This is a genomic window from Rhodanobacteraceae bacterium (assembly GCA_024234055.1).
Lineage (GTDB): Bacteria > Pseudomonadota > Gammaproteobacteria > Xanthomonadales > SZUA-5 > JADKFD01.
Genome location: JACKOW010000005.1, coordinates 288358 through 332201, shown reverse-complemented (window position 1 = coordinate 332201; position 43844 = coordinate 288358). Strand labels below are relative to the sequence as shown.

Sequence of the window (43844 nt, the reverse complement as noted above, 5' to 3'; positions counted from 1 at the left end):
GCTCGGTCGGCGCACTGATCGCGCTGATGGAGCACAAGGTGTATCTGGCCGGACGCATGCTTGGCATCAATTCCTTCGACCAGTGGGGCGTGGAGCTGGGCAAGGAGATCTGTGGCCAGCTGTTGCCGATGGTCACCGGCGAGAAGCCGATCAGCGGGCTGGATGGCTCCACTGCAGCCTTGCTGGAGCGATATCGGGATACTCGCTGAGATTTGAGGCAGCTGCCGGTTGGTATCCTTGCGCGGCTCGCCCCTGATTAACAGTTGTTGACACCGCCCCGGCAAGGTGGCTAGTGTGCTCTAACCTTTGGTTACACTTGGAGTGTGTATGAATCTTGCCCTTGCATCAGGCGCCCTCTCGCTAGTGTTGGCAATCGCGCCGATATCTGCTGAGGCGATAGATTGGATTCGGTGCGATACGTGCAACCCCGGTCAAGCCCAGTCCCTGGTGCTTTCTGGCCTGGCACCATACGAGCGAGTGGTCGTGAATCCCGCGCAACGATGGGCCCAGAAGTTTCTCGTGGAATCGCAAGGCTCGGGCCCGGGATGTCCCATAGAGCGATCTTCGGTGCAATCTGCCAGAGATGATGTCGATAGACAGTCCCAAAGAGCTGGCGTGTGCGCCTATCAGAACGTTGCCTACCCCGTAGAACTCTCGGCTGACGAGTTGGCGCTCATGAATGCCTTGGCGGATTTTTACGTCGAAACTCAGGGATCCATGAACAAGGTGGTTGAAATTAATGCATATGACTTGCACTTGCCTGATTGCACATCAGCTGATTGCGTCAATGCGCCCGCACGCACGGCTCATGACGTCATTCGGAGCAGTATCGTTGAACGAGACGTCCGGCTTGCGTTGGAAGCCTACGCGTCTAATCCCGCAAGCGCCTACTCAAGTTTTTCTGGGATCTACAATGCGATCAAGCACGCGCTGGACGTAAGATTCAACGGCGGTGCCATGAGCATCATGATTAAGATCAGGTTCTCGGATGGCTCGGAAGTGCAGTATGAGATTGCGGATACAACGGGATTGGATGCGCTTCTGCGTCCCGAGCTAGCGCAGGACGCAGCCGGAATGAGGATCATGACGCCGGACAATATTCGCAGCTTCGTCGGGTCATGGGTCTACCAACATGATTACCAGGCAGCAAATTTTCTCGAGCATGCGCAGCGATTAGGTGTCCCGATCTATGGGCCCGGCGGCGGCGGTTACGGGCCTGGAATCACATGTGTTTTTGATCCTGTTTCTCAGCAGACTATGTGTCGCCGCACGTTTGGAAACGGTGGATAGAAAGAAGAGCCTATCTGAAACGTCCTTGGTCGGAGCCGACGGGTTGTTGAGCCTTCCGGCTCGAGCATTCCAATCAGGCCCGCGCGCAGTTTCATCGGTTGGGAATATTCTGGAGCCAGCTGCCCCCGCGTTGCTCGCTGTCGGGCCTGAGAGCATTTGAGAAAAATCCCGTTCGCAATGATCATTCGTGACATGGGCGGGGTGCCTGACGCTGAGCACGCTGGCAGCGACGACGTCAGGTTTGGCCTCTGGGCTGAGGTGAATTACATCCCGAGGCTCTGTGCGGAGAAAAGTGCGTTGCATGGGTGGCCCGAGTAGCCCGCAGGGCTCACTCGGAGAGATTGCGTTGCCCATATCGCCCGGGAATTTGCACCTGCTCCCCTCGGTCCAAGGCCGAGGGAAAGCACTCGTGCGGGCGGGTCGAGCCCTGCCGCACCTGCGCCCAGGCCACTGCTTCGCGCACGTTCTCGTCAGGATCGGCAGCACGCTGTTGCAAGGCGGCGATGATCTGCTCCGAAGGCGGCGCATTACCCAGCGCAATGGCGATATTTCGCAGCCAGCGCCGGTGTCCGATGCGCCGGATCGCCGAGCCCTCGGTGCGGCCTAGGAAGGTGGCTTCGTCCCAGCTGAAGAGTTCGATCAGACTGGTTTGATCGAGCCCATGGCGGGCGCGGAAATCGGACTCGCCGGACAGGCGCGCGTATTTGTTCCAGGGACAGACCAACTGGCAGTCGTCGCAGCCGTAGATGCGGTTGCCGAGCATCGGCCGAAGTTCCAGCGGGATCGGCCCATGGTGTTCGATGGTCAGATAGGAAATGCAGCGGCGGGCGTCAATCTGGTAGGGCGCCGGCAGGGCGCCGGTCGGGCAGGCATCGAGGCAGCGCCGGCAACTGCCGCAATGGTCGGCAACGGCTTCGTCCGCGGGCAGCGGCAGATCGGTGTAGATCTCGCCGAGAAAGAAGTAGCTGCCGGCATCGCGGGCGATCAGATTGGTGTGCTTGCCGATCCAGCCGAGGCCGGCATTGCGCGCCAACGGTTTCTCCAGCACCGGCGCCGAGTCGACGAAAACCCGATAGCCGAACGGTCCGATCAGATCGACGAGGGCATCTGCCAGCTTCTGCAGTCGAGAACGCATCAGCTTGTGGTAATCCCGCCCCAGCGCATAGCGCGAGACATAGCCAAGTTCTCGCTGGTCCAGTACCGATAGCGCGTCAGCGCTTTCGGCAGGCCAGTAGTCCATCCGCGCCGACAGCACGCTGATCGTCCCTGGCACCAGTTCGGCGGGCGTCCAGCGCTTGGCGCCGTGGCGTTCCATGTAGGCCATCTGCCCGTGCCAGCCGCGCGCAATCCAGTCGCGCAGACGCTCGGCATCATGCTCGAGAGCCACGCTGGCCACGCCCAGCGCCTGAAAACCCAGATCCTGTGCCAGCGCCCGGATCTGCTGCTTGAGCGCGGTGTGCTCGTCCGCTGACGGCGCGCTCATGCGCTCGGAATCTCCTGTGATCGAGGCCCGAAGTCCGATGACCAGCGGGCGTTGGGATCGGGCCGGTGCGGCCGACGTCGCTCAGTATACTCAGGCGTTGTTTCGGGCGGTTTCGCCCCTTCCGGTGTCTGACATGTCCAAGCCGAACACGACTGCGCTACCCGAACTGGCTTACAACGTAGCTCAATCGCGCGAGCTCGACCGACTGGCAGGTGCCTCCTTCGAATTGCCGGGTGACGAATTGATGGCGCGTGCCGGGCGCGCCGCCGCCGCCCTGGTTCGACAGCGTTACCCCTTGGCGCAGCGCATCGCGGTGGTCTGCGGCACCGGCAACAATGGCGGCGATGGCTATGTGGTCGCGCGCTTGCTGGCAGAAGCCCGTCGCGATGTCTATCTGTATGCGCCCGATCAGGCCCTGCCAGCCCACGGTGAGGCGGCCCATGCCTGCGCGGCCTGGCGTGAGGGCGGTGGCCAGATGTCGATCTTCAGTGGCGAACTGGCCGGATTTGATCTGGTCATCGATGCGCTGTTCGGTATCGGCCTCACGCGCCCGCCGCTGGGCGCCCACGCCAGCCTGATCGAGGCCATGAATGCGCAAACGGCGCCGGTGCTGGCGCTGGACGTCCCCTCCGGGGTGGATGCCGACACCGGTTCCTGCCCCGGTGTGGCGGTATGCGCCGAGGTCACGCTCAGTTTCATCGGCCTCAAGCAGGGCCTGCTGACCGGCGAGGCGCCGGGACTGGTGGGCGAGGTGATCGTAGACGACCTGGATTTGCCCAAGGTGCTGTTCGCCTGTGTGCCGGCGGCGGCCCGGGTGCTGCGTCCGCAGGACCTGGGGCCCTGGCTGCCGCGCCGCAAGCGCAGCGCGCACAAGGGACACTATGGCCACGTCCTGGTGGTGGGGGGCGACGAGGGCTATGGCGGAGCGGTGCGCCTGGCTTCGGAAGCGGCGGCGCGCATCGGTGCCGGTCTGGTCAGCGTCGCCACCCGCGCGCGGCGCACGTCCAGCCGATCCTGTCGGCCCGCCCCGAGCTGATGGTGCGGGCGGTCGCCGGGCCGGGCGATCTGGAATCGATGCTGGACAAGGCCACCGTGATCGTGGTCGGTCCGGGCCTGGGACAGAGCGCCTGGTCGCAGAGCCTGCTGGCGACGGTCACCGAGCGCGGCTTGCCCATCGTCATGGATGCCGACGCATTGAATCTGCTCGCGCAGGCGGCTTGCGTGCTGCCCGAGGAGGTAGTGATCACGCCCCATCCCGGCGAGGCCGCGCGTCTGCTGGATTGCAGCAGCAAGGAGATTCAGGCCGATCGTTTCGGTGCTGCCCAGCGCCTGGCCGAGTATTTCCAGGCCACCGTGGTGCTCAAGGGCGCCGGCACCCTGATCTGCGAAAGCCCACAGAATCTGACCATTTCTCCCTATGCCAATCCGGCGCTCGCCACCGGTGGCAGTGGCGATGTGCTCGCCGGCGTGATCGGCGGGCTGATTGCCCAGGGTCTCAGTGCCGCCAATGCCGCGCGTGCCGGGGTTCTGCTGCACGCGTTGGCCGCTGCTGCAGCGGCCGATGCTGGTGGGGAGCGCGGCACGCTGGCCGGCGATCTGATGCCCTATCTGCGGACCATGGCCAATCCTGCATGAGCGAGGATCTGTGCCTGCATCTGGTGGACGAAGCGGCCACACTGGAGCTGGGGCGACAGCTGGCCGGTGTGGTCGGCCCCGGACTGATCTGCCTGTCCGGAAACCTCGGCGCCGGCAAGACCTGTCTGGTGCGCGGTCTGTTGCGTGGATTGGGCTACGACGGTCGGGTCAAGAGCCCGACCTACACCCTGATTGAGCCCTATATCACCGAGCGCCTGCGGGTCAGCCACTGGGATCTCTATCGCCTGGGTTCGGGTGACGAGCTCGAGGCCCTGGGCCTGCGCGAACACGATCGCGCAGACGAACTATTGTTGGTCGAATGGCCCGAGCGCGCCGAAGGTCGCCTGGACCATGCCGATCTCTTGATATCGATAGAGCACGTGGCCGAGGGTCGGGAAGTCCGGCTGAGTTCCGGCAGCGCCGAAGGCGCGCGCTGGCTGGCGGCATTGCGGGCGGGCAGGCTTTGGCGGGGCGAAGCAATCCGGCGCAGCGCCGACTTCGTTGGTCCGTAGGAGCGCCCTTTGCGGCGCGACCACTGCTGTGGCCATGCGACTCGCCGGTCGCGACGCGAGGTCGCTCCTACAGTCAAGCTCGGGGTTCATGGCCCCTGCGCAGTGTCGAACGATACAGGTGGCTCGCAGTGACGTTCAGGGTACTGATTGCATCGATACGGAGAATGGGGCGAATGCCGTCCGGTAATCCGTGCAATATCGCGCCACTGGTAAAGCAACCGTTCAAGTATGTTGGCTAAGCATTGGATTAGTAACAAAAAAGACTTGTCAGCAGGGGCGCTTATGGGGTTCAATGTCCATCCTGGGAAATGGAAGCCTGAGTCGATGTACCGCGCCTTGGCGTTTCTGATGCTCTGTTTTGGATCGATGGCCTCGGCAACCGAGGTCAAATCGGTGCGCGTACGAGCCGGAAACGAATACACCCGCGCCACCATCGAATTGTCGGATACCGCCGAATATCGCGTGTTCACCCTGGCGGGCCCCGATCGCCTCGTGGTTGACGTCATCAATGGTCGATTACGATCCAGTGTCGACAGCAGCGGCAAGGGCCTGGTGCGCAGCGTGCGCTCGGGCCAGCCAGAGGCTGATCGCCTGCGCATCGTCTTTGATCTCACCGAAGCGGTGCGTCCCAAGAGTTTCATGCTCGACAAGCCCGACAGCAGCCGTCGCCGGCTGGTGGTGGACATGGTTCCGGCCAGTGCCCCCAAGCAGCCTGCGCAGACCGCAAGCACCACGGTGGCCAGCGCCGCTGCGCTGCCCGTCCGCGATGTGGTGATCGCCATTGATGCCGGACACGGCGGCGAAGATCCGGGTGCCATCGGTGCCAAGGGCACGCATGAGAAGGTCGTCACCCTGAAGATGGCGCAGCTGCTGGCCAAGCGCATCAATGCCGAGCCCGGCATGCGCGCCGTGCTGATCCGCGACAGCGACGTCTTCATCCCGCTGCAGACGCGCTTCCAGAAGGCCCGCGACCACAAGGCCGATCTGTTCGTCTCCATCCACGCCGACGCGGCCCTGAATCGCAAGGCGGCTGGATCCTCGGTGTATACGCTCAGCACTCGCGGCGCCTCGAACGAGGCCGCCCGTTATCTGGCCGAGCGCGAGAATCGATCCGATCTGGTCGGCGGTGTGTCGCTGAACGGCAAGGACAAGATGCTGGCCGCAGTGCTGCTGGATCTGTCTCAAGGGGCCACGCTGGAGGCCAGCGCCCAGGCTGCCGAGCATGTGCTGGCTTCGCTGACGCGCATGGGCAAGGCCCACAAGCGCTATGTGGAGCGCGCCAATTTCGTGGTGCTGCGCTCGCCCGATGTGCCCTCGCTGCTGGTCGAGACCGGATTCATCAGTAACCCGGAAGAAGAGCGCAAGCTCAACGACAACCGGCACCGCGAGCGTGTGGCCGAGGCGGTGATGCTGGGCGTGCGCGATTACTTCCATGCCGCACCGCCGCCGGGCACCTGGATTGCCGCCAACGTCAAGTCACGCGCCCATGTGGTGGCCCGCGGCGAGACGCTGAGCGAAATCGCCGTGCGTCATGGCGTGTCGGTATCGAAAATCCGCCAGGCCAATGCCATCGACGGCGATCTGGTCCGGGTGGGCGCAGTGCTGAAGATCCCGACCTCGTCCTGAGGACGGGGCACGGGGAGCGGGGCGCGGGGCAGGGGAAGAGCCGGCTCCGCGGTGGGGCCAGCTTTGTCGGGCTCCGATTGGGTTCAGCCCCGAGAGACCCGTTCGACACAAATCCCGCGCCCTTTGTGATTGCCCTTTGAGTGCCTCGCGACTTGCTGATCGCCTGAAACGCTGAAGCCGTCGCGGGCGGAGCCCGCTCCCACTGGTGCTCGGGCGTGCGAGTCTTTCCCGTGCCCCGTGCCCCGTGCCCCGTGCCCCTTGAATCCTGCGCCAGAGCCATCATGCTAGAAGACTTAGTTCTGCGAGCTTTCTGATGACCGATTCCGTGATCGCCCTGGCCGAGCGCCAGTTTTTGTCCTCCGGACTGGACCTGCCGTTGGTTGAGCGGGCGCTGGGCAGTTTGCTGGGCCCCGGCGTGGATAGTGCCGATCTCTATTTTCAGCACACTCGCCACGAGGGTTGGGGGCTGGAGGATGGCATCGTCAAGGAGGGCTCGCACAATATCGAGCAGGGTGTGGGCGTGCGTGCGGTGTCCGGCGAAAAGGTCGGCTTTGCCTATTCCGACGCCATCGACTCGGCGGCGCTGATCGAAGCCACCAGCAGCGCCCGGGCCATCGCCCGCAGCGGTCACAGCGGAACGCTGGCGCCCCTGGCGCGGCGGGCGCCTGCGCCTTTGTATCCGGCCCTTGACCCGATCGACAGCGCCAGCGCCGAGGCCAAGGTAGCCCTGCTCAAGGAGATCGACGCCTATGCCCGCAGCCTGGACCCGCGCGTGCATCAGGTCATGGTCAGTCTGGCGGCGGAGACCGACACCATTCTGATCGCTCAATCCGACGGCACGCTGGCTGCCGACGTGCGTCCGCTGATGCAGTTCCGGGTGCAGGTCATTGCCGAACAGGGCGGTCGCCGCGAGGCTGGCTTCTCCGGTGGCGGTGGCCGTCGCGGCTTCGAGGACATCATGACGGGCGATGCGGCGCGTGCCCATGCGCGCGAGGCGGTGCGTCAGGCGCTGGTGAATCTGGAATCGGTGCCGGCGCCAGCGGGCAGCATGACGGTGGTGCTGGGCTCCGGCTGGCCCGGCATCCTGCTGCACGAGGCCATCGGTCATGGTCTGGAAGGCGACTTCAACCGCAAGGGCACCAGCGCCTTCACCGGTCGCATCGGCCAGAAGGTCGCGAACCCGCTGGTCACCGTGGTCGACGACGGCACTCTGCCGGGGCGCCGCGGCTCGCTCACCGTGGACGACGAGGGCACGCCCAGCCATTGCACCACGCTGATCGAGAACGGCGTGCTCAAGGGTTATCTCATGGACAAGCTCAACGCTCGCCTGATGGGCACGGTCAGCACCGGCAACGGCCGCCGCGAGTCCTTCGCCCATCTGCCAATGCCGCGCATGACCAATACCTACATGCGCCCCGGCCCACACGAGCGTGAGGAGATCATCCGTTCGGTCAAGAAGGGCTTGTATGCGGCCAACTTTGGCGGTGGTCAGGTCGACATCACCAGCGGCAAGTTCGTGTTTTCGGCCTCGAGGCCTATCTGATCGAAGACGGCAAGATCACCGCGCCGGTCAAGGGCGCCACCCTGATCGGCAATGGCCCCGATGTGCTGACCCGGGTATCCATGGTTGGCAACGACCTGGAACTCGACCAGGGCGTCGGTGTCTGCGGCAAGGACGGCCAGAGCGTGCCCGTGGGCGTCGGCCAGCCGACACTGCGGGTCGACAGTCTGACCGTGGGCGGTACGCAGTAACGGGCTTGCGCGCGCCCCAAGAGCGATTGGACGCGAAGGACGCGAAGGAGAAGCAGCAAGGACGCGAAGGAAGACCGGGATCAGGACGCGAAGCTTGTCGCCGACGTCATTGCAAATCCTCGTCTCGGCGCCCCACGAGCCATGAAACGCGTCATCCCCGCGGCGGGGATCCAATTGTTGATTTTCGCGGGAATGACGGTTCGCTGTTCCGTAGCTTTCCGCGGCCAACTGCTTCAGAGCGTAGGAACACGCAATCCAGAATCGTGCGGCGCGACGCGCTCCTCTCCATGAACCCATATCGTAAGTTGTTGATGCGTCATTGCGAGGAGCGCAGCGACGAAGCAATCCAGGGTAGCGCCGCACACCCCTGGATTGCTTCGCTACGCTCGCAATGACGCCGGGGGTTCATGGCCCGTGGGCAGTTTCAGGCCGAAACAGGTGGCTTGCAATGACGCCAATCCCAATTCCTTGCGACCTTTCTGCTCTTCCTTCGCGTCCTTCGTGTCCCGCTTTTGAGCCACCCCAAAGCGCCCCGCCCCAAGCGCCGACGGCGCTCTCAGGGCATCATCGGGGTCTGGTTCGAATGCGGAGACCTGCTCAATGTCCACGGTGAACGGATTGCCGGCCCAACTGCCGGCCTGGGCGCAGCGCCTGGCGGATCTCTATTTCGCCGGCACCTCGGCGATGTACGTGCTGCACGGCAATACCAGCGATCTGGTCGAGATTCCGAACGGCGAGAAGCCACGCTATGGCTCGGTCAACGAGTTTCTGGCCACGCAGATGTTCGGGCGCTTCGATCTGGTGCTGGGCTTCGATCTGGCTCACGGCATCAAGGCCTATGCCGGTGGCGATGTCGAACGCCAGCGACAGATGGTGGGCTGGGTGTCGCGCCGCCTGGGTGATCCCGAGCGCATGCCGCGCGACCCGGCGCAGGCCCTGTTCATGCTCGATCGCATGGTGCTCGAAAACCTGACTGCCAAGGAGGCGGACCGCATCAAGATCGCCATCCTGTTCGACTTTGCATCCTTTGTCGTGCCCGATCCGGAGCGCGGCACCGCCAGCACTGCTGCCAATCTGGTGACGCTGCTGAAGTGGGCGGCCAATCCCTATGTCAAACGCAGCAACATGGCCTTTGTGCTGATCGACGAGCGCCTGGCGGATTTTCACGATCGTCTGGTCGGCTCGCCGCACGTCAACGCCATCGAGATCGAGCTGCCCGACGAGCCGGCGCGGCTGCGTTTCCTCCAGTCGATCACCACCGACGTCGATGTTTCCAGCTTCTCCGACTTCACGGTCGAACAACTCGCCAAGCTCACTGCTGCGGTGACCCTCGCCGATCTCGCCGTGCTGGTGGAAAGCGCGCGCCGCAGTGGCCAGCGCCTGGACGAGAAGCGCTTCAAGGCGCGCAAGAAACAGCTGATCGAGCGCCAGGCCCAGGACTTGCTGGAGTTTGTCGAACCCAAGTACGGGTTGGAGCGCGTGGTGGGTCATGAAGCGGCCAAGAAGCGCTTGCTGGATGATGCCGAGATCATCCGTCGCGGCCGCGCCGATGTGGCCCCGATGGGCTATCTGTTCAACGGGCCGGTGGGCACCGGCAAGACCTTCCTGGCCACTTGCCTCGCCGGCTCGATCGGCATGCCTTGCGTCACGCTGAAGAATTTCCGCAGCAAGTATGTGGGCGAAACCGAAGCCAATCTGCAGCGCGTGCTCGGTGTACTGCGCGGCATGGGTCCGGTGATGGTGATTATCGACGAGGCCGACGCCATGCTCGGCCAGCGTGAATCGGGGGGTGATTCCGGCGTCGGCAGCCGGGTCTTCGGCATGATCGCCAATGCCATGGGCGACACCGACTACCGCGGCAAGATCGTGTGGATGCTGCTGACCGCGCGCCCGGACCTGCTACCCATCGACATCAAGCGCCAGGGCCGCGCCGAGATCCACATTCCGCTGTTCTACCCGCAGACCCAGGACGAAATCCGCGCCTATTTCGTGGTCATCGCCAAGAAATTCGGTGCCGTGCTGGCCCCCGAAGATGTGCCCGACGTGCCCTTTGTCGGCGACCTCTCCGGTGCCGACATCGAAGCCCTGGTCGGCCGCGCCTGGCGCGAGGCCCTGTTGGCCAACGAGGACAAGCTCACCAAGGACCGGCTGGCCTCGACCTTCGAAGGCTTCCTGCCTTCGACTCAGTCGCTGGAGCGCGAGATGCAGGAAATCGCGGCGATCATCGAATGCACCGACCGCGCCTTCCTGGTGCCGAGCGCCCTGGCCATGCTCAAGGAGCATGGCGACCGCGAAGGCCTGCAGCTGCGCTTCAAGGAAATCATGCGGTTGCTGGGCAAGGCCTGATTTGATTGGAAAAAGGAGAAGGAAAAAGGAAAAAGGAAAAAGGAAAAGGGGAAGAGCGCCAGACGCCTAAAGCTGTGGGAGCGGATTCATCCGCGACTGGCCGGGCGGGGCCCCGGGCCCGGCAATCGCGGGCAAAGCCCGCACCCACAGGCGCCTGCCAGAAGCCAGGCGTCGTCGTGTTCAGAGGCAGCCCCGCGTATTGCACACACTCAGCGTCAAGGAAGCGCCTGACACGCCATAACCAACCACTGGGGTGCCCTGCGCGCTCATGGCCAGTGCGGTGGCGGCGTTGGTGCTCAACACGGCGGTGGCCGGCGCGTGCAGCGTGGTGATGGTGCTGGTGGCGCAGTCCTGGCGCGTACAGCGCAGCAGCTTGATCGTGCCGAAGCTCTGGTCCACATAGCTCAAGACCGGCAGGCCATCGGCACCACTGATCATTTCGACGCCGTCGCCCAGACCCAGGCCGAACTCGATACTGTCCAGCTGGCGCACGGTCGGTGCAGTGCAGGCACTGTTGTTGCACTGGACCAGCTTGAGCGAATCGCTCAAGGCCACATCATGCTTGTAGGCGATCATGGCGGCACCATTGCGGCCGGTCAGCATCGCCGTATCGTCGGGATTGTCCGCGACGAGATTGACGAAGCTGGCGGGACGCGAGCAGGCCAGGTCGGAACAGATGGCGAGACGCAGCGCATTGGAGTTGGCGTCGTAGGCGATCTGCGGCAAACCGTTGACCAGCGTGATCGCTGGCGCGGTTCCCACCGATCCCAGACTGTCGACCACGCTGACCTGAGCCGAACTGCAGCCACCGTCGTTGCAGCGCGCCACTTTCAGGTCGCCATTGTTACCGTCGTTGTAGGCGAATATGGGCAATCCATCGGCGGGGATGATCAGGTCGTGGTCGGTGATGGCGCCGAGATTGGCGCCGTCCAGCACCTTGAGTGTGGTGCCGCCGGTGCAGGAAAAGTTGCCGCATTTCAGCATGCGCAATCCCGAATTGGCGATGGACAGGCCGATCACCGGCAGCCCATCGCTACCCAAGGCAACGCGGATACGCCTTGCAGTGAGTGGCACCAGATTGGCCAGGCTGCCACCGCTGCTGCAGTCGGCGGCAAAGCACTTGTAGGTCTGGATCACCGCTCCGCTGCCCTGGAACACCACCAGCGGCAAACCATCGTCGGGCACGACTGCGGCCAGTACGCCATTGCTGGCAACGCCGGTATCGACAATCAAGGGACCGGGCGGTGGCGCTGCCAGGACTGAGGCTGAGAACAGCAGGGAAATGCAGGGAACGAATGGGGTCGACTTGTACATGGCTCATCTCCGTGGATCGCGACCTGGTTGGTCGCCGGAGTCGATCCTCGTCCTTGATGTTCGGGCCTGCTGTGCCTGAGGTTGCGCGATGTTTGTCCTGATGATGTCTGCAACCTGAGGTATGGCTGCTGCAACAACCGGCACAAGGCATTGAGCACCCCGGATGCAGCCTGGGCTTTACTCCCGCGTCTTCAACACCTCCACCAGGTCCAGTTGGCGCACGCGATGAATCACGATCAGCGCCGAGATCAGCGCGGCGAGCAGCACCACGACCGTGGCGCTGGCCAGGGTTTCGGTCGACAGATAGGCCGGTACCCGATAGAGCTCGGTTTGCAGGCCGCGCACGATCACCTGCACCAATCCGGCGCCGACCACCCAGCCGACCGGGATGGCGGCAAAAGTGAGCAGCGCCAGTTCGCCGACCAGGATGTAGGCCACTTCGCCGCGGGTGAAACCGAGCACGCGCAAGGAAGCCAGTTCACGACCGCGTTCACCCAGGGCAATGCGGGCGGTGTTGTAGAGCACGCCAAAGGCGATCAGGCCGGCGAGCAGCGTGGCGATGAAGGTGAAGGTCAGCAGCGACTCGGCCATGGTCTGGTAGAAGTTCTGGATGGCGGCCTTGCGCGAGCCGACGGCCGCTACCCCGGGACGATCTTCCAGCAGCCGGTAGACCTCATCGACGTAGGGTGGATCGATCTGCAGCAGCGCGCTGCTGACGCGCTCACCTTCGCCGAGCAGGGTGTTCAGCGCATCCAGTTCCATGTAGGCATTGATGCCGATGAACTCCCGCACGGTCCCATCCACGGGCACCGAGAAATGCCGGCGCGCACCCTGAAGTTCTTCGACTTCGATCCGATCGCCGCGACGCACGTTCAGCATCTGCGCCAGATATTCGGTGAGCAGCAGTCCACCGGTCGGCAAGGCTTGCGGTTTGGATCGGACATCGAGTACCCGCTTGAGGCTGGAGTCGTTGCCGAGACCCTGCAGGCCGGTGAGCACGCTGCGTGGCCCCGCGCGCAGGCGCACACCGACGTCGCGCACACCCTCTACCGCAATCACGCCCGGCAGCGTGCGAATTTCTGCCAGTGCGTCATAGCCTTCTGGTTCAACGAAACTCACCGACAGATCGTTGCGCTGGGCCAATGCGAACTGCTGATCCACCATGAAGTTCAAGGCATCCTGCTGGAACATGCCGATGGTCAGTACGCCGCCGGCCAGCGCAATGCCCAGCACCGTGAACACGGCCTTGGCGGGTCGCCGCGAGAGCTGCCTCAAGATCATGCGCGTGGGCTGATCCAGCCAGCGCCTGGGCAATACTCGTTCCAGTACCGAGTTGCGATAACGCGGAGGCGCTTCTGGACGCATGGCTTCGGCCGGTGGCAGTCGCGCAGCGCGAATCAGGGCAAAGGCGGCCCCGGACAAGGCCGCGGCCAGCGAGATGCCGATGGCGGCGGCCACTGCGGTCGGTGACAGCACGAAATCCAGATAGGGGAAACGATAGAAACTCATGTAAAGCAGGCCGAGCGCCCGTCCCAGCCAGATCCCACCGGCGATGCCCACGGCCGAGCCCAGCGCGATCACCACGCCGACCATCGAGACATAGTGCCAGCCGATGGCGGCGTGGCTGTAGCCGAAAGCCTTGAGGATGGCGATCTGGTCACGCTGGGTGCTGATCAGTCGGCTGAAGACGACGTTGAGCAGAAAGGCTGCCACCGACATGAACACCGCCGGGAACACCGTGGCCATGGTCTTCAGCTGGTCGAACTCGGCTGACAGGAACTTGTGGCTGAGCTGATCGACCCGACCAATAGCACCCAATCCGCCATAGTCTTCGAGGATGGGATCGAGTCGCTCGATCACCCGCTCGGTATGCGCATCCGGCGCCAGTGCCAGGGCTACGCTGTTGAAGGCCCCATCCATGCCATAGGCGGCTTCCAGCGCACGCCGGCTGATCCAGGCGATGGCATAGCGTTCGAAGTCCGGAAAGGCCGCGCCGGCCTGGATCTGATAGACGTATTCGGGCGAGATCGCGATACCGACGATCTGGTAGTCCTCGATGCGCCCGCCCACCACGCCGCTTAGCTGATCGCCGGGATGGAGCCCGTGCGCGGTGGCAAAGGCCTCGCCCAGCACGATCTCGTTCTGCGCATACGGTTCAGGCATGCGCCCGGCACGCAGGTACAGTCGATTCAGCTGTTTAGCTCCGGTATCAGGCAACGAGATCAGTGTGCCGCGCACCGGGTCGGCAAAGCCTTCGAGCCGGATCCGCATCGGCGCCTGGATCGACAGCTCGACCGCACCGACGCCGTCGATCTCCGCGATATCAGCGCCCACACTCAGCGGCGCCCGTTTCAGCGTGGCAAAGACATCGGCGAAGCGGTACTCCAGGTAGAAGCGCTCGCGTGTGGCGGTCAGCGAATCCAGATTCGAGATCGACATCAGAAAGGTGGCGATGCCACTGGCCATCACCAGCACGATCGCCAGCACCTGGCTCTTGACGTGCCAGAGGTCGCGGAGGAGTTTGCGGTTCAGCGCGGCCATGTCGTGCGGGCGCGGGCGCCGATCTGGCAAGCAGGGTCAAACGTAAAACGTAAAACGTCAACGGAGCGCGCCCTGATTGACGTTTTACGTTTCACCTTTGACCGCTCTTTCACCAACTGATCTCCCCGGCCGACCTGCGCTCGTCATTCACCTCCACGCTCACGATCCGCCCATCCGACAGCCGGATCACGCGATGGGCCATGGCGGCAATGCCGGCGTTGTGGGTGATGACCACGGTGGTGGTGCCCAGGCGCTGGTTGACGTCTGACAGGGCTGTCAGCACCTGGGTGCCGGTTTCCGAATCGAGTGCGCCGGTGGGCTCGTCGCAGAGCAGCACTTCGGGCTGCTTGGCGATGGCACGGGCGATGGCCACGCGCTGCTGCTGACCGCCGGAAAGCTGCGCCGGAAAGGCATCGAGACGATCGCCGAGGCCGACCAGCGCCAGGGCATCTCCGGCGCGCATGGGGTTGCTGGCGATTTCGGTGACCACCTCGACGTTCTCGCGGGCGGTCAAGCTGGGAATGAGGTTATAGAACTGGAACACGAAGCCGACGTGCTCACGGCGAAAGCGGGTCAGCGCGTCTTCGTCGGCGCTGGAGAGGTCGTGATCGCGATAGCGCACACTGCCGGCGCTGGGCACATCGAGGCCGCCGAGGATGTTCAGCAGCGTCGACTTGCCGCTGCCCGAAGGCCCCAGCAGCACCACGAATTCACCGGCGTACAGATCCAGATCAACGCCGCGCAGGGCATGGATCTCGACTTCGCCGGTGCGGTAGACCTTGGTCAGACCCCGGGCACTGAAGACGGCTTCGGATTCGCTCATGGGCTACAGTCTCTCATTCCGCGGCGTGCAGAGGTGAGGGAACGGGCCTCGCGGCAGGGCGCTATCGGGAGCCACCGATATCGGTTCGGCACGGCTCAATGACCAAGAAGGGCGGAACGCCTGCGGCGACAGGTTCGGACAGCTCAGGGCCTGTCAATGCCAACCCGGGCCAGCTCCGCCCCCCGTTGACCTCAATAACGCCAGGTCAGCTCTGCCCACCAGATCCGGTCCTGGAACAGAGAGGTCGTGACGCCAACGGGATTGGTATTGAACTGCACGGTGCGCGCGTTCAGAGCGTTGTCAACGCCCAGACGCAGGTCCAGATCCGGGTGCATGATGCGCTCTATCGTCGCTGACAGGTCCAGGCGGTCGTAGGCGCCGTCGCCGATGGTTGAAGCCGGTCGTTCGCCGACGTGATTCCAGCTCATGCCGAGCGTGCTGCGCTCGCCGGCCTTCCAGGTCAGCGCCACGTTGCTCAACCAGTTCGGCGTGGTGCCTATGGATCGAAGGCTCAGGTCCGAGCGGCGGGTGTCTTCGGCCGTGATGTACGAGAGCACGGCGTCCAGGCTCAGTGCATTGCCGAGCTGCTGGCTCCATTCCAGCTCCAGACCTTCGGATCTTGCCCGGGAATTGTTGAAGAAGTCTCCAGCCACCGAGTCGCGGAATACCATGTCCGTGATGCGGCTGCGAAACCAGGTGGTGCGCAGCGTGTGGTTCGGGCGCCGATAGATGTAGCTGAGTTCGACGGTGCGGTTGGTCTCGAAACCAAGATCGCGAATCGAGCCGTCACCGCGATACAGTTCGAAGAAGGTCGGAGCCCGGTAGCCTTCCGCATACTGGGCCTTGAGTACGTGCCCGTCGGCGAGCTGCCAGACCAGCGATCCGCGCGGCGTGGTCCGCCGGCCTACGTCGCCGTTGTCGTCGTGGCGCAGGCCCAGCGTCAGTCTGAGATCCTGCGTAATTTCAAATTGATCCTGCAGATAAGCGCTGAATACCCGGCGCTTTTCACCGGTGACGACCACCAGCCGCGGCGGTGGCTGTCCGGGTCCCGGGATGCCGTCCACGAAGGTGGCGCGGTCGATATCGCCTTGCAGCTTTTCGATCCCGATCAACCATTGATGGCCATTCCAGCCCTCATAGGACAATTCGGCGGCGCCGCGCCATTCGGTTCCGTCGAAGACCTGGTTCAGCCCACCCTGCGCCGTCCGCGCACCCCCGACGAACAGATAGTTGTCCAGGTACTGGCCGCGGGCGATCAAGCTCCAGCCCGATCCGAGCTCACGTTCGTAACGGGTTGCCAGGGTCCAGGCCTGGTCCTCATAGCCGTTGTCGCCCGGAGGGCCAACGATCGGGTCAAGCTGACGTGCCTGACCCTGCCCAAGCAGCGAAAAGCCGCCGTGACTGACCTGCACCACGCCGCTGCGTTGGCGTTCGCCAGCGTTGCGACCTTTCGCCAGCACCGCCGAATCGGTCGCCAGTCCGGCCAGGCTGGCGCTGTAATTCCACTCGCCAAGCTTGCCAGCCTGCAGCCAGTGGCCATAGCGCGCGCCGTGACTGTCGCTGCCTGCCGACAGCGACTGCCCGGATTGGCGAGTGATGATGTTGAGCAGCCCCTGAAAGGCGAAGTCGCCGTACAGCACTGAACCCGGTCCGCGGACGAACTCGATTCGTTCGACATGGGAGGTGGGCAAGTAGAGTACGCCGCCATTACGGCCCACATCCTCGCGCCCGATCGGGAAACCGTTCAGCAGGATCTGGATACTGCCGGAGTTGAACGGAAAGTTGATGCCGCGCGCGGTCACGGTGGGATTACCGCGGATATCGAGCTCGATCTGAACCCCTGGGATCTGGGCCATGGCTTCCCACACGGTGCGGTTGCCCTCGGCGCGCAGTCGCGAGCCATCCAGCACCGTGACCATGCCCGGGACGAAATCCCGATTCATGCGGGTCTTGGTCACGATCGCCGTTTCCGTGTCCAGCATGGCCATCAGGCTGGCCAGCTCGGCGTCGTCGTCGTTGTCGTCAGTCTGGGCCGAAGCGAGCGCAGGCAGCATCAAGGTCAGCCAGCAGCCCAAGGCAGGGGCGGACAGCGTCATGGCGAGGGCTCCTTTGGTGTCGGTGAGTCGGGGTGGGTCACGGACTGAACTGCGCCAGTGGCCAGGTTGCGACATTCGGCACGATCCCGGCCTGCAGCCTTGGCGGCATAAAGCATTTCATCGGCGACGGCGATGGTGGCAGCGGCCGACGCTCTCGGCGACGGCATCACCGTGGCCGCGCCCACGCTGATGGTCACGTGGACACTGGTGGGCGACGCCGCGTGCGGAATCTCCAGTTGCCGCACCGATTGCAAGGCCCTTGCCGTCTGCGCCACCGCGTCCTCGCCGCAGAGGATCAGCGCGAACTCTTCGCCGCCATAGCGGGCGGTCAGGTCATGGCCGCGGCTGAACTGGCGATCCAGTGCCGCTGCCACGCGGCGCAGACACTCATCGCCCAGGCTGTGCCCGTAGTGGTCGTTGTAGCGCTTGAAGTGATCGACATCGATCATCATCAGCGTCAAGGCTTCGCCGTTGCGCTGCGCCGCCCGCCAGAGTCGGGCGATTTCCTCGTCGAAACGCCGTCGGTTGGCGATCCCGGTCAGGCCGTCCATCGCCGCGTGTTCCTCCAGCAGATCGCGCTGGCGCTTGAGCTCGATATGAGTCCGGGCGCGGGCGCGGACGATGGCGGGGCTGATGGGTTTGACGATGTAGTCGACCGCGCCCAGTGCGAAGCCGCGCTCCTCGGTTTCCAGATCGGTCATCGCGCTGACGAAGATCACCGGCACATGCTGGGTGCGCGGCTCGGATTTCAGCCAGCGCAGGATTTCGAAGCCGTCCATGTCTGGCATCACCACATCGAGCAGGATCAGGTCCGGCGGATTGGCAGTGGCGAGGTCCAGCGCTTTCGGGCCAGTGGTCGCGAAGCTCAGATCCATGCCCGGCAGCGCGGCGGCCAGAACCTGGATGTTGGCCCGCTCGTCATCGATGATGAGAACCTTGGGCTTTCCGGTGATCAAGGTAATCACGGCTTTTCGGCCTCCCTGTAGTCCAGTGTAGCGATGAGATAAGGCAGTTGTGCGCTTGCAGCGTCGAAGTCCAGCAGCTCGATGGCCTGCTGCATGGCATCCAGGGTGGGTCCTGCCGAACTCGGCAGATGTGCGCGCAGGGACGCAAGTTCGTCTGCCGCCTGCATGCGATTGGCGGCGAGTGCTTGCTTCAGTGGTTCCAGTGATGGCCGCCCCTGACCCGACGGTGCCGGCCCGGATGGTGCCCGTTCCAGCGCCGGCAGCTTGCCGGCGCAGAATTCGTCCAGGGCCTCGCTGAATTCCAACAGCATGGTCGCCGACAGTTGTTCGGCGCTGGCGCCGAGCTCCAGTGCGCCTGCGGCGGCGGCAATGCGGGTCATTCCCAGAGTGGCGCCAACGCCCTTGAGATTGTGCGCCAGACCGCGGATCTGGGCCCATTGCTGGCTCGCCATCAGCTCGCGGACGTGCGCAGCTGCTGCACCGTGGCGTTCCTTGAACTCGCGCAGAAGGCGCAGCAACAATTCGCTGCGACCGCTGACCCGCGACAGCGCCAGCGCCGTATCGACCCCGGCAATCTCCGGTAGCGACGTCGAGTGCGCCTGTCCTCGGGTCTGGTCGGGGATGCCTGGCACTGGCTGCTCTTTGGCCATCGGACCTGGGCTGGATGGCAGTGTCTTCAGCCAGCGCAAGAGCACCCGCGCCAGCTCCTGTTCCTCGATCGGCTTGGCCAGATAATCATCCATGCCCGCATCCAGGAAGCGTTGCCGGTCGCCGAGCATCGCGTGTGCGGTCAAGGCCACGATCGGCGTGCGGCGCTCGGGTCCAGGCAGCAGCCGGGTTCGCCGGGTGACTTCGATGCCGTCGATGCCGGGCATCTGGATGTCCATTAGGACCAGATCGAAGCTTGCACTGGAAATCTGTCGCCACGCGTCCTCGCCGTCGCTGGCGGTGATGGCTTCCACGCCCATGCCGAGCAGCAATTCCGTGGCCACCGTGCGGTTGATCTCGTTGTCCTCGACCAGCAACACACGACTGCCAGGTGCCAGACGCAAGGCATCGGTCGCTGGATCCGGCTCGCGCATCTTGCGCGTCGACGGAATCCGGCCCATGGCCTGCAGGGCGGCGTCGAAGAGGCTGGAGGGACTGATCGGCTTGCACAGGAACACATCGATTCCGGCCTCGTAGGCCTGGGCCTGCAAGGCTTCTCCGCAGTGGGCGGTGGTCATGACGGTGGCCGGCAGGGCGAGGCCACGGCGCTTGAGCACCCGTACTGCTTCGATGCCGTCGATGCCGGGCAACTTCCAGTCCAGGACCATCAGGTCGAAGGCCAGCGGCGAGGCCGCGATCAGATCCAGCGCCTGCTCCGCCGTCGAGGCCCGGGACACGTCGAAACGGAAGGACTCGAGCATGCTGCCGTAGACCTCGCGAGTGGCTGGATTGTCGTCCACCACCAGAGCGCGCAGACCCAACCCCGAGCCGCGCACAGCCTGACGCGCCGCAGCGATGCCCAGCGGAACCGTGAACCAGAACCGGCTGCCTTGCCCGGGTGTGCTGTCGGCGCCTATCTCACCGCCCATCAGCTCCACCAGGCGTTTGCAGATAGCCAGACCCAGGCCCACACCGCCATGGGCGCGGGTATTGGACTCGTCGATCTGGGTGAAGGACTCGAACAATCGCGGCAACTGCTGCGGATCGATGCCGATACCGCTGTCGCTCACCTCGAATTGCAGCGTGACCGCCGACGCGCTTGTCTGCAGGCAACGGATGGAAACGATGACTTCGCCACGCTCGGTGAACTTCAGGGCGTTGGTAGTCAGGTTGACCAGCAGTTGCTGCAGTCGCGCCTGGTCACCGACCAGTTGTGTCGGCACGTCGGGTGCGGTTCGGAACAGCAGGTCCAGACCCTGGTTGCGGGCGCGTTCGCCGACCACGGCGGCGAGGTCGGTCAGGACTTCATCCAGATCAAACTCGCTGCGCTCGATCCGCAGCTTTCCGGCCTCGATCCGTGACAGATCGAGGATGTCATTGATCACGCCCAGCAACATCCGCGCCGAAGCATTGAGCTGGCGTAACATGCCGGTCTGCCGAGCATCAAGACGCGAGCGCAGCAGCAGCGTGGCCATGCCGATCACGGCATTCATGGGGGTGCGGATCTCGTGACTCATGTTGGCCAGGAACTGACTCTTGGCGCGATTGGCAGCCTCGGCCTGATCGCGCGCCGTCTCCAGTTCACGCCGGAACTCGAGTTCGCGTGCCGCCAGTGCCCGCTCGGCAGCCTGGCGGCGGGCATTGTTGCGCTCCAGGGTGCCGAGCAGCGTCACCAGCAATCCGCCGAGCAGCAGCATCAGGGCGGCGACGAAGACACCCTGCGCCAGCAGTTGACTGCGGATGTCCCGGCTGAATCTGGAGAAGAACTCGGCATCCACGAGAAACTGTGCCAGGCCCAGCAACTCTCCACTCTGGCGCCCATAGAGTTCGGTCTCGACCAGATAATTCGCGCCCACGGCTGTCTGCAGGCGCCGATCCAGGCTTCCGGCCGGCGCATCAACCGCGTCGTAGTCCAGTTCAAGGGCAACATCGACAAAGAACGGCGCTTCTCGTTCCGGGCTCTGCAACAGCAGCAACTGGTCGAGCACTTCGTTGAGCTGGCGGGAACGCGCCCCTGGGCTGTCCGCCGACAGGGCCGTCGCCAGCGAGATGGCCTGGGATTGCGCCAGCACCTGGGCCTGCTGGCGGGCCTCGGCATCCAGGCGGGGTTGCACCATCCAGATCCAGTTCGCCGCCAGCGCCAGCTCAAGAATCAACGTCAGCAGCAGCAGCGCCAGACCGACCATCGTGGAATAGCGACGGATCATGGGTGCACCTTCGCGACCTTCATGAAGAAGGGCTTGAGCTGAACCTGCGCCGCCGTCAGCGCACTCTGGTTGACGTAGGGCACCACCTTGGCCTCGATCGACAAGCCCGCCATGACGCCGCGCTCAACATCGCCTTCATAGGGCGAATAGAGCAATGCATGGTGTCGCCGACTCCAGTCGATGAGGGCGGCGAGTTCGCTGTCGCTCAGGCGGTTCGCCAGAAACACCGCGGCGGGGGCGGGTTCCCCGTCGCTCAGCGTCTGCAAGCGGCGCACTCGCATCGGATAACCCCGCACCAGGGCCTGATCGGGTGCATCCACCGGCACCATCAGTCGCGACAGCGCATCGGCATCTTCGGTGCGGGCGGCCAGAATGCCGATGTCCAGCCAACCCTTGTCGCCCACGCGGCGTTCAATGTCCATGTCTGCCGCCAGCAGCGCCCGGAACAGCCGTGCCCCGGTGCGCACGCGACGCTCGTCCTGGCTGTCGGCATGGGCAGTGACGGCGGCGGCACACAAGCCCACGACCAGCAAGGTGCTCACCAGACACCAGTGCGCGCTGCGCATCAGCCGGCGCCAGCGTCGTGCCGAGCCTTGCTCGTCTGCCGTGCGTGCCTGCGATCCCGGCAAGTGTGGATGCCCCCGTTGACCAGTCGCGCCATAATGCAGGCCAATCATGGAGATTCAGAGGAGCCGAATCGATCTTGCTGCCTCGATCCAGGTCGTCCGACAAGCAAGCCGCCCGCGCCTGGCCCCGGCCGCCAGGGGCTGCCGACTGGCGCGTGCTGGTGGTCGAGGACGAGCCGATCCTGGCTACCTTGATCGCCGAGACCCTGGGCGAGCTGGGCTTTGCCGTGCACGTGCTCGACCACGGCCGCGAGGTGGCCGATTTCGTGCGTGCCTATGCCCCGGATGCGGTGCTGCTGGATCTGAATCTGCCGGGACGCGACGGGTTTTCGATCTGCCGTGAGTTGCGTGAGTTCTCGACCGTGCCGCTGATCATGGTGACGGCCAGGGCCGAGGCCGAGGACCGCCTGCAAGGCCTGGACCTTGGTGCCGACGACTACATCTGCAAGCCGTTTTCGCCCGATGAGCTGGCGGCACGCCTGCGCGCGCTGCTGCGGCGTGCAACGCAGTGGCAGCAGGGCGTGGGCGCCCCCGGATTGTCCATCGACAACCAGGCCCTGCAGGCGCGATTCAATGGCGCCCCTCTGGCTCTGACACCGATCGAGTTCCGGCTGCTGCAGACCCTGTCAGAGCAGCCCGGACGGGTCTACAGCCGGGCGCAATTGCTGGATCTGGTCTACCACAACGAACACGAGGTCAGCGAACGCGCCGTCGACAGTCATGTCAAGAATCTGCGCCGCAAGATCGTCGACGCTGCCGGCGTAGACCCGCTGCAGGCCGTGTACGGGATTGGCTACAAGTTTCAGTGGGGGTAGCGGAAGAGAAACGGGGCAGGGGGCCGGCGAAAGGCCGGCACGGCCCGAGCCGTTGCAGGTCCAGACTTGTCTGGACGCGCCTGGCCGGGGGTATGAGAAGCGTCCCGAGAAGTCTGGACCCCATGAAGCTCGAAGCCTGCAGCCTTTCCCGTGCCCCGTGCCCCGTGCCCCGTGCCTCGTGCCTCGTGCCTCGTGCCTCGTGCCCCGTGCCCCGTGCTGCTCCCAAGCGTCAAGAACCAACAACCAGCACCGCGTCTGTCTTAGACTCCGGTCATGGCACAAGCTGACATCAACCCCGGCGATCCGGTGATCGAGGTCAATGGTCTGGTCACCTACTATGGTCGCCGGCGCATTCTCGATCAGGTCGACTTTCTGGTTCAGCCCGGTGAGATCCGGGTGATCATGGGCGGCTCGGGATCGGGCAAGTCCACTCTGTTGCGACATCTGCTCGGTCTGCTGACACCGGCGGAAGGCTCCATCAAGGTGCTCGGGCGCGACATCAATCGGCTGTCGCCGTTGCAACGACTGGCCTTCAAGCGCGAAATCGGCGTCAGCTTCCAGGGCGGCGCGCTGTTCACCTCGATGAGCGTGGGCGACAACGTCGCCTTGCCGCTGCGCGAGCACTTCAAGCTCGACGAAAACACCATCCGCATCATGTCGCGGCTGAAGCTGGAGGTGGTCAATCTCGGCGGTTTCCAGGACCTGATGCCGAGCCAGCTCTCCGGCGGCATGATCAAGCGTGCGGCATTGGCCCGCGCCATCGTCATGGACCCGCAGCTGCTGTTCTTCGACGAACCCTCGGCGGGCCTTGATCCGGTGGTCTCGGCTGAACTTGACGAACTCATACTGAAGCTGCGCGATGCCATGCGCATGAGCATCGTCGTGGTCACCCACGAGCTCGACAGCGCCTTCAAGATTGCCGACAAGATCACCGTGCTTGATCAGGGCCGGGTGCTGATGACCGGCACCGTGCCCGAGGTGCGCGGCAGCGACAATGAGCGCATTCAGGACTTGCTGAATCGGCGCCCGCGGCATGTGGAAGTGAATGTGGATGAGTATCTGGCGCGTCTCACCGGCAGCGACGAAGACCGGTAGGACGCCGCGCCTGTGGCAGAATCGACTCGGACATTGGGGATCAACAGCGCGTGAAACGCGAAAACGTCAATTATTTCCTGGCGGGTCTGGTGGCGCTCGGCGCCCTGGGTCTGCTGTTGAGTGCGCTGCTGGTGATCACCGGGCGCAGCGGTCCCAGCGATGACTACCTGGTTCGTTATCGCAACGTGGCCGGCCTGGCCTTCGGCACGCCGGTGTTCTACCAGGGCTTCCGCATCGGCCAGATCGAGAAGATTTCGCCCGAGCGCGACGCCGATGCCACCCGCTTCCGGGTCGATTTCTCGGTGCAGGATGGCTGGCAGATCCCCAAGGATTCGGTGGCTCAGCTGATGTCCTCGGGTTTGCTCTCGGATGTGTTCATCTCGATCAAGGAAGGCGAGGCCAAGGATTTCCTGGAGCCCGGAGCCGAGATCAAGGGGCAGGAAGCGGCCGATCTGTTCGGTGCCGTCGGCGAGCTCGCCGGCGAGGTAACCTCCTTGACCCGCGACAAGCTGACCCCGCTGGTTGATCGACTCGGCCAGCGTCTGGATGCCATCGGTGGCAAGTTCGAGGAGGGTACGCCGCTGCTGATCGACAAGGCGGTGGAACTGGTCGACCAGCTGAATTCCAGCGCGGCCTCGCTGGACAAGATGCTGGGGCCCGCGAACCGCGGCAATCTTGAAACCCTGCTGTCGGAATCCAGCGCCGCGGCCACCAATGTGCGCCAGTTGACTGGCGACCTGGAAGCCACGCGCAAGCAGTTGAATTCGATCCTGGCCGAGCTTGATGGCACCGTCAAGGAAAGTCGGCCCGAGATCCAGCAGGCCTTTGCTGATCTGCGCTTCACACTGGACGCGATGGCCCAGCGTGTCGATGCCATTACCTACAACCTGGAGTCGGCCAGCCGCCACTTCGACGAGTTCAGCCGCCAGATCCGCAAGGAGCCCAATCGATTGATCTTCACGCCAAAGGCCGATTCGCTTCCGGATGAGAAATGATGATCCGCAACCCTGATCTCCGATGCCTGACGCTGGCCCTGGCGGCGCTCTGCCTGCTGCTCGCCGGCTGCAGTGCACCCCAGCCCATTCCTGATTTCCGCTATTACCGGCTCGCTCCGGCATCATCGGTGGCAGCGCTGCCGGCGCCCTTGCTGGACCAGCCGCTGGTGGTCACCGACTTTCGCGCCGATGGCGTACACGGTGAGCGTCCGATCCTCTATGCCAACGATCCGGACAGCCTGAAGACCAGTCAGTACCACTACCAGCTGTGGAACGATCCGCCGCCGGTCATGGTGCAGCGTCGCCTGCAGGAATTGTTGTCGGCAGCCGGCGTGTCGGCCTATGTCACCGACCGGCTGTCACCGCGCACCACCGGCTATCGATTGACCGGCTCCATCTACCGCTTCGAGCGGGTGCTGGTCGAGGGCCAGCCGACCGAAGCGGTCATGGGTGTGCGTTTGCGCCTGCAGCTGGACGGCGCCGAACTGCCGCTGATCGAGGGTGACTATCTGCTGCGCATGCCGGTGTCCGGACCGCGCGTGGAGGACTCCGCGGTGGCCCTGTCGGCAGCCGTGGATGAATTGGCCCGGCGCCTGATCAAGGATCTGCGCCAGGTTGTGGCTCAGCGCTAGACCGCCATGCTCGATCTGGAGCACCTTCCCCACCGGCCGCTGAGTGCCACTCAGGCCCAGGTGTTGGCCGCGATGGAGATTGATGTCTATCGCCGTCGGGTCTTGCCAAACGACGCCAATACCATTGAGTCGGCGCTTGCCTCGCCGGCAATCGCGTGGGCGGGTCAGGACTCGGCACTGGCACGCGCACTGGCGCAGGCCGCGGGTGTTCCCGATGTGGCGCACTGGATCGCGCAATGGCATGCACTGGGAGAGAGCTTGCCGGATCTTCAGCAAATGCGCACAGTGCCGGCAGCAAAGCGATCCTTCTGGAGGCGCTTGCGCCAGCGGCTGGCAGAGCGGTGAACGCCGTCGTCAAGCCGGCGGTTCCGCAGATCCGGCCAATGCGCAGCGACGATCTGCGCGAGATCATGGCCATTGAAGTACGCGCCTACGAATTTCCGTGGACCGAAGCGGTCTTTCGCGACTGCCTCAAGGCGGGCTACAGCCTCTGGGTGCTGGAGAGCACGGCCGGCATTCTTGGCTACGGCGTGCTCTCGGCTGCCGCTGGCGAGGCCCACATCCTGAATCTTTGTGTGGCGCCGGAGCATCAGGGTGCTGGCTACGGCCGCCGCCTGCTCAGTCGGCTGATCGATCTGGCCCGCTGGCACCAGGTAGAGCGTGTGTTTCTCGAGGTCAGGCCGTCGAATACGGCGGCGATTTCGCTCTACCATCGCAGTGGCTTCTGCGAGATCGGCCATCGCCCCAACTATTACCCCGCCGCCAACGGTCGCCGCGAAGACGCCGTGGTGATGGCGCGCGAGTTGCTGCCGGATTGATTCACGGGGCACGGGGGCAGGGGGAACGGGGCGCGGGAAAAGCGGGGTAGGGAGGGCGCCGCAGTGTCGCTTTGCGTAGCCCGATGTGCTGCGCAGCGGCTCACCGGGGCTTCTCGCGTCATTGTGAAGTTGTTGTAGGTCCAGACTCGTCTGGACGCTTCTGCCGCACGCCGCGAAGATCGTCCAGACAAGTCTGGACCTACAAGAGCCAGAATCCGGCGTCATTGCGACCCCGGGCTTGAACCGGGGGAAGCAATCCGGGGTAGCGCCGCACACCCCTGGGTCGCTTCGCTACGCTATCCATGAACCCATATCGTAAATTGTTGATTTGCTGTTGTAGGTCACGTTGCTCGCGTAGCGAGCTACGTGACGCAACTCGATGTCACGTAGTCCGCTGACGCGGACAACATGACCTACGACGGCGGGTTCATGGCCGGTGGGCAGTTTCAGACCGATACAGGTGGTTCGCAATGACGCTTCATCATGAATCCCGACAACCGACAACCGACAACCGACAACCGACAACCGACAACCGACAATCGACAACCGACAACCGACAACCGACAACCGGCCCCTACTGCGGAACACTGAGCAGCTCGTAGGGCACGTCGCGGGTGAATCGGCCGCCTTCCGGGCCGCCATAGCTCACGTCAAAGCTCAGGCGATTGCTGCCGGCCTGGCCCTGGGTGGCCTGGGTGAGCGTCGGCGTCAGTGTGCCGATCTGGGTGTCGGTGAGGCTGACCGGGCAACTGCGGCAATAGCCGCGACGTTCGATCACCGGCAGGGACTGCCCGGGTTGGTAGTTGCTGCTGCTGACGAAGGCCCAGCGCCCGGCGCCGGTGCTGTCGGGGTAGTACAGCGTGGAGAACAGCAGGCGCTGGGAGGCGTCGATGGCGGCATTGGCCACACTGGAGCCCCAGCCGGCATCGTTGCTGCCGGCGTACCAGGTACCCGTCAGATCACCCGCCGGACGTGCGGCTGCGGGGATCAGCTCCTCCATGCACCAGCTGCCGGTGGCGCCGCCCAGGGTATAGCGGAACATTCCGAGCAGGCCGACGCCTGGCCGGGCAGTGCCGTCATTGCAGGCCGGAGAGGATTCGGCCTTGTTGAAATCCAGCACCACCTTCCCGCTCTGGCTGGGGACTGCCTGCTGCGGGGTGGCGCCGCCCACATAGCGATAGCGCACCAGACTGTTGCCGGCCGGATCCAGCGATGCAGCGAATACGCCATCCACCAGCGGGCCGATGGCGATGTACCACTCGGGCCGGCCGTCACTGTCGAAGCTGTAGAAGATCAGCGAATAGATGTCGAAACCGGCGGCATCGGTGTAGATGCGCTGGAAATCCACGCCATGGCCATCGCGATCGCGGTCGTACCAGAGCCCGGCGTAAGGTGCCGGATTGACCGGCACGGCGGCAGGCTCAGGCGCCCAGCCCATGGCATACAGCATCGGCACCGCCAGCCCCAGCTGGCGCGTGCCCTGACTCAGACTCAGCGACGGCGTCATCAATTGCCCAAGATAGCCATCCGACAGATGCGAGAGTGTGGAGCCGCCCTGGATCGGATTCGGTGCATACAGCAGGATGCCCGGGAAGCCGGTCGGGATGTTCTCCGGCGAGTTCACGGCGCGCGCCTCGTTCCAACTGATGCCCACCCGGGAAGTCAGGGCGTCGGCGCGTTCGGCGTCGGTCAGGCTCAGGAAAGGGCGATAGGGAAAGGCGCGGGTATCGATCACCTGGCGGGCGTAGATGTCATCGCGGCCCAGCGGCTTGGCACCGATCGGCGTACTGCCGCTGGCGCTCACACGCACCAGACTCAGAAAGCCCAGACCATGGCCGAGCTCATGGACACTGACGCCGACGAAATCGAGCGTGCCCGGCGGCGCCGCCCCATAGCCCAGATAGAAGGGATTGCCACCCAACACACCGCTGCTGCCGATGCGGCGGTTGTAGGTGATGGTCATGTCGGTGGAGTCGGTACAGCTGCCGCCGCGCAGGCTGCAGCCACGGGTGCCGCCCAGGCGCGCTGCGGGGGCTGCCGAGTAGAAGGCATATTTGTCGGGCAGGAAGGGCGCGGGTCGGAAACCGCTGCCATCGCTGAAGACCAGGCTGCGGTCGGCGATCAGAAAATCGTCCGGCGCAGCCGCTGCCAGCGTGGCCGTGTTGGTACCCACGGTCAGATCGTCCCAGCAGGCACGTACGGTGATCGGTATTTCGCTGTCGAAGCCGGCGCCGAGCTGGCGCAATGCCTCGATCATGGCGTTGCGGCGCTGTTGCCCCAGGGTGGTGCCCGGATTGCCACCGACCGGCGTGGCCGGCGCAGGATCATTCCAGGGCGCGACATCGCAGCCCGCACCCGGCAGATCGAAACGCACGTCGAACTGCACCGGCGTCGGCGGCGTGTTGTCGACCTCGACCTTGATGCGGGCATCGACCGGGATCGTGGCAAAGTTCAGGATGGCCAGATGCCAGCGGCCAGCCTGCACCGGGCGATAGTTGCTGCGCCCGACCGAAATGGTCTCCTCGTCGCTGGCGCTGACCGCGAAATACTGGGCCTGATCCTGCAGCGCATCGAAGTCCATCGGCCGACCGTAGGGCGTCTGGCTGGAGAAGCTGTTGCCGTAACGCATGAACAGGTCCAGATCGACATTGCTGGTGTCGCTTTCCAGTTCTACCCGGATGCGGCTGGCGCCGGCCGGTACGTCGAAATACAGGCTATTGGTGTACGAGGATGCCGGCAGGTTGAACTGGGTGCTCTGGCCAGGCACCAGGCCCTGAGCGCAGACGCTCCCGGAGGCCAGCAGCAATGCCCATGCAAAGTACATCAGGCGCATGGCTCAGTGCTCCTCGTGCAGATCGCGCGGGCTGGAGCCCGAATCGTGCTGGTGCGAGGCCAGGTCGCAGTGGTACTCGACTCGGCCGCTGGCATTGATGCGCGCGCTCATGGCGTGGGTGGCGTCTGCCACCAGAGACTGGCCCGTGGCCGCAGCCTTGCCTGCCGTAGTGACGGCCAGTGGCTGCGTCTGGACCTGCACCCGAACTGGCTCCGTCGCGGCCGGACTGGCCAGCGCCAGCCATGAGATCAAGACCAGACTTTGCATGCTTTACTCCGAATCACTTTCATTGCCGATGGCGCCGAGACTAGCGCGAGCGCCGATCACAGCGTGTAAAGACCAGCTCAATCCAGCCTTGCTGCTGATCATCAGCCGATCAACCATCCCAGGGCAAATACGCCGAGCATGCTGAAGGCCAGCGCCAGCTTGGCCAGACTGCCGATGACGAAACCGAGCCAGGCACCGAGCCCGGCGCGAGCCGCCTGCTGCATACCCCGGCCCGCCAGCAACTCGCCGATCAAGGCGCCGGCGAAGGGACCGAAGAGCAGACCAAAGAAGCCGAAGAACAGGCCGACGACGGTGCCGATGGCAGCGCCCAATACCGCCCAGCCACTGGCACCCACGCGACGGGTGCCCAACAGCGAGGCCATCAGGTCGATGCCCATGGCCAGCAGGGTCAGTACCCCGAGCACGATCACCGTGAACCAGCCGACCTGCTGGAAATCGCCGGTCCAGGCTGCTAGCAGCAAGCCACCAAAGACCATAGGCAGACCTGGCATGGCCGGCAGGATGGTGCCAAGGATGCCGGCGATCACCAGCAGCGCAGCGAGCAGATAGAGAATCCAGTCCAAGGATGTCAGACCCACAGCGAAGTGAACCACAGGCTGCACGCTGCAGCGGCCCCGCGCCCCTGCTGGTGGTCATGGCCCGGAGCTGGCTGTTCAGGCGCGGTGCTAGCAGCGTGGCGAATCGCGGCGTGAAGGTCCCGGGGGCGCAAGCGCCCGCATCCCGCGCGGGGCTATCATTCGCGCCCCCGATGGCCGTATCTGGAGCACACCATGTCTCTGCAGCAGACCCCACTCAACGCCGCGCATCGATCGCTGGGCGCCAAGATGGTCGATTTCGGCGGTTGGGACATGCCGCTGCACTACGGCTCGCAGCTTGATGAACATCACATTGTGCGTCGCGCGGCCGGCATGTTCGATGTCTCGCACATGACCGTGGTCGACCTGCACGGCGAACAGTGCCGGCCATTTCTGCGCCATCTGCTGGCCAACAATGTCGACAAGCTCAAGGTTTCCGGCAAGGCGCTGTACACCTGCATGCTCAACGAGCGCGCAGGCGTAATCGATGATCTGATCGTGTACTTCCTGACCGAAGACTACTTCCGCCTCGTGGTGAACGCAGCCACCCGAGAGAAGGATCTGGCCTGGATTCGTAGCCAGGCAGCCGCCTTCGATGTGAGCGTGACCGAACGCGCCGAACTGGCCATGGTGGCGGTGCAGGGGCCGCAGGCGCGCGCCGCGGTGCAGTCGGTGGTCGGCGAGGCCGGCGCCGCCAGCTTGGCGGCGCTGGGCCGTTTTGCCGCAGCCGAGGTCGATGGCTTGTTTGTCGCCCGCACCGGCTACACCGGCGAGGATGGCTTCGAGGTCATCGTGCCGGCTGAGCGTGTGGTGGTCTTCTGGGACGCCCTGTTGGCCGCTGGCGTCAAACCCTGTGGCCTCGGAGCCCGCGACACCCTGCGGCTGGAGGCGGGTTTGAACCTCTACGGGCAGGACATGGATGAGGACATCAGTCCGCTGGAAGCCAATCTGGCCTGGACCGTGGCCTTCGAGCCCGCGGATCGCGATTTCATCGGCCGCGCCGCGCTGGAGGCCCAGCGCGATGCCGGCGTCAGCCGCGTGCTGATCGGACTGATCATGGACGAGAAGGGCGTGCTTCGGCATGGCCAGCGGGTGCTGACCGCGACTGGCGAAGGCGAGATTCTCTCCGGCACCTTCTCGCCCACGCTTGGCAAGGCCATCGCTTTCGCCCGCGTGCCAGCCGCCGACGCGAACGCCGCAGAGGCCAAGGTCGACATCCGCGGCAAGCTGGTACCCGTGCGCGTGGTCAAGGCCAGTTTCGTGCGCGAGGGCAAGGCGTTGGTCTGAGGCTGGTTGCTGTTTGTCGGGACTCGGGACTCGGGACTCGGGACTCGGGACTCGGGACTCGGGCGAGCTCACATTCTGGCGTCATTGCGAGCGCAGCGAAGCAATCCAGTGCTTCCGGGGGAGTGTTTCTGGATTGCTTCGCTGCGCTTGCAATGACGCCAATCCAGGTGCGCGCCGCCATCAGGCAACAGCCAACAATCAACAACCACCAACCAGCGACCAGCAGCGAGCAACCAACAACCAACAACCGACAACCGCCCCTCCCCCGGCGCCCGCCTTTTGTTATCCTGCGGGGCCATCCTGCAGCCGACGTTGACAGCCATGAGTGAGATTCCCGGCGACCTCAAGTTTCTGAAATCCCATGAATGGGCGCGCAAGGAGGGCGACGGCACGGTGACCGTCGGCATCTCCGATCACGCGCAGGGCTTGCTCGGCGATCTGGTCTATGTGGAGCTGCCGAGCGTCGGTGACCATGTCGATGCCGGCAGCGGCTGCGCTGTGGTCGAGTCGGTCAAGGCCGCTTCGGATGTGTACAGCCCGGTATCGGGCGAAGTGCTCAAGGTCAATCAGGCGCTGTCCGACAAGCCGGAGACAGTCAACGAAGACGCCTACGGCGAGGGCTGGATCTTCGTCGTCAAGCCCGATGATCTGAGCGAATACAATGAACTCCTTGATCCGGATGCCTATCAGGAACTGCTCGATCAGGACTGATGGCCGCCCAGGCTGGGCCAATTAACAGACAAGCTGTACACGTCCGCGTGGCGCTACGGCCTTAGAACGATTAACATTCCGCGCCTTGTCGAGTGGGTGCCCGTTTCGGGGAGAGTTATCTGATGCGCTCTGTGATCGAATTAATCCTCGCGATCGTGGCTACGATCGTGGTCCTCATGTTGATCGGACTGTTCCTGCCCGGCGGTGGCCAGGGGCATGTCGAGCGATCGATCATCATCGAACGTCCGCCCAGCCACGTCTTTGACGTACTGAACAGCTTCAAGCGCTTCAACGAGTGGTCTCCCTACGCCAAGCTGGACCCCAATGCCAGCTACAGCTTCGAGGGCCCCGTCTCCGGTCAGGGCGCGATGATGACCTGGTCGGGCGACAAGGCCGTGGGTTCGGGCCGTTTCGAGATCATCGAAAGCACCCCGACGTCCATGGTCAAGATGATTCAGCGCATCAATGACGGTTACACCGGTACCACCGCTTTCAGCATCGGCACCACCGATCTGGGCGTGAAGGTCACCTGGTCGTACGACGTGGAACTCGGCGCCAACCCGATCGAGCGCATCAAGGGCAAGTATCTGGACTCCTCCATCGGCGGTGATTACCAGTACGGCCTGATGCGCCTGAAGGCGCTGATCGAGTCCAGCGCCTATGCACGCGATTACAGCGATATCACCATCACCGAGTTGGAAATGGTTCCGGGTCCGGCCCTGAAGATGCCGGGACTGGTCGAGGTCTACAGCGCTCGCGACTTCCCGGACCTGAATGCCGGTGTTGCCGACACCATGAAGAAGTTGCAGGCCGTTGTTGACCGCAACAAGCTCGAAGTCACTGGTCCGGCGCGGGTCAAGGTGAATCTCAAGGAGCGTTACCGCCTGGGCTTCGAGGTGATCCTGCCGGTCAACCGTACCGAAGGCCTGCAGCTGCCCGAGGACATGGAGGCGACGGAAACCGTCGGCGGCCAGGCCCTGATGGCCGAGCACGTGGGTGAGCGCCGCAAGAGCAACGTGACCTTCGAGAAGCTTCAGGCCTATGCCACCGTGCGCGGCATGGTCTTCGATCCGGCGCAGAAGGCCATCGAAGAGATCCTGCCTGACCGCGAGGCGCCCAAGGCCCCGGATGCCGATCTGGACGCCTCGATGGCCGCGGCTGATGAGGCCGCCGCAGGCGACGAAGCGGCGGCAGGAGAAGAGGCTGAGGAAGAGAAGGTGATGCTGGAAGTCACCCGCGTCTATCTGCTGCTCGGTCTGCCGAGCACGCCGGTTGATCTGCTCGATCCGGCCGCAGCAGCGCCGGCAGATGCGAGCGAAGCAACGCCGGTTCCAGCCGGCGGCTAGGCCGCGAGCTCAGCGGTCATGATCAAAACGCCCGGCTCGCCGGGCGTTTTGCTTTTTGCCTGACGCACTCATACTGCTGTTGTCATGAATCCATGAGCCCGGTGCTCCGTGCCTGGCGGCCCCAGACTTGCGAGCGCCACCCCGTACCGCTGAGAGATGGAAGGCCCTGATGCCCGCCAATTGCGACTTCGACACACTGGACCTTGATGCCGTCTGGCGCGCCGCCGCGCGCATCGCGCCCTACGCGGCGCGCACGCCCGTGCTGCGCAGCCGCAGCCTGGAGGCCGAGATCGGCGCCGAGCTGCACTTCAAGTGCGAGAACTTCCAGCGCATCGGTGCCTTCAAGTTCCGCGGCGCCTGCAATGCGGTGTTCGCGCTCAGCGACAGCGAGGCTGCGCGGGGCGTAGCCACCCATTCCTCCGGTAACCACGCCGCGGCGCTGGCGCTGGCGGCACAATTGCGCGGAATTCCGGCGCACGTGGTGATGCCCGAGAACACCGTCCGGGTGAAGATCGATTCGGTGCGGCGCCTGGGCGCCAGCATCGTCTTCTGTGCGCCCAGCAATCGAGCCCGCGTCGAAACCCTGGCCAGCGTGATTGCCCAGACCGGCGCGGTCGAGATTCATCCCTTCGCCCATCCCGAGGTCATTGCCGGTCAGGGCACAGCGACGCTGGAACTCATTCGCGAAGTCGGCCAGCTCGACGCTCTGGTGGCGCCGATCAGCGGCGGTGGCCTGATGGCCGGCAGCGCCATCGCCGGGCGTGGTCTGTGCCCGAGGATCGATCTCTTTGGCGCCGAGCCCGAAGGTGCCGATGACGCCGCACGCAGCTTTGCCAGCGGCCAGTTGCAGCAGAACGTCGCAGTGGACACCATCAGCGACGGTCTGCGCGCGGATCTGGGCGCACCGAACTTTGCCCTGCTGCGCGCACGCGGTACCCGCATTCTCACGGTCAGCGATGCCGAGACACTGGCGGCCATGCGCCTGGTCTACGAGCGCCTGAAGATCGTCATCGAGCCCAGCTGCGCTACCCCGCTGGCAGCCATCCGCAAGCATCCCGAACACTTCCGCGATCGCCGGGTGGGCGTGATCCTGAGCGGCGGCAATGTCGACTTCGACACGCTCAGACTGTAGTGCCGGCGAGCGCGTGTCCGACACCGAGTCTCCATGCCTTCCTTGCATCTGAATTGCACGGCGAGGCGACAAGCGATCGGGTGAGATCCGGCGCTGAACTGGCGGAATCTGACTGCGCATGCTGAATCCACGAATCTCCTCGACGCTACTGATCTTGCTGCTGGCGGTGGCGTCTGCCGCAACGCTGGCCGCCGATGCCCGCTGGGACTTCGTGGTCGGCCTCGAACCGGCGCAGGAAATCCTGACCGTACGCGGCTGCAGTGCGCAGGCGCAGCCGCTCGTGCGATTGCGCGCCGGTTCGGAGGCGCTGCCCTATCTGCAGTCTCTGAGCCGCGGCGAAGCGCAGACATTGCACCCCGATGCCCGTGGCGTGCGCGTGAGCCAGTGGCAGGCGGGCGAGTGCTTTGTCGCACACATCGATCTGAAGGCGGCCGGACTGGCCGATCGCTATCGAATCGGTCGCGGCAAGGACTACTGGCGGGTGTCGCCAGCGCTGTGGTTCTGGCGGCCGCGTCAGCTGGATCCGGACAGCACGATCGAGTTCCGCCTGCCCGCCGGCTGGTCGGAATCGGTGCCGTGGACACCCATCGACGGCGGACATCGCTACCGTCTGGGGGCTGCGCCCGACGACTGGCCGGCGCAGAGCGCCTTCGGCCGCTTCGAGGAATCCATCATCGAGCTGCCCGGAGGTCGCTTGCGGGTGGCCATCCTGCCGCTGGTGGACGCCGGCAAACGCCAGTCGGTGATGGACTGGTTCAAGGACACGGCGCCGGTGCTGCTGGCCAGCGATGGGCGCGCGCCCCTGCCTGATACTCAGGTGCTGATCGTGCCTTTGCCCGGCGTGAGGGAGCCGGTGCCCTGGGGTCAGGTCTCCCGCGGCGGCGCCGCCGGCGTGGCCCTGTTTGTCGGCGCCGATGCCGGCAGCGAGTCCTGGCGTCAGGACTGGACCACCGCCCATGAGCTGGCGCATCTGCAACACCCTTTCCTGGGCAACCGCGGCCGCTGGCTGGCCGAGGGTCTGGCCAGCTATTACCAGAATGTCTGGCGCGCCCGCACTGGCCAGTTCAGCGCCACCGAAGGCTGGCGTCGTCTCGATGCCGGTTTCAAGCGCGGTCGCGCCGTCGGCAGCGGCCCGCCGTTGGCCGAACTCGGCCGCGGCTGGGGCGGCACCATGCGCGTCTACTGGGCTGGCGCTGCCTACTGGCTGGAGTCCGATATCGCCCTGCGCCAGCACGGCAGCAGCCTCGACGCCGTGCTCGGGGCGTTCAGGCGTCAGCACCTGCCGAGTGAACGCTACTGGCCACCCGAAGACTTCATCGCAGCGCTCGATGCCGAAGTGCCCCAGGCCGGATTGCTGGCCCGCTACCAGCGCTACGCCGTCGACCGCGAGTTTCCGGATCTGCGCGACAGCTATCGCCTGCTGGGGTTGAAGATCGGGCAGATCGGTGAAGAGGAATTGCCAGCGAATGCGCTGCGCGAGTCGATCATGGAGCGACGATAAGGCGGGTTGTCGGTTGTCGGTTGTCGGTTGCCGGTAGGAGCAGGTGTTGGTTGTTGGTGTCGGTATCGGATAGCGCTGGTGATTCTGAGGCGACAGCGTCTGTGGGAGCGGACTCTGTCCGCGATTGCCCTCCCGAGGATGGATGTCGGCAGTCAGGACGCGGTGCTATTCAACGCTGCTGCGCTCTCCATGAACCCATATCGCAAGTTGTTGATTTGCTGTTGTAGGTCACGTTGCTCGCGTAGCGAGCTACGTGACGCAAATGGATGTCACGTAGTCCGCTGACGCGGACAACATGACCTACGACACCGGGTTCATGGCCCGTGCGCAGTGTTGGGCCGACACAGGTGGTTCGCAATGACGCCGGATTCGGGCTGTTGTAGGTCCAGACTTGTCTGGACGCTCTTCGCACAGCGCTGCAGAAGCGTCCAGACAAGTGTGGACCCACAACAGCAAAGGCCGCCCTTACGCTGGTCCGGAGAGCAACAGCGGCGCCGCAGGCGCGGCGCCCTCCTCTCAGCGCAGCAGCAGGGAATCGGCGGCTCGCAATGGCAGCGCCAACCCGGTCAACCCCCGCCCGGCGGCGCCGGATCAAACACGCCATGGCCACCGGCCCGCAGGCGCTCGACCAATTGCTGGCGGGCGGCCTGCAACTGATCGATCTGCATCAGGGGCCAATAGGCATCGATCAGCGCTTCTTCCAGAGAGCCATAGCCGCAGAGTTGCTCGTGGTAGCAGATCAGGTGCGCGGCGGGCGAATTCGGGCCGCAGTCGGCGCCCAGATCGCAGGCGGCCAGGCGCCAGAGGGCCGAGTTGGCTTCGCCGCCGCCGACAAAAGGCCCCAATTGTGCGCCGCGATGCTGGAAGCGCTCGGCGGCGTCGGCGATTGACTGCAATTCCAGCATTGAAGGTTCGCGTAGCGCCTCGGCCAGGGCCTGTTCCAGCAGGGGGCGCATCGCCGGCACCTGTGCGCGGTCTCGTTCTATCTGCGCCTGCATCGCTCTGGGGTCTGAATAGTCCATTTCGGTTTCGGCACTCGCCTCCCACAAGCGACGCAGCGGGTCATCGGGGGACAGATCCGACCACACACCCATGATGCCGCCGGACTCTCCAGGCGTGGGACTCAATCGCATCGACGATTGCGCACAGGTCTGTCTGGCCCAGGCTTCGGCAGCCGTAAATTTCGCGGCAGCATCTTCCAGGGCATCTGGCGGCAGCGTCATGCGCCACAGCTGTTCGCGGTCACTGGCAGTCGCCACCGCGCTGGGTAGGCAGGCCATCAGCGTGTGCAAACGCTCCTGCACCTGGGTTCGCTTGCTCCGCTGCACGCCGGCAGGCGCAGCGGCAATGTTTGTCAGCGGCGCCCCCGGCGACTTCGGCTTCGACCTTGGAGTTTGATCGATGGGATGAACGGTCTCCGTTACACCTGCCGCGGAGCGCAGATGGGCTGACCGGGTAGCCGCGGCACTCCGGGTCGATTCGATCTGATCTGGACTGTCTGGTTCGTCTCTGTTGGATAAGAGTAGCGTCCCCATCAGCAACAAGCTGCCGATCAGCACCAGCAGGCCCGCGATCGAGCGCCTGCTCAACCGCCACCGCCGATGGCTTCGTCCGATAGCAGCAGCGCGCCCAGGTCGCCCGCCTGCAACAGCGCCAGAATCTGGTCGCGCTCGGCCTGGATCAGACGCCAGTCACGCGCAGAGACCGACTGCCTGGTGAACTCCTGCATGCTCTCGACTTCGCAGAAGGAGCCGTAGGTGGCGCAATAGTTGTAGCGGATGCCCGGGACACTCGCGCACGGGTAGCCGAGTTCGCAAGCAGCCAAGATCCAGGAATCACTCCGAAACGGGGTGCCCTCCGATGCGTAGGCAGACAGGTCCATCAGCGCCTCCGGGCTGCCCTCCCGGAGCAGCACCAGCGCCGCGCGACGCTGACGTTGCGGCCGCAGTGTGGGATCGATCTCGTATCCTTGGGCCCGAACTCTGGCCCCGGGATGCCCCAGATCTGCCGCCAGTCGAACGCTGTCACGATGCAAGCGCCCGAGTTGTATGGTTCGGGCGCGATTGTCGCCGTGCGGAATGATTCCGCTGCAACGTGCGCTGCCGATCTGTAGCGCAGCTTGGCGAAGGGGGGCATCTGCCGAAGGTGTTGTGACGCCGAAGGCTGATCGGTTGAAATGGGGCTCATGTGCCGAATTCATTTGCGCCATGTGGACCCCCAGGCACTCGTCATAGATATCCCGCATCCGTGCCGCTGCATCAGCATCGCCCTGCGCGGCGCGGCGTTTGAACTCGGCCAGCAATGGCGCAAGATCGTCGGCGGCGACCAGCCGCGCCATATCGTCGGCGAGCTGGGCGGCGCTGACGCGGTAGCCGAGGGCCGGGGCATCGAGGGCGACAGCGGCGTCCTTTGGTGGTCTCGATATTGGAGTCGGTACTGCCGCAGTCTGTCTTGGCGGGGCACTGGTCTGCGCCAGCGCTGCGCCCGCATCGGCCATGATCTCGGTCGCTTGTCCCAGTTCGGGAACCGCCATGTTGCCGTAGTCAACTCCCGCGGACTGGCCGATGTCGGCCTGCCAACGCCACGCCAGCACTGCTCCCATCAGCAGAACAGCAACGCCCAGAACACGCTGGCGGGCGTGCACGGTCGATCAGCCGTCGCTGGTGTATGTTGGGAACAGGCGGGCAGCGCCGCGCTCTCGGATGATTTGCAGCAACTCGTCGCGTGACCGGAACACTTGGTCCGAGTTCTCCTCACCACGTGATGCGCGAATGGCGGCGGCGAGATCGGAGTAGCCGCAGACCAGGCGAACCAGACAGAGGTGATCCACCGCGCGACTGCCGGCGCCGCAATCGAGTCCGAATTCGCAAGCCAGCAGCAACCAGGCATCTGCCACGGTCAGGTTCGCGCGATCGATGCCGAACTGGTCCCGATCCGCGCGGGCGGCCATTACCCAGCCGATACGGGCGATGCCTTCGGCGTCGCCGCTATCGATCAGCTGTACGGCCAGACGGCGGAAACTGTCCCCTTCCATGGTCGTACCCTGCGCCAGGAGTCGCGCCAACGGGTCGCCCTGCGCTGCAGCGCTTCCAAGTCGTTTGTTGGAGTCCGGATCGGCCATGATGACCCTGCTGCTGACGACGTGCTTGAGGCCGGCACAATCGGCCGAGCGGCGGGCCAGCGCCGCGGCGCGCTCGGCCCGGGCGGCCGCATGGGCTTCCGGGGGCTGGGTTTCCGCCAATCGCGCCTCGAAGCGCTGCTCGCTCTCTGGGAAAGCAGCCATCGCTGCCTCACCGCAATCGCGGTCGTGCAGGAAGCGCAGCGTCAGCTGGCGCGCTTCGGAGGACACTTCATCGGCGCTGGCGACCGTTGCGGCAGTCAACAGCAGCAGACAAAGCAGGCAATCACGCATCAAGGTCATCAAGGTCTCCGGTTGGCCTGAAGTGTAGCGGACAGTGAACCGAGCTTGGACCCGTGACACCTGGCAGGGTTCCCCGCCCTGTGGGAGCGGCTTCAGCCGCGATCGCCCTGTCGCGGCCGAAGCCGCCCTCACCAAACATGCCGCAAGTAGCTGAATCAAAAACATTTTCCGCAAAGGACGCAAAGGACGCAAAGTCGAGCGATTCCGAGGTGTCGGCTGGCGCTGTCGCTAGAGATCGCGTTCAGCCGGCCAACCTTTGAAGTCTTCGCGTCCTTTGCGTCCTTTGCGGACAACAATGAACCCCCGAGATCGCCGACCGTTTGATGCGCGAACAAGCGCACCGCCAGGGGCGATCGCGGCTGAAGCCGCTCCCACAGGAGTGCTACAGCCCTCGCTCCGCGCACAGGGCCACGACGTGCGCGTGGCCGGCGCGCAGGTCGCGGGCTTCGAGGGCGAACACACCCATCTGGCCCACGCTGAATTCGATCCAGTCCATGGGCAACTCGGGCAGCAGGCGCTTGAGCGCGCGCTCGGCTTCGCCGACCTCGACGATCAGCAATCCCTGCTCGGCCAGATGGCTGGGGCCGTCGCGCAGGATGCGCAGGGTGGCATCGCAGCCATCGGCACCCGAGGTGAGGCCGAGCTTGGGTTCATGCCGATACTCGCCGGGCATGGCCGCGTACTCGGCGTCGGTGATGTAGGGCGGATTGGACACGATCAGCTCGTAGACCTCGTCGCCCAGCGCCGAGAACAGATCCGACTGGATCAGCCGCAAACGCGATTCCAGCCGGTGCAGCGCTCGATTCTCGGTGGCCAGCGACAGCGCATCAGCGGACAGATCCAGACCATCCACCTGCCAGTCGGGCCGATGCACCGCCATGCCGATGGCGATGGAGCCGCCGCCACAGCACAGGTCCAGCGCACGGGTGACCGTGCGCCGACCCAGCCAGGGCTGGAATCCGTTCTCGATCAGTTCGGCGATGGGTGAGCGTGGCACCAGCGCGCGGGCATCGCTGCGCAGGGTCAGGCCGGCAAACTCGGCGCTGCCGATCAGATAGGCCGCCGGCACACGCTCGCTGATGCGGCGCTCGATCAAGGCACAGACCGCGGCGATCTCGACGTCGAGCAAGCGCGCCTGGGCAAAGGGTGCTGGCAGCCTGGCCGGCAGATGCAACGCATGCAGCACCAGCGAACGCGCTTCGTCGAGCGCGTTGTCCTCGCTGTGTCCGATCAGCACCCGCGATGCCCGCAAGCGCCCCGCGCCCCAGCGCACGCAGTCGGCGAGGGTGCGCAGTGAGGCCGGGACCCGGGACTCGGGACTCGGGACCTGGGTAGAAGCCGGGACTCGGGACTCGGGACTCGGGACTTGGGTAGAAGCCGGGACTCGGGACTCGGGACTCGGGACTCGGGTAGAAGCCGGGACCCGGGACTCGGGACTCGGGACTTGGGTAGAAGCCGGGACCGGGGACCCGGGACCGGGGACCCGGGAAGGCGGTGGTGCGCTGGAATCAGTGTTCGGCACGGGGGCGGTGTTCACTCGGTTAGGTGTGTGGGAGTTGGCTTCACCGTGGGAGCGGCTTCAGCCGCAATCAGGTTGGTGCGGCGGAAGCTGCTCTCACCAAAAATGCCGCAAGTATTTGAATCAAATACATTTTCCGCAAAGGACGCAAAGGATGCAAAGTAGAGCGACTCCGAGATTTCGGTTGACGGCGTCGCCAGAGACCGTGCTCAACCGGACAACCATTGAAATATTCGCTTCCTTTGCGTCCTTTGCGGACAAAAAATGAACTCTGAGATCGCCGACAGTTTGATGCGCGAACAAGCGCGCCGCCAGGGGCGACCGGGACTTCCGCCAGACATTAGGTAATCCTTCGAGTTTACGGCTCAAAAAACAGGTGTAGGGCGCAGGTGTCCAATCACGACGTATGATCTGACCGAGCCGCGACGTGGGTCCCCTGCCCCCTGCCCCTTGCCCCCTGTTTGAGGCGACCCGGAGTCCCCAGGCACTGCGGCCGCCTCACACCCCCACCTCGCCATCATCCAACTCGCTGCGATACTGCACCAGCTTGTCGCAGACCTGATCGTGCACTCCGATGCTGAGCTCAGCGTCGGCGCCCAGCAGCGCCCGCATCGAGGCTTCCACCGCCGCCAGATCGACCTGCTGGCGACCGTACAGATCCAGCTGGAAACTGGCGTCGGCGCGCTGCAGCAGCGCGTACTGGGGCAGGGCGTAGGGCTTGAGCGCGTGGGTGATGTCGATGTTGTTGATGTAGCTACCGAGTGTGGTGCGAAAGCGCACCGGCGCCCGTCCGGCCAGGCCGACCAGCACCCATTCGCCGCCGCGCTGCTCCAGCGCTGCATGGTCGCCCGTGCGGTAGCGCAGCAGAGGCAGACAGACATTGAAGCCGCCGGAGAGCGTGATCTCGCCGCGTTGACCGGGCGCCACCGGCTCGCCCTCGTCATCCAGGATCTCCACCGCCATCTCCGGCTGCAGCAGCACATGGGCGTCCAGCACCGGATCGTGGACGGCGATCGGGCCGGCCTCGTTGAGCGAATAGAGGTCCAGCACCGGGCAGCCGAAGCGCTGTTCCAGTTCGGCGCGCAGGCCGGCCAGCAGGGTCATCGAGGTGCTGAGGATGGCGCGCGGACGATGCCCGAAATCGATCCCGATCAAAGCCGCCAGCGACAGTGGATCGCCGGTGATGACTTCGGGCTTGAGCGCATCGATGTAGGGGCCGCGATGGGCGGGATCGCGCCAGTCGTCCTCGTGCAGATTGATCTTGGCCAGCCCGCATTCGCCGCGCTGCGGCGTAACCGAGACATAGGTGAAGCAGCGCTGCTGCCAGCCCACCAGCATCACGCCGACGTCGCCCGGGCCACTCTGAAGCTCGACGCCGAAGCGCCGCAGCGCGCGCTGGTGGAAAGCCAGGTAACGTGCCGCCACCAGCGGATGCGAAGCGATCAGCAGCGGCTGGCCGGTGAGCCCGGTGGTGCGGAAATTGATCATCCGCTCGGTAGGCTGGTCGTCTGGGACGAAGGCCGCGATGTCCCGCGCCAGATCGCCGCGGCTGATGGTGGGCAGATCGACAAGCTGCTCGGGCAGGCTGCCGTAGCGCCGATAGTGTGGTACCTGGGTCAGCGCATTCGAGGCGTAGTCGCGCAGCCAGGACTGTGAGAAGTCAGCCCTGGGATCGACCGGGGCCTGCTGCATCCGCGCGGCGAATTCCATCACCGCGGGCAGCTCCGCCGGCAGCAAGCGATGACCGCTGCTGTTGCGATAGATCGGCGCCTGTGGATGTTCGCGCATGAAGCGCAGAATCTCGGCGCCGGCCGGGCTCAGACCCGGATAGCGTTGCGCATCGGTGGGACTGCTGTCATCGCGCACGGGGCTACTCCCTCGACCACTTGTCGGCCGATTCTTCCGCCGCCTTGCGCGCCAGCGCCTCGCGGATCAGGCGGGCGCGCTCCTCGGCGGCGCGCGTGGCGGTCGCCAGGCGCGCACGCTCGAGCGTGCTGACCGTCAGCCAGCGATCCTCGGCCACGTTCTGGCTCTCGCCAGCCGGGCGCAGGCTGGCGCTGCGCAGCGCCAGCCGCGACAGTTCCTCGCGGCGCTCGTCGTTGTCGACAAACTCCTTCGCTGCGACCTTCTCGGCGAGTCCATTGGCCTCATCGTAGAGCAGTGCCAGCACCTGTGCAGACTTGAGTTTGCCGCGAAAGGCCGGGTCAGTGAGCAGCCAGCACAGAATCTGTGTGAGCATGCGCGGATTGCGCTCCTTGCTGCGGTCGCGGCCGACGAAACGCTGCAGCTCGCTGGCCTTGGCGCTCAACCCGAGCGCGGTCAGCACATCGGCGACCAGCGCCGGCACATGAACGCTGCCGCTCTTGCCGAAGACCGGTTCGCCGAGGAAGGGCGCCGGTGTTTCCAGCAGGCGCCGGGTCAGCTGTTCCAGCGGTGGTCCTTCCTGGCTCATGCGTAGTCTCGGTCCCGGACATCGGGCGGTACCCGCTGCAAGTCTACGACGCGCGTCGCTGCACTGCCGAGCCGCCCGGGTAGTTCGAACTTGCCGAAGACCTGAGTGCTCGGACAATCGCCACAGGACTGGGCACAGCGAGCCCTGCGGGCGGCGCGGAAGCGCGCAGGCAACTCGGCCAGGTCATTGATCTGATCCAGCGACACGCCGTACTCGGCCACGGTGAACGCGCAGGGCGCCATGCGGCCGTGTTCGTCGACGAACAGGAACTGGGTGCCGGGGTCGCAGTCGGCCACCGGCCAGCGCTGGCCACGCGCGGCGGCGTGCAGACGCCGCAGATAGGCCGGGTCGCCGCTCAGCCGAAGGCCTGAGCGCGCGAGTGACTCGCGTAGCCGCGGCAAGGCCTCGGCAAACTCGGCCCAGGCCGGCGCCGACACCGCTTCATCGGCGTGAAATTCGGGGCGATCCCGGCCGCCGAGCAGATTGAAGCTGAGCTCATCGACGCCGGCCTCGGCCAGTGCGCGGCAGAGCTCTGCAAACTGGCCGATGGTCGAGCGCAT

At 64.8% G+C, this 43844-nt stretch carries 34 protein-coding genes and 2 pseudogenes (1 of these 36 running past the window's edge); 18 read left to right on the top strand and 18 right to left on the bottom strand.

Annotated elements, in window-relative coordinates; all coding sequences use genetic code 11:
- On the top strand, nt 1–209 hold a 209-nt coding region (locus H7A19_11850), incomplete at its 5' end, for a glucose-6-phosphate isomerase (GenBank protein ID MCP5475519.1).
- Between the two features lie 466 nt (nt 210–675).
- Nucleotides 676–1290, top strand: coding sequence for a hypothetical protein (locus tag H7A19_11845; protein MCP5475518.1), 615 nt, complete (start codon nt 676–678; stop codon nt 1288–1290).
- 328 nt (nt 1291–1618) lie between these two features.
- Here H7A19_11845 and queG read toward each other — a convergent pair whose 3' ends face one another.
- Nucleotides 1619–2773 (bottom strand): tRNA epoxyqueuosine(34) reductase QueG, encoded by a 1155-nt coding sequence (gene queG, locus H7A19_11840; GenBank protein ID MCP5475517.1) that lies wholly within the window; start codon nt 2771–2773, stop codon nt 1619–1621.
- A 133-nt stretch (nt 2774–2906) separates the two neighbouring features.
- On the opposite strand from queG, the pseudogene H7A19_11835 reads away from it, so the two are divergent.
- The 5 genes and pseudogenes from H7A19_11835 (at nt 2907) to H7A19_11815 (ending at nt 10644) form a co-directional block, all read left to right on the top strand.
- Nucleotides 2907–4408, top strand: a pseudogene (locus tag H7A19_11835) (NAD(P)H-hydrate dehydratase).
- Nucleotides 4405–4920, top strand: a complete 516-nt coding sequence (gene tsaE, locus H7A19_11830) for a tRNA (adenosine(37)-N6)-threonylcarbamoyltransferase complex ATPase subunit type 1 TsaE (protein ID MCP5475516.1) — start codon at nt 4405–4407, stop codon at nt 4918–4920. Before H7A19_11835 ends, tsaE begins: the two are co-directional and overlap by 4 nt.
- A 324-nt stretch (nt 4921–5244) precedes the next feature.
- A complete protein-coding gene (locus tag H7A19_11825; protein MCP5475515.1) occupies nt 5245–6546 on the top strand; it encodes an N-acetylmuramoyl-L-alanine amidase in 1302 nt (433 codons plus the stop codon).
- A gap of 313 nt (nt 6547–6859) precedes the next feature.
- A pseudogene (gene tldD, locus H7A19_11820) lies at nt 6860–8298 on the top strand (metalloprotease TldD).
- 600 nt (nt 8299–8898) lie between these two features.
- Nucleotides 8899–10644 carry an ATP-binding protein gene (locus H7A19_11815; protein ID MCP5475514.1) on the top strand — a complete coding sequence of 582 codons (1746 nt, stop codon included), beginning with the start codon at nt 8899–8901 and terminating at the stop codon, nt 10642–10644.
- 180 nt (nt 10645–10824) lie between these two features.
- Here H7A19_11815 and H7A19_11810 read toward each other — a convergent pair whose 3' ends face one another.
- From H7A19_11810 to H7A19_11780, 7 genes are all read right to left on the bottom strand, one after another.
- A complete protein-coding gene (locus H7A19_11810; protein MCP5475513.1) occupies nt 10825–11958 on the bottom strand; it encodes a hypothetical protein in 1134 nt (377 codons plus the stop codon).
- A gap of 177 nt (nt 11959–12135) precedes the next feature.
- Entirely contained in the window at nt 12136–14499 is a 2364-nt protein-coding gene (locus H7A19_11805) for an FtsX-like permease family protein (GenBank protein ID MCP5475512.1), read from the bottom strand.
- Between the two features lie 109 nt (nt 14500–14608).
- Nucleotides 14609–15322 (bottom strand): ABC transporter ATP-binding protein, encoded by a 714-nt coding sequence (locus H7A19_11800; protein MCP5475511.1) that lies wholly within the window; start codon nt 15320–15322, stop codon nt 14609–14611.
- A gap of 191 nt (nt 15323–15513) precedes the next feature.
- A complete protein-coding gene (locus H7A19_11795) occupies nt 15514–17418 on the bottom strand; it encodes a TonB-dependent receptor (GenBank protein ID MCP5475510.1) in 1905 nt (634 codons plus the stop codon).
- Nucleotides 17415–18374: a diguanylate cyclase gene (locus H7A19_11790; GenBank protein MCP5475509.1), complete on the bottom strand. Its 960-nt coding sequence runs from the start codon at nt 18372–18374 to the stop codon at nt 17415–17417. Before H7A19_11790 ends, H7A19_11795 begins: the two co-directional genes overlap by 4 nt.
- Before the next feature lie 5 nt (nt 18375–18379).
- Nucleotides 18380–21238 (bottom strand): response regulator, encoded by a 2859-nt coding sequence (locus H7A19_11785; GenBank protein ID MCP5475508.1) that lies wholly within the window; start codon nt 21236–21238, stop codon nt 18380–18382.
- Nucleotides 21235–21915, bottom strand: coding sequence for a DUF4154 domain-containing protein (locus H7A19_11780; GenBank protein MCP5475507.1), 681 nt, complete (start codon nt 21913–21915; stop codon nt 21235–21237). Before H7A19_11780 ends, H7A19_11785 begins: the two co-directional genes overlap by 4 nt.
- Nucleotides 21916–22019: 104 nt before the next feature.
- Between H7A19_11780 and H7A19_11775 the strand changes: the two genes are divergently transcribed.
- From H7A19_11775 to rimI, 6 genes are all read left to right on the top strand, one after another.
- Nucleotides 22020–22679, top strand: a complete 660-nt coding sequence (locus H7A19_11775) for a response regulator (protein ID MCP5475506.1) — start codon at nt 22020–22022, stop codon at nt 22677–22679.
- A gap of 273 nt (nt 22680–22952) precedes the next feature.
- On the top strand, nt 22953–23774 hold the full coding sequence (locus tag H7A19_11770) for an ATP-binding cassette domain-containing protein (protein MCP5475505.1): 822 nt from the start codon (nt 22953–22955) through the stop codon (nt 23772–23774).
- A 50-nt stretch (nt 23775–23824) separates the two neighbouring features.
- The gene (locus tag H7A19_11765) at nt 23825–24769 is read left to right on the top strand and encodes an MCE family protein (protein ID MCP5475504.1); all 945 of its coding nucleotides are present in this window, start codon (nt 23825–23827) and stop codon (nt 24767–24769) included.
- The gene (locus tag H7A19_11760; protein ID MCP5475503.1) at nt 24766–25401 is read left to right on the top strand and encodes a membrane integrity-associated transporter subunit PqiC; all 636 of its coding nucleotides are present in this window, start codon (nt 24766–24768) and stop codon (nt 25399–25401) included. The genes H7A19_11765 and H7A19_11760 overlap by 4 nt, the downstream gene beginning before the upstream one ends.
- A 6-nt stretch (nt 25402–25407) precedes the next feature.
- Nucleotides 25408–25746, top strand: a complete 339-nt coding sequence (locus H7A19_11755) for a hypothetical protein (GenBank protein ID MCP5475502.1) — start codon at nt 25408–25410, stop codon at nt 25744–25746.
- Nucleotides 25638–26219, top strand: a complete 582-nt coding sequence (rimI, locus tag H7A19_11750) for a ribosomal protein S18-alanine N-acetyltransferase (GenBank protein ID MCP5475501.1) — start codon at nt 25638–25640, stop codon at nt 26217–26219. Before H7A19_11755 ends, rimI begins: the two co-directional genes overlap by 109 nt.
- 574 nt (nt 26220–26793) lie before the next feature.
- Here the strand turns inward: rimI and H7A19_11745 are convergent.
- The 3 genes from H7A19_11745 to H7A19_11735 form a co-directional block, all read right to left on the bottom strand.
- On the bottom strand, nt 26794–29052 hold the full coding sequence (locus tag H7A19_11745) for a hypothetical protein (GenBank protein ID MCP5475500.1): 2259 nt from the start codon (nt 29050–29052) through the stop codon (nt 26794–26796).
- A gap of 3 nt (nt 29053–29055) precedes the next feature.
- Complete coding sequence (locus H7A19_11740) at nt 29056–29319, bottom strand: hypothetical protein (protein ID MCP5475499.1); 264 nt, start codon at nt 29317–29319, stop codon at nt 29056–29058.
- Nucleotides 29320–29420: 101 nt separating this feature from the next.
- Nucleotides 29421–29903 (bottom strand): DUF456 domain-containing protein, encoded by a 483-nt coding sequence (locus H7A19_11735; protein ID MCP5475498.1) that lies wholly within the window; start codon nt 29901–29903, stop codon nt 29421–29423.
- A gap of 207 nt (nt 29904–30110) precedes the next feature.
- On the opposite strand from H7A19_11735, the gene gcvT reads away from it, so the two are divergent.
- The 5 genes from gcvT (at nt 30111) to H7A19_11710 (ending at nt 35892) form a co-directional block, all read left to right on the top strand.
- Nucleotides 30111–31202: a glycine cleavage system aminomethyltransferase GcvT gene (gene gcvT / locus H7A19_11730; protein MCP5475497.1), complete on the top strand. Its 1092-nt coding sequence runs from the start codon at nt 30111–30113 to the stop codon at nt 31200–31202.
- A gap of 321 nt (nt 31203–31523) precedes the next feature.
- A complete protein-coding gene (gene gcvH, locus H7A19_11725; GenBank protein ID MCP5475496.1) occupies nt 31524–31913 on the top strand; it encodes a glycine cleavage system protein GcvH in 390 nt (129 codons plus the stop codon).
- 122 nt (nt 31914–32035) lie between these two features.
- Nucleotides 32036–33259, top strand: a complete 1224-nt coding sequence (locus H7A19_11720; GenBank protein MCP5475495.1) for an SRPBCC family protein — start codon at nt 32036–32038, stop codon at nt 33257–33259.
- A gap of 169 nt (nt 33260–33428) precedes the next feature.
- Nucleotides 33429–34391 carry a pyridoxal-phosphate dependent enzyme gene (locus tag H7A19_11715; protein ID MCP5475494.1) on the top strand — a complete coding sequence of 321 codons (963 nt, stop codon included), beginning with the start codon at nt 33429–33431 and terminating at the stop codon, nt 34389–34391.
- Between the two features lie 118 nt (nt 34392–34509).
- On the top strand, nt 34510–35892 hold the full coding sequence (locus tag H7A19_11710) for a hypothetical protein (protein ID MCP5475493.1): 1383 nt from the start codon (nt 34510–34512) through the stop codon (nt 35890–35892).
- Between the two features lie 566 nt (nt 35893–36458).
- On the opposite strand, the gene H7A19_11705 is transcribed toward H7A19_11710, so the two are convergent.
- The 7 genes from H7A19_11705 to H7A19_11675 all read right to left on the bottom strand — a co-directional run.
- The gene (locus tag H7A19_11705) at nt 36459–37172 is read right to left on the bottom strand and encodes a hypothetical protein (GenBank protein MCP5475492.1); all 714 of its coding nucleotides are present in this window, start codon (nt 37170–37172) and stop codon (nt 36459–36461) included.
- A 305-nt stretch (nt 37173–37477) separates the two neighbouring features.
- Nucleotides 37478–38494, bottom strand: a complete 1017-nt coding sequence (locus H7A19_11700) for a hypothetical protein (protein MCP5475491.1) — start codon at nt 38492–38494, stop codon at nt 37478–37480.
- 48 nt (nt 38495–38542) lie between these two features.
- Nucleotides 38543–39313: a hypothetical protein gene (locus H7A19_11695; GenBank protein MCP5475490.1), complete on the bottom strand. Its 771-nt coding sequence runs from the start codon at nt 39311–39313 to the stop codon at nt 38543–38545.
- Between the two features lie 382 nt (nt 39314–39695).
- Nucleotides 39696–40607: a 50S ribosomal protein L3 N(5)-glutamine methyltransferase gene (gene prmB, locus H7A19_11690; protein ID MCP5475489.1), complete on the bottom strand. Its 912-nt coding sequence runs from the start codon at nt 40605–40607 to the stop codon at nt 39696–39698.
- 723 nt (nt 40608–41330) lie between these two features.
- Nucleotides 41331–42620: an AMP-binding protein gene (locus H7A19_11685; protein MCP5475488.1), complete on the bottom strand. Its 1290-nt coding sequence runs from the start codon at nt 42618–42620 to the stop codon at nt 41331–41333.
- An 82-nt stretch (nt 42621–42702) separates the two neighbouring features.
- Nucleotides 42703–43284 (bottom strand): hypothetical protein, encoded by a 582-nt coding sequence (locus H7A19_11680; protein MCP5475487.1) that lies wholly within the window; start codon nt 43282–43284, stop codon nt 42703–42705.
- A protein-coding gene (locus H7A19_11675; protein MCP5475486.1) for a radical SAM protein crosses the window boundary here: on the bottom strand, nt 43281–43844 show its 3' portion. 504 nt of this gene lie beyond the right edge of the window; only the last 564 of its 1068 coding nucleotides appear in the window; its start codon lies beyond the right edge, outside the window; it ends in the stop codon at nt 43281–43283. The genes H7A19_11680 and H7A19_11675 overlap by 4 nt, the downstream gene beginning before the upstream one ends.

Excerpts from the sequence above, each read along its gene's own strand:
- H7A19_11845 (MCP5475518.1), top strand. The coding sequence starts at position 676 with ATGAATGCCTTGGCGGATTTTTACGTCGAAACTCAGGGATCCATGAAC.
- queG (MCP5475517.1), bottom strand. The coding sequence starts at position 2,773 with ATGAGCGCGCCGTCAGCGGACGAGCACACCGCGCTCAAGCAGCAGATC.
- tsaE (MCP5475516.1), top strand. The coding sequence starts at position 4,405 with ATGAGCGAGGATCTGTGCCTGCATCTGGTGGACGAAGCGGCCACACTG.
- H7A19_11825 (MCP5475515.1), top strand. The coding sequence starts at position 5,245 with ATGTACCGCGCCTTGGCGTTTCTGATGCTCTGTTTTGGATCGATGGCC.
- H7A19_11815 (MCP5475514.1), top strand. The coding sequence starts at position 8,899 with ATGTCCACGGTGAACGGATTGCCGGCCCAACTGCCGGCCTGGGCGCAG.
- H7A19_11810 (MCP5475513.1), bottom strand. The coding sequence starts at position 11,958 with ATGTACAAGTCGACCCCATTCGTTCCCTGCATTTCCCTGCTGTTCTCA.
- H7A19_11805 (MCP5475512.1), bottom strand. The coding sequence starts at position 14,499 with ATGGCCGCGCTGAACCGCAAACTCCTCCGCGACCTCTGGCACGTCAAG.
- H7A19_11800 (MCP5475511.1), bottom strand. The coding sequence starts at position 15,322 with ATGAGCGAATCCGAAGCCGTCTTCAGTGCCCGGGGTCTGACCAAGGTC.
- H7A19_11795 (MCP5475510.1), bottom strand. The coding sequence starts at position 17,418 with ATGACGCTGTCCGCCCCTGCCTTGGGCTGCTGGCTGACCTTGATGCTG.
- H7A19_11785 (MCP5475508.1), bottom strand. The coding sequence starts at position 21,238 with ATGATCCGTCGCTATTCCACGATGGTCGGTCTGGCGCTGCTGCTGCTG.
- H7A19_11780 (MCP5475507.1), bottom strand. The coding sequence starts at position 21,915 with ATGATTGGCCTGCATTATGGCGCGACTGGTCAACGGGGGCATCCACAC.
- H7A19_11770 (MCP5475505.1), top strand. The coding sequence starts at position 22,953 with ATGGCACAAGCTGACATCAACCCCGGCGATCCGGTGATCGAGGTCAAT.
- H7A19_11760 (MCP5475503.1), top strand. The coding sequence starts at position 24,766 with ATGATGATCCGCAACCCTGATCTCCGATGCCTGACGCTGGCCCTGGCG.
- H7A19_11755 (MCP5475502.1), top strand. The coding sequence starts at position 25,408 with ATGCTCGATCTGGAGCACCTTCCCCACCGGCCGCTGAGTGCCACTCAG.
- rimI (MCP5475501.1), top strand. The coding sequence starts at position 25,638 with ATGGCATGCACTGGGAGAGAGCTTGCCGGATCTTCAGCAAATGCGCAC.
- H7A19_11745 (MCP5475500.1), bottom strand. The coding sequence starts at position 29,052 with ATGCGCCTGATGTACTTTGCATGGGCATTGCTGCTGGCCTCCGGGAGC.
- H7A19_11740 (MCP5475499.1), bottom strand. The coding sequence starts at position 29,319 with ATGCAAAGTCTGGTCTTGATCTCATGGCTGGCGCTGGCCAGTCCGGCC.
- gcvT (MCP5475497.1), top strand. The coding sequence starts at position 30,111 with ATGTCTCTGCAGCAGACCCCACTCAACGCCGCGCATCGATCGCTGGGC.
- gcvH (MCP5475496.1), top strand. The coding sequence starts at position 31,524 with ATGAGTGAGATTCCCGGCGACCTCAAGTTTCTGAAATCCCATGAATGG.
- H7A19_11720 (MCP5475495.1), top strand. The coding sequence starts at position 32,036 with ATGCGCTCTGTGATCGAATTAATCCTCGCGATCGTGGCTACGATCGTG.
- H7A19_11715 (MCP5475494.1), top strand. The coding sequence starts at position 33,429 with ATGCCCGCCAATTGCGACTTCGACACACTGGACCTTGATGCCGTCTGG.
- H7A19_11710 (MCP5475493.1), top strand. The coding sequence starts at position 34,510 with ATGCTGAATCCACGAATCTCCTCGACGCTACTGATCTTGCTGCTGGCG.
- H7A19_11705 (MCP5475492.1), bottom strand. The coding sequence starts at position 37,172 with ATGGCCTGCCTACCCAGCGCGGTGGCGACTGCCAGTGACCGCGAACAG.
- H7A19_11700 (MCP5475491.1), bottom strand. The coding sequence starts at position 38,494 with ATGGGAGCAGTGCTGGCGTGGCGTTGGCAGGCCGACATCGGCCAGTCC.
- H7A19_11695 (MCP5475490.1), bottom strand. The coding sequence starts at position 39,313 with ATGACCTTGATGCGTGATTGCCTGCTTTGTCTGCTGCTGTTGACTGCC.
- H7A19_11685 (MCP5475488.1), bottom strand. The coding sequence starts at position 42,620 with ATGCGCGAACATCCACAGGCGCCGATCTATCGCAACAGCAGCGGTCAT.
- H7A19_11680 (MCP5475487.1), bottom strand. The coding sequence starts at position 43,284 with ATGAGCCAGGAAGGACCACCGCTGGAACAGCTGACCCGGCGCCTGCTG.